Consider the following 57671-nt stretch of genomic DNA (forward strand, 5'->3'; position numbering starts at 1 on the left):
GTTCCGCATGGAAGGGCCATCGCTCAACGGATAAAAGCTACCCCGGGGATAACAGGCTTATCTCCCCCAAGAGTCCACATCGACGGGGAGGTTTGGCACCTCGATGTCGGCTCATCGCATCCTGGGGCTGTAGTCGGTCCCAAGGGTTGGGCTGTTCGCCCATTAAAGCGGTACGCGAGCTGGGTTCAGAACGTCGTGAGACAGTTCGGTCCCTATCCGTCGTGGGCGCAGGAAATTTGAGAGGAGCTGTCCTTAGTACGAGAGGACCGGGATGGACGCACCGCTGGTGTACCAGTTGTCTTGCCAAAGGCATCGCTGGGTAGCTATGTGCGGAAGGGATAAGTGCTGAAAGCATCTAAGCATGAAGCCCCCCTCAAGATGAGATTTCCCATCTACTAGTAGAGTAAGATCCCTGAAAGATGATCAGGTTGATAGGTTCGAGGTGGACGTGTGGTGACACATGGAGCTGACGAATACTAATCGATCGAGGACTTAACCACACACATGCGATTCTTGTCACCCTTCGTTATTTAGTTTTGAAAGAATGAATTTTCTTTTGAAAAAACGCTTGATATTATCTTGAAAATAAGTATAATATATTTTGTCCCTCTACAATGGGACAAGGGTTTTGAGAGGTAACCAGTTTGACGTCATTGACGAAAGAAGATGACAAAAAATGCGCCTATTCAAAAGAAACCTACATAAGAAATAAAAGGGTTTTGAGAAACAAGTAGTTTGAGGAATCAACTGAGGAAACCGAGGAGCGTACTCCGGTACGTGACGACGTTGACGAAAGAAGATGACAAAAAATGCGCCTATTCAAAAGAAACCTACATAAGAAATAAAAGGGTTTTGAGAAACAAGCAGTTTGAGGAATCAACTGAGGAAACCGAGGAGCGTACTCCGGTACGTGACGACGTTGGCGAAAGAAGATGACAAAAAAATGCGCCGTTTATCAAAAGCCGTATACTATATGTCTGGTGATGATGGCAAAGAGGCCACACCCGTTCCCATGCCGAACACGGAAGTTAAGCTCTTTAGCGCCAATGGTAGTTGGGGGTCTCCCCCTGTGAGAGTAGGACGTTGCCAGGCTGACAAAAAGGGATTAGTAACAATTAGGTTGCTAGTTCCTTTTTTTTGTTTGCATTAAATAAGTTTGTAAGTTTCCTCCTACTTTTTGAACACGCACTTTTACACTAATTACCTTAAGCACCTTCCATTCAAAATTCAAAGTATCGCTTAAAAAAACTCATTTTTCAGAATACTAAATTTTATCTTTTCACTATAGCTTTCCACAAGACATTATAGTAACATCAAATATAAAAATAAAAGGGGGAAGGACACATGATTCGTTATCCAATTTTATCAAATGACGCAACAGTTGGTGTAACTGCACCATCGTCAGGTGTCCCGGTAGAACTTCATCATTTGTTACATCAAGCAAGGGAGAAATTTCAAGAACAAAACGTTCAAGTCGTTTTTGGGGAGACGGTATGGACTCAAAAGAAAGCAAAATCTGCGGATGCAAAAACAAGAGCAAATGAATTTAATCAAATGATGCAAAACGATAATGTTGACGTAATCATTCCTCCTTGGGGTGGAGAACTTTTAATTGAAACTTTAGAGTACATAGATTTTGAGAACATTAAGGAAAAGTGGATAGTAGGTTATTCCGATACAAGTCTTCTCCTGCTAGCAATTACTTTAAAGACTGGAATAGCAACAGCCCATGGAACGAATTTTGTTGACTTAAGGGGCAAAGAAACTGATCCGACGACAGCGATGTGGAAAACCGTTTTATCCACGGAAGTTGGTTCTTCTGTCGTTCAGTATTCCTCTCCTTTCTATCAAAAAGAATGGAAGCATGGGAATCCAACACCTGTTGTTTTCAATTTAACAGAAAAGACGGAATGGAAAACGATCTCTTGTAAAGAACAGTCTTTAAAAGGAAGATTGTTAGGAGGGTGTATCGATGTTATTCGTCATTTAGCAGGAACACCTTTCGGAAATATTCAATCCTTTCAACAAAAATATATTCATGATGAACCAATTATATGGTTCTTTGAAAATTGTGAGTTGTCGACAACAGATTTGAGACGTTCTTTAGTACAAATGAAATTAGCTGGCTGGTTTGATCATTGCTCAGGTGTTTTATTTGGTAGGAGTGAAGCCAATCATTCTGTAGGTGACTATACCGTAGAGGATGTTTATTGGGATCTGTCAGAAGAATTAAATGTTCCGATCATTTATGATATTGATTGTGGTCACAAGCCGCCACAAGTTACTTTGATCAATGGTGCATTTGCGGAGGTAACAGTTGAAAATGGAAAAGGAAAGGTCACTCAATGTTTTCGCTCATAAGGAAAGCTTGTGGAGAGGTTGATTCGAATTGAACGCTCCTATCCCTATAGAAGAAAAGAAACTTCTTTATGATTATATTTACAACGACTATCTTTTGGAACAGTTAGATCAAGATCGAACATTTTTTGAAAAATCCAAGATGAGAATACCTGATGTATATGAAAACTTAATGGATGACATTGTTGATGTTATTGGCAAGGATTTAAGGAAGATACAGGTGCAGATGAGAGAGAAAGAATTGTCAGTTGAAGCTCCTGTACAGCTTGATGATTGGTTTATTGAATACGTTTATCATGCTCATGGTTATTATGGTACGTTTCGTTTTTGGAAGTCAGCATTGAATTTGGAGGCTAATAAGCGGTTGGAAGCCGTTCGTGAAAGGCTCTATAAATAACATGTGACGCAGGAAGTTCGTTTCTCAAATGGTGCATTTTGAAGTACAATGACTTTAGGAATACAATTGCAGATAAGATTGGAAAGGAAGAAAGAATATTTGACAAAAAAACGAACGAAGGAAAAGTTTTATGTCCAAGATAATGAAACGCTTTCAGATTGCTTAAAAAGAATGGAAGAACAAGGATATGTTCCTGTTCAAAGAATGGAAGAGCCGATCTTCAAAGAAGTAGATAAAAACGGTCATCCAGATATTCAACCGTGTGGAAGGAAAGTTGTATTTATAGGACAAAAGAAAACAAAAGACGAACATTAATTATTTTAATAAACTTTAATGTTCGATTTTTATTGACTGTTTACTTGTAGATTGTTAATATGAAGTTGAAAATGAATGGACCTCGTATAATGTTGGGGATATGGCCCAAAAGTTTCTACCCGATAACCGTAAATTATTGGACTATGAGGGAAAGTGAATAGTAGGATTTATCATTCAATCTGAATTTGGATGATCTAAGCCTTATTTTTATTTACTTTCTCTCTTAAACCATAGAGAGAGTCTGTAAATAAAGATGAGGCTTTTTGTGTCGCTCCTTTTATTTTATTAGAGGATGACTGACGGTAGATGATTGATTGCGCCCTATCACTTTTCGTACTACATAACATAAAAGGGGGATTACTAGTGAAACCATTAGTTGGCGTTATTATGGGGAGTACGTCAGATTGGGAAACCATGAAATATAGCTGTGAAGTGTTAGACGAACTCGATATTCCGTATGAGAAACGTGTTGTATCTGCGCACCGGACTCCTGATTTAATGTTTGCATATGCTGAGGAGGCAAAAGAAAGAGGGATAAACGTGATTATAGCAGGAGCAGGTGGAGCGGCTCATTTACCTGGAATGGTTGCTTCTAAAACGACCTTACCCGTTATTGGTGTACCTGTTCAATCACAGACGTTAAATGGTCTAGACTCCTTATTATCCATTGTACAAATGCCAGGGGGTGTACCTGTAGCAACAGTCGCTATTGGGAAAGCAGGATCCATGAATGCCGGTCTATTAGCAGCAGAAATTCTTTCGTTACAGTCGAAAAATATTCATAACAAGTTAGTAGAGAGAAAAGAGAATATTAAACAACGAGTATTAGAGAGTAGTGATCAGCTTGTTTAATCAAACGATTTCACCAGGGGCAACAATCGGCATTATCGGCGGTGGGCAACTCGGTCGGTATATGGCTATTGCAGCTAGACATTTAGGTTATAAAGTAGCGGTATTAGACCCAACGCCTGATTCCCCATGTGCTCAGGTGAGTGACTATGAAATTATTGCGCCTTTTGATGATCAAGAAGCGATTGAGCGCTTGGCATCCATGAGTGATGTGATAACTTATGAGTTTGAAAATATTGATGCGAAAAGATTGAATTGGCTAGAGGAGAATGTTTATCTTCCTCAAGGAAGCGACTTGTTGACAAAGACGCAGGATCGAGAACTTGAGAAAAAAGCAATTCAAGAGGCAGGTGTGTCTGTAGCACCATATGAAATCGTAAAGAAACCTGAAGATATAGAAGACATCTTAGAAAAGCTAGAATTTCCTGCTGTTATTAAAACATGTCTTGGAGGATATGATGGCAAGGGGCAAATCGTTATTCGATCAACAGAAGACGTTCCACATGCCAAAAAGCTTAGCAGTGATACTAGGTGTGTTGTTGAAAAATGGATTCCGTTTGAAAAAGAAATTTCCGTTATTGTTACAAGAAGTACGACAGGTGAGGTGACTACCTTCCCGATAGCAGAGAACATTCATCAAGAGAATATTTTACACCAATCGATTGTTCCAGCAAGAATAGCAAAGGATATTAAAGAGAAGGCAAAAGCAATGGCACTGAAACTAGCCGATCATTTTCAGCTAGTTGGGACGCTGGCTGTCGAGATGTTTGTGACAAAAGAGGGAGACGTATTTGTAAATGAGTTAGCTCCTCGTCCGCATAATTCTGGGCATTACACGTTAGATTTATGCAAAGTATCTCAGTTTGAACAACACATTCGTTCCATATGTGGACTTCCGTTAGGACAGACGGACCTTCTAAGCGAAGGGGTAATGGTTAACCTTATTGGAGATCAAATCCATTTGATTGAAAAAGACAGGGGTCTTTTAGTGGATGGGAAACTATATGATTATGGAAAAAAAGAAGTAAAACCGAAGAGAAAGATGGGACATGTAACGTTTTATTCACGAGAACATATGGAAAAAATAGAAAAACATCCGATTTGGAAGAAAGATGAGGCGTTGATATGATCGAACGTTATACAAGACCAGAAATGGGAGCAATATGGACAGAAGAAAATCGCTTTAAAGCATGGTTAGAGGTAGAGATCTTAGCTTGTGAAGCGTGGGCGGAACTTGGAGAAATTCCGAAAGAAGATGTAAAGATATTGAGAGAGAAAGCATCATTTGATATTGAGAGGATAAAAGAGATAGAAAATGAGACAAAGCATGATGTGGTGGCGTTTACTCGTGCTGTGTCAGAAACATTAGGAGAGGAAAAGAAATGGGTGCATTATGGATTAACATCGACGGACGTAGTAGACACGGCATTATCCTATGTGCTCAAACAGGCAAACGAAATCTTGTTAGCCGACTTAAATCGTTTTGTTGACGTATTGAAAGAGAAGGCAAGAGAGCAAAAATATACGGTCATGATGGGGAGAACACATGGCGTTCATGCGGAACCAACGACATTTGGCTTAAAGCTAGCCCTCTGGTATGAGGAAATGAAGAGAAATGTCGAGAGGTTTACGCAAGCAGCTGAAGGCATTCAATTTGGAAAGATATCGGGGGCAGTTGGAACCTATGCCAATATTGACCCGTTCGTTGAAGCGTATGTGTGTGAAAAGCTTGGCTTAAAAGCGGCACCTATCTCGACGCAAACGCTGCAAAGAGACCGACACGCTCATTATATGAGTACACTTGCACTCATCGCAGCTTCTATTGAAAAGTTTGCAGTAGAAATTAGAGGTTTACAAAAAAGTGAAACAAGAGAGGTTGAAGAATTTTTCTCGAAAGGACAAAAGGGATCTTCAGCGATGCCTCATAAACGAAATCCAATCGGATCAGAAAATATGACAGGGTTAGCAAGGACGATTCGTGGGTATATGGTAACTGCCTATGAAAATGTAGCGCTTTGGCATGAGCGAGATATCTCGCATTCTTCATCCGAGAGAATCATTCTCCCAGATGCAACGATCGCCTTAAACTATATGCTTAATCGTTTTAGTGGAATCATCGAAAACTTGACTGTTTTTCCTGAAAACATGAAACGTAATATGGATCGAACCTTCGGATTGATTTATTCTCAGCAAGTCATGCTTGCGTTAATTAACAAAGGGATGACAAGAGAGGAAGCGTACGATTTAGTTCAACCAATCGCCATGAAATCATGGGAAAAACAAGTTCCATTCCGTCACTTAGTAGAAACAGAAGAGCAAATCACATCACAATTATCAATGAAGGAAATAACGGCTTGCTTTGATTATCACTACCATATCAAGCATGTGGATATGATTTTCAAACGCGTCAATCTAGATTAAAGAGGTTGGTTAATTATTTTCAATACAATGATAAGCAACAAGAGGGGGTATAGACCATGGATTTTACAAAGGGATCTTTACTTTACGAAGGTAAAGCAAAAAAAATATATGAAACCAATCATGCCGATGTGGTTCTCGTTGAATATAAAGATTCAGCTACGGCTTTTAATGGAGAAAAAAAAGCAACTATTACTGGTAAAAGCAGACTAAATAACATGATCTCAAGTTTGTTATTTTCAGAGCTGAAACGAAGCAATATCTCTTCGCACTTTGTTGAACAAGTATCGGAAACAGAGCAACTTGTACAAAAAGTAGAGATTATTCCAATAGAGGTCGTTGTTCGAAATATTGTGGCTGGAAGTCTCTCGAAACGCCTCGGTATTGAAGAAGGAACCGCCTTAAAGAAACCAATTATCGAATTTTATTATAAAGATGATCAGTTAGGGGATCCATTTATTAATGAAGCGCATATTGAAGAATTAAGTCTTGCAACTGATGCCCAACTATTGTTTATCAAAAGAGAAGCGTTCAAAGTGAATGACGTATTGAAAAGATATTTTAAAGAAAAGGATATTGAGCTTGTAGACTTTAAACTTGAGTTCGGAACTAGCGATCAAGGGGAAGTGCTATTAGCAGATGAAATATCACCAGATACGTGCCGTTTATGGGATGTGACGACAGGGGAAAAGCTAGATAAAGATGTTTTTAGACGAGAGATTGGTAGTTTAACAGAAGCCTATCAAAAATTGTTAGATCGTATAAGGGGAGAGGTCAATCATGGTTAAGGTGAAAGTTCATGTTATGTTAAAGGAAAGTGTATTAGATCCGCAAGGGAGTGCGGTGCAAAAGGCGCTTCATTCGATGAATTATCAAGAAGTGAAAGATGTACGAATTGGAAAGTATATGGAGCTGCAAATGGAGCAAGGTGAGGGAGACTTAGACACTAGAATTAAAGAGATGTGTGAAAAGCTTCTTGCGAATCCTGTCATAGAGGATTACACGTATGAGGTGGAGGAGGTTGTCGCTCCGTGAAGTTTGCCGTTATTGTCTTTCCAGGATCCAATTGTGATATCGACATGTATCATGCAATAAAGGATGAATTAGGCGAGGACATGGACTATGTTCGCCATGATGCTACTGATTTATCTTCCTATGATGGAGTATTGCCGCCTGGCGGCTTTTCTTATGGAGATTACTTACGTTCAGGAGCGATTGCTCAGTTTTCAACTATCATGAAAGAAGTTGTCCGAGCAGCGAATGAAGGAAAACCTGTCTTAGGAGTATGTAACGGATTCCAAATCTTACTTGAAGTTGGGTTGTTACCTGGTGCAATGAAACGAAATCAACAGTTGAAATTTATTTGTAAGCCGGTTGAATTGGTCGTCGAAAATCACGAAACGATGTTTACAAGCGGATATCAACAAGGTCAAAAGATTACGATCCCAATTGCTCATGGAGAGGGCAACTATGAATGTGACGATGAAACGTTAAAGCAGTTAAAGAAAAATAACCAAATCGTTTTCACGTATGATCATAATCCAAATGGAAGTGTAAACAATATTGCTGGCATTGTCAATGAACAAGGTAACATATTAGGGATGATGCCTCATCCGGAGCGAGCGGTCGATAAGCTTCTAGGAAGTGATGATGGATTAACGTTATTTAAATCAATCGTAAAAAACTGGAGGGAAACTCATGTCGCAACCTATTGAGCCAACAGCAAAACAGATCAAAGATGAAAAACTATATCAACAAATGGGAGTTAGTGATGATGAGTTTCGATTAGTTGAATCGATTTTAGGACGTTTGCCTAATTATACTGAGATCGGAATTTTTTCAGTTATGTGGTCGGAGCACTGTAGTTATAAAAACTCAAAGCCTCTTTTAAAAAAGTTTCCAACCGATGGTGAACGAGTCCTCCAAGGTCCAGGAGAAGGGGCTGGAATTGTCGATATTGGGGACAATCAAGCCGTCGTCTTTAAAATTGAGAGCCATAATCATCCATCTGCCATCGAACCTTATCAAGGAGCTGCGACAGGGGTTGGAGGAATTATCCGTGATGTGTTTTCAATGGGAGCTAGACCGATTGCATTATTAAATTCGTTACGGTTTGGAGAATTAACGACACCTCGAGTAAAATACTTATTTGAAGAAGTCGTAGCCGGAATTGCAGGTTACGGTAATTGTATCGGAATTCCAACCGTTGGAGGAGAAGTTCAATTTGATCCATCATATGATGGAAACCCACTTGTGAATGCGATGTGTGTCGGTTTAATTGATCATCAAGATATTAAAAAAGGGCAAGCGAAAGGTGTCGGCAATACCGTCATGTATGTAGGTGCGAAAACAGGTCGTGATGGTATACATGGAGCTACCTTTGCATCAGAAGAGCTGACAGAATCATCGGAAGAAAAACGACCAGCCGTTCAAGTAGGGGACCCATTTATGGAGAAGCTGCTTCTTGAAGCTTGTTTAGAGGTCGTTCAATCAGATGCACTTGTAGGAATTCAAGATATGGGGGCCGCAGGACTCACAAGTTCATCTGCAGAGATGGCCAGTAAAGCTGGATCAGGAATTGAAATGAACTTAAATTTAGTTCCGCAAAGAGAAAAGGGTATGACGCCTTATGAAATGATGCTTTCAGAATCACAAGAAAGAATGCTGTTAGTAATTGAAAAAGGTCGTGAGCAAGAAATTGTTGATCTTTTTGAGAAATATGACTTAGATGCAGTAGCGATTGGTCGGGTGACAGATGATAAAATGCTTCGCCTCCTTCACAAAGGGGAAATCGTTTCTGAAATCCCTGTCGATGCTTTAGCGGAGGAAGCACCTGTTTACGAAAAACCATCCAGTGAACCAGAAATGTATAAACAAAATCAACAGCAACCTAATTATGTTCCTCATGTAGACAATTACGAGGAGATGCTGAAAACTCTATTAAAACAACCGACGATTGCCAGCAAGGAATGGGTATATGACCAATACGATTACATGGTGAGAACCAATACAGTGGTTACACCTGGATCGGATGCAGCTGTGTTAAGAATTAGAGATACAAACAAAGCGTTAGCCATGACAACAGACTGTAACTCAAGATATTTATATTTGGATCCACAAGAAGGTGGAAAGATCGCTGTGGCAGAAGCAGCAAGAAATATTGTTGCCTCTGGAGGAACTCCTTTAGCCGTGACGGATTGTTTGAATTTTGGGAGTCCAGAAAAACCGGAAATCTTTTGGCAAATGGAAAAGGCTGTGGATGGCATGAGTGAAGCATGCCGAACATTAAAAACACCTGTCATTGGCGGGAATGTTTCTTTATATAATGAAACAAACGGAACTGCTGTCTATCCAACACCGGTCGTTGGAATGGTGGGATTAATAGAACAGACCGAACATATTACGACCCAGCATTTTAAACAAGCCGATGATCTTATCTATTTATTAGGAGAAACAGAAGCAGAATTTGGCGGAAGTGAAATTCAAAAGGTTTTAGAAGGTAGAATCTTTGGCAAACCACCAAAGCTGGATCTTGATGAAGAGCAAAAACGAAGTCAGCAGTTACTAGACGCTATTCGTCAAGGACTTGTTCAGTCCGCTCACGATTTATCAGAGGGGGGTCTTGCTGTAGCTTTAGCGGAAAGCTTGTTTACTCATCAAGGCCTAGGAGCTGAAGTTACCATTGAAGACAATCCAGCTGTTTCCTTATTTAGTGAAAGTCAGTCAAGATTTCTTGTGACGGTGAAAAAAGAAAACCAAGAGCGGTTTGAAGAGCTTGTTGAAGCGAAGCAAATCGGCATTGTTACAAATGGAGGGAGACTTGAAATCCGTTCCTCTTCTGAACAGCCTATTGTTTCTACATCTTCTCTAGAATTAGAGAGAGAATGGAAAGGAGTATTCCATGCTTGCTGAACTAAAGGGGTTAAATGAAGAATGTGGTGTTTTCGGTGTGTGGGGGCATAAAGATGCAGCTGAACTTACTTATTACGGTTTGCATAGCCTTCAACACCGTGGTCAAGAAGGTGCGGGTATTGTCACAACCGATGGTGACTCTTTATATTGTGTAAAAGGTGTGGGTCTAGTAAACGACGTGTTTAGTCAAAGTCGTTTAAAGGAGCTCACAGGTCATTCTGCTATCGGGCATGTTCGTTATGCAACGGCTGGTGGTGGAGGATATGAAAATGTCCAGCCCCTCTTATTTCGCTCTCAAAATGGGTCACTTGCTCTTGCTCATAATGGTAACTTAGTGAATGCAAAAGCTTTGAAGCACCAATTAGAAGGGCAAGGAAGTATTTTTCAAACAACCTCGGACACGGAAGTGCTTGCTCATTTAATTAAACGATCGGGGTATTTATCCTTGAAAGAACGAGTGAAAAATGCCTTATCAATGTTAAAAGGGGCTTATGCGTTTGTTATGATGACCGAAACGGAGATGATGGTTGCGTTAGATCCGAATGGATTACGCCCGATTTCCCTCGGAATGTTAGGAGATTCCTACGTCGTTGCATCAGAAACATGTGCGTTTGATCTAATTGGAGCGGAATATTTAAGGGATGTCGAACCAGGTGAGTTGCTCGTTATTAGTGATAAAGGTCTTGAGGTCGAACGTTTTGCCAACTGTAATCGAGCACTTTGCAGTATGGAATATATTTATTTCTCGCGACCTGATAGTAACATTAATGGTATTAACGTTCATACGGCAAGGAAGAACTTAGGGAAAAAGCTAGCGCTTGAATCACCAATTGAAGCTGATGTTGTTACAGGAGTACCAGATTCGAGTATTTCAGCTGCCATTGGGTATGCCGAGGAATCGGGTATTCCTTATGAACTAGGACTAATCAAAAATCGCTATGTAGGTCGAACATTTATTCAACCTTCACAGTCTTTGCGAGAACAAGGGGTGAAAATGAAGCTTTCTCCAGTTCGAGGAGTGGTTGATGGGAAACGAGTCGTGATGGTGGATGATTCCATTGTTAGGGGAACGACAAGTAGAAGAATCGTGACAATGTTAAAAGAAGCAGGTGCAAAAGAAGTTCATGTTCGAATTAGCTCACCACCAATTGCACACCCTTGCTTTTACGGAATTGATACGTCTACTCATGCAGAGCTAATTGCAGCTAAACATAGTGTGGAAGAAATTAGACAAATCATTGGTGCAGATTCCTTAACCTTTTTAAGTCAACAAGGATTGATTGAAGGGCTTGGTCGTCCTTATGAAGGAGAGTTAAAAGGGCAATGTATGGCCTGTTTTTCTGGGAACTATCCGACAGAAATTTATGCTGATACCGTGCTACCTCATGAAAAAGTATAAGAAGAAATTACGGCAAAGCTTCTTAATAGGAAGAGGGGAAATGAAATGTCCAATATATATAAACAAGCAGGAGTCGATATAGAGGCTGGGTATGAAGCGGTTGATCGAATGAAAAAGCATGTTGGAAAAACCAATCGCCTAGGAGTAATGGGCGCTTTAGGTGGATTTGGAGGGATGTTTGATCTTTCACAATTAAATTATAAGGAGCCGGTTCTCGTATCGGGAACAGATGGTGTTGGGACGAAGCTCAAACTCGCTTATCAAGCCAATAAACACGATTCAATCGGTATTGATGCAGTAGCCATGTGCGTGAATGATATTTTACTCAAGGAGCGGAACCGTTGTTTTTTCTCGATTATTTAGCGCTAGGCAAGTCAGACCCTCAGAAAATTGAACAAATCGTCAAAGGGGTGGCAACAGGATGTGAAATCGCAGGTTGTGCTCTAATTGGCGGTGAGACGGCTGAAATGCCAGGGATCTATGATGAAGATGAATACGATATTGCTGGTTTTGCAGTCGGTGCTGCGGAGAAGTCGGAATTGGTGACGGGTGCTAAAATTGAAGAAGGTGACTTGGTGATTGGACTTCCATCCAGTGGTATTCATAGTAACGGCTTTTCACTTGTGAGAAAGATTGTGGAAGAGAGTTCATTGGACTTACAACATAATTATGTCGAGAATCGTCCTCTTATAGATGAACTGTTAACGCCAACAAGTATTTATGTCCCTTCAGTCTTACCTTTAGTAAAACGAGGATTAATAAGCGGAATGGCCCATATTACGGGAGGCGGATTTATTGAAAATATTCCGCGCATGTTGCCGGAAGGTTTAGCAGCAGAGATTGATTTCGGCTCTTGGCCCATTCCGAAAATCTTTGACTTCCTTATGGAGGAAGGGAAGATCACAAGACAAGCAATGTTTGAAGTATTTAACATGGGAATTGGGTTTGTTTGTGTGATTAAAGAAGAAGATCTGTCTATGGTGATTCAGTCACTTGAGGAAAAAGGACAACCCGCTTATTTAATCGGTAGAACCAAAAAAGGAGAAGGGTTGTCTTTTGGCGGGGGAGAGATATGAAAAAGATTGCTATTTTTGCCTCAGGAAGCGGAAGCAATTTTCAAGCAATTGTTGATTACTTTAAACAAGAAAATATAAATATAGACATTTGTTTGCTCGTTTGTGATCGCCCACATGCGAAAGTAATTGAGAGAGCGAAAAAAGAAGGAATAGCAAGTTTTGTCTTTTCTGCTCAAGATTATATAGACAAGCAGGCCTTCGAAAAAGAAATATTAAAGAATTTAACCCGTTTAAAAGTGGATCTAATTGTTTTAGCCGGTTATATGAGATTGATAGGAGAGACATTATTAGAAGCTTATCAAGACCAAATCATTAATCTACATCCGTCTTTATTGCCGTCTTTTCCTGGAAAGGACGCGATTAACCAAGCATTCGATGCCAATGTGAAAGTGACTGGTGTAACCATTCATTATGTTGATGAAGGAATGGATACAGGTCCAATTATTGCCCAAGAACCCGTTCGAATTGATAACGATGATACGACCGAAACGTTAACGGAACGGATTCATAAGGTGGAGCATCAATTATATCCTAAAGTTATTAAAGATCTATTAATAGAGGAGTGAACCGTATTGGCCATTAAACGAGCCCTAGTTAGTGTCTATCATAAAGAAGGAATTGTCGATTTTGTCAAAGAGTTAGTCTCGATGGGAGTAGAAGTCATATCAACAGGTGGAACGAAAAAGCTCCTCCAAGAAAACGGTATAGAGGTTATCTCGATTTCAGAAGTGACGAACTTTCCAGAAATCATGGACGGAAGAGTCAAGACCCTTCACCCGGCTATTCATAGTGGATTACTAGCTGTAAGAGATAATAAGGAGCATATGGAGACGTTAAGCGATTTAGGGATAACCCCAATTGATTTAGTCGTCGTAAATTTATATCCCTTTAAAGAAACGATCACCAAAAAGACGGTTACTTTTGAGGATGCGATTGAAAACATTGATATTGGCGGACCAACGATGTTGCGTTCAGCAGCAAAAAACCATCAAGATGTAACCGTAGTAGTAGACCCTAATGATTATCAAACGGTCGTGAATCAATTATCGAGTGACGGAGATGTCGATCATAAAACCCGCAAGCAATTAGCTGCAAAAGTCTTTCGTCATACAGCAGCTTATGATGCGTTAGTTTCTTCTTATTTGACGGAGCAAGCAGGTGAGACAGATCCAGAAAGTTTGACCTTTACATATGAAAAACAACAATCGCTTCGATATGGTGAAAATCCACATCAACAGGCGACTTTTTATAAACAGCCACTCGGTACGGAAGTGTCGATTGCAAGAGTAAAACAGCTTCATGGCAAGGAGCTTTCCTATAATAATATTAAAGATGCGGATGCCGCTGTGCATATCGTGCGTGAGTTTAATGAGCCATGCGCAGTCGCCGTTAAGCATATGAACCCTTGTGGAGTCGGAGTTGGAGATACAATCAATGAAGCATTCAAACGAGCGTATGAAGCCGATTCCACTTCCATATTTGGGGGGATTGTTGCCCTAAACAGAGAAGTAGATCGGGAGCTAGCGATACAATTAAACGAGATCTTTTTAGAAATTGTCATTGCTCCTCGTTTTACAGACGATGCGTTGGAAATATTAACGCAAAAGAAAAACATTAGACTTCTTACTTTAAATGTAAGAGCAGAAGCAAAGGCTGAAAAACAACTGACTTCCGTAAAAGGAGGACTTCTCATTCAGGACGAAGATACGGGTTCTCTTGATAAAGAACAAACAACCATCCCAACGAAGCGTGAGCCAACTGAAGAAGAGTGGAATGATTTACAACTAGCATGGAAGGTAGTTAAACATGTGAAATCCAATGCAATTGTATTGGCGAAAGACAATATGACCATCGGAATTGGAGCAGGACAAATGAATCGAGTAGGTGCTGCAAAAATCGCCTTGGAGCAAGCGGGAGAAGAAACACATGGAAGTGCATTGGCATCTGATGCTTTTTTCCCTATGGCTGATACAGTAGAAGTGGCTGCTAAGGCAGGCGTAACGACAATCATTCAACCGGGTGGATCTATTCGAGACGAAGAATCCATTCAAAAAGCAGATGAATATGGAATCGCTATGGTTTTTACTGGAATGCGTCATTTTAAGCATTAAGAAAGGAGGAACACCTCGTATGAATATTTTAATCATCGGTTCAGGTGGTCGTGAGCATGCACTTGCTTGGAAGGTTTCGCAAAGTCCACTTGTAGAGAAAGTATTTGTAGCACCAGGAAACGACGGCATGAACGATGTCGCAACCATGATTCCTATCCAAGAAAATAACCATGAAGAACTCGTTCATTTTGCCAAAGATAACGAGATCGGGTTAACGATTGTTGGACCGGAAGTACCGTTATTAAACGGAATTGTGGATCTCTTTCAGGAGGAAGGCTTACGAATTTTTGGACCAATGAAAGAAGCGGCTGAAATTGAAGGAAGTAAGTCGTTTGCCAAAAAAATAATGAAAGATTATCATATTGCAACAGCAGAATATGAGGTTTTTACCGACTATGAAAGAGCCGTTCATTATATTGAAGAAAAAGGCACTCCGATTGTCATTAAAGCAGATGGGTTAGCTGCTGGAAAAGGTGTCGTGATTGCAAAGACACAAAACGAAGCTGTCGACACATTGAGAGATTATTTACAGGACGGAAAATTTGGCAAGGCTAGCAAAAAAGTCGTCATTGAAGAATTTTTAGAAGGACAAGAATTTTCGTTAATGGCTTTTGTCCGTCACGAAAAAGTATATCCAATGGTCATCGCTCAAGATCATAAACCAGCATTTGATGGAGACCAAGGTCCGAATACAGGAGGTATGGGTGCCTATTCTCCTGTCCCACAAATTCCAAACCGAATGGTTGACGAGGCAATTGAATCCATTTTGAAGCCAACAGCTAAAGCTTTAGTAGAGAAAGAGACACCTTTTACTGGCATCTTATATGCAGGATTAATTGCCACTTCTGAGGGGCCAAAAGTGATTGAATTTAATGCCAGATTTGGTGATCCGGAAACTCAAGTCGTTTTACCACGATTACAATCAGATATCGTTGAAGTCATGCTTAACATTTTACATGACCAACCCGTTACTCTAAAGTGGTCTGAAGAGGCAGTTGTTGGCGTTGTTCTTGCTTCAAAAGGATACCCAAACAGCTATGAAAAAGGCGTTCAGATCGGGACATTAGCTTCTGAAGATCGTAATACGAAGGTTTTTCATGCGGGGACAACCTTTGATGGTACTCAATACCGAACAAATGGGGGAAGGGTGGCAGCAGTCGTCGGAATTGGCTCGGATTTATTAGAAGCTAAAACCCTCACCTATCATCAAGTGGATCAAGTAATGACAGATGGATTATTTGTCCGACGAGATATTGCACATAAAGCATTGCAAAACAAGTAACTCAAGAATTACTTTTGCGTTTTTTAATAAAAACAAACAAAAAGGCAATGATACTGCCAATTACACATGCAAGAACAAAAGTAACATCCGTTATATATTCTAAAAACATTGTTCATCATTCCAATCTAATGATAAAGATGACTCCACCAGAAATGGTGGAGTATTGCTTACTATTCAGGTTGTGGTTCGTAATGATGGGACGAGTCTGAGTGGCATTCTGTTTTCTTTGTCATAAGATTGTACATATGAACCATAGGACAATACCTTAATATACCTTCGCCAACTTTCATTGCTCCTAACATCATGATTAATAAATATGAATCCTTCCAAGGCATTTTTGTATATTTGGAAGAAGCCCATGATAACATAGATAATCCACAAGTAATTCTCATCAAAGCGTTCAGTATACTAATATTTGGTTTAACCATCTATATCAGTTCCTTTACTATTTTTTTGAAGACCCTTTTAATTGGAATCCTTTAAGAATTGAATCCATGATAAGCTTTTAAAGACTTTAAATAGCTCCATTTTTTCTCAAAAGGTTTTTAAATTGTCAAAAAATACTCAAATTATTTTCGTACGGTCTTTGGTCGGGTATGTTACCATTAAACTAATTTACAATATGGGAGAGGTTTAACAATGCCCAAACGATTCCATTGGAAAACAAAACAAATGAAAGAACAAATAGATATTTTATCAAATCCAGATCAGTTGACCATATGTTTGTTAAATGCAACCATTTTACAACCGTATTTAAACAGGTGGATCCAAGCAAATGTTTGGATTTACAAAGATCGTATTATATATATTGGAGATGAGCTTCCAAAGAACTATGATCACATCGAGGTAGTTGATTGCCAAGGAAAATATATAGTTCCAGGCTATATCGAACCACATGCTCATCCGTTTCAACTTTATAATCCCCATTCATTGGCGGAGTATGTATCAAAGACAGGAACCACTTTTTTCTTTTGTGATAACTTATTCTTCTTGTTACAATACGCAAAAAAGAAAGCGTTTTCAGTTGTCGATCAACTCAATAAGACACCTATAGGTTTTTATTGGTGGGCAAGATATGATTTACAAACAGAAGTGTTAAATGAGGAAAAGATTTTTACACCAGAAATCTTTAAGCAATGGCTTGAACATCCATACACCATACAAGGGGGAGAATTAACAGGTTGGCCTAAACTTCTTTCGGGTGATCAATTTATGCTTCATCAACTTCAAGAAACAAAAAATGTTCAAAGAAGAATTGAAGGGCATTTACCAGGAGCCTCCTTTAATACGTTAACGAAAATGAAATTAGCAGGTGTGGATAGTGATCATGAATCAATGACAGGAGAAGACGTTTATAAACGTCTTTTAGCTGGATATCACGTCTCTCTTCGTCATTCTTCCATCAGGCCGGACTTGCGAAACATACTAAAAGAAATGAGCGAGTATCAAATTGATTGTTACGATCATTTATTTTTGACTACTGATGGCTCTTCACCTAGCTTTTACGAACAAGGAATGATCAATCAGCTTATTAAAATATGTCTTGAGGAAGATGTTCCTGCTATTGAAGCTTATAAAATGAGTGCGTTTAATATTGCCAAATATCATGGCTTAGATCATCTGATGGGCGTAATTGGGCCAGGTCGATATGCTACGCTTAATGTGCTAGAAAGCATCGATAATCCAACGCCCGTTTCCGTTATGGCTAAAGGAAAATGGTTAGTGAAAGATGGTGTTGATCAAGGACCTCTTCCTAACTTTAATTGGAGTGAATCTGATGCACTTCCTCTTTCTTTAGACTGGGAATTAACAAAGGATGATTTGCAATTTTCAATGCCTATTGGTATGAATATGAAAAATTCTGTTATTATGGAACCATATTCGATTACTCGTGATCACTCTAATGAGCAGTTATCGACGGATCATGATGAAAGCTTTCTGTTATTGATTGATAAAAACGGAGAATGGAGAATAAATACGTTTTTAAAAGGGTTTGCTAGTCATATTCAAGGGTTTGCTAGTTCATATTCGACAACAGGTGATATAATCGTAATTGGAAAAAGTAAATCTGACATGATTCTTGCATTTAATCAGTTAAAGAGGATAGGTGGAGGGATCGTACTTGCTGAAAAAGGAGAAATTCTTCATGAAATTCCTCTGCACATAGAGGGAAGAGCTTCTTTGCATCCTTTTTCTATTGTAATGGAAGAAGAGAGAAAGCTCGTTCAGTTGATGCAAGAGAGGGGTTATCGTTTTCGAGATCCTATTTACACCCTGTTGTTTTTATCTTCTACGCATTTACCGTATATACGAGTTACTCAGCGCGGAATATACGATGTCATGAAAAAAACGGTACTCTTTCCGTCTATAATGCGTTAAAATATAGAAGTGAAAAGAGAAAGGTGTGTTTTTTTGAAAAGATTTATCATCATGGTGGTTACAATGGTACTTCTTGTAGTTGGTTGTTCAAATAAGGAAAATGTTGAAGTGGACCAGACAAAAGAACAAAAACCAGTTACAGAACAAAAAGTCGAAGAAAGAGAAGTCATCACTTATCCATTAACAGGTTTAGATGATGGTGAAGACATTAATCAACGCCCATTAGCTATAGTGATTAATAATCATCCAAAAGCACGGCCTCAATCTGGTTTAGAGCAGGCGGATATTGTATACGAAGTATTAGCAGAAGGAAATGTGACACGATTTTTAGCTGTTTTTCAAAGTGAAATGCCAACTGGTTTAATAGGGCCTGTTCGTAGTGCTCGAGATTATTTTATTGATTTAAGCAAAGGATATGACGCTATATTCGTATCACATGGCTGGAGTGGAAGTGCGAAGGAAAAGCTTCAAACATTAAAAGAGGCCGATTATATAAATGGACTTTTTTATGATGGCAGTTTATTTCAAAGGGTAGATTTTCGAAGTGCTCCCCATAACTCTTATATTTCATATGACAATTTAAAAAATGGGGCAGAACAATTAGGATACGAATTCGAGTCAGAGGTTGATCCAATGACATTTTACGAAGAGGATAACGAAATAGTAGGAGAAGATCAAGAGACTGTGACCATCGCCTATAGTAATTCAAATACGTGGAAGGTAACGTATCAATATAATTCATCTAATCAAAACTACGAACGTTATTCCAATGATGAACTAACGGTTGATTTGGAAACAGAAAACCCTATTCAACTAGATAATGTACTGGTTGTTGAAGCCAACCATCAAATTGTGGATGACTCGGGACATAAATCCATTGATTTATTATCTGGTGGAGAAGCTTATTTGTACCAAAAAGGAAAGAAAATAGACGTGCAATGGAAAAATGAGAACAATCGAATTCTTCCGTACAAAGAGGGAGAGCAAGTCCCATTTGTGCAAGGGAAGACGTGGATTAATATTGTCCCTTCATTAGATAAAGTAAAGGATATTGAGTAAGAAAAAGGAGACTAGGCAATGCAAATAGAAAAATTAAGAGGACCAGAACTGGACCAACTATTTAAATCGGTTTTAACATTAAAAGATCTTGAAGAGTGCTATAAATTTTTTGATGACTTATGTACCGTTAATGAAATTCAATCTTTAGCTCAGCGTTTAGAAGTTGCAAGGATGTTAAGAGAAGGTTTTACGTATCATAAAATTGAAGATGAAACAGGGGCTAGCACAGCCACCATTTCAAGAGTAAAGCGTTGTCTCAACTATGGAAACGATGCGTATGCACTTGCATTAGACCGAATTAAAGAGCAAGAGAAAGAGACAAGTGAATAATAGGCCTTGTTCTATAACCTAACCTTTAACAAGAGTTTGTTGAAGGTTAGGTTATTTTTTTGTTCAGATTCTCTATGTTGCCTGAATCAAGTAGACCTGTGCAAAGAACGATGAAAGGTTTGTTATTCCTCTGAACTTACCCCTATAACAAACGAGATTCTCTCATGGTTATCCCAAGTTGCTACAAACTTAACTAATTGACTTGGAATGTTATTAGGAAGTTCAATGGTTGAATCAACTATTTTCACTTTTTTCTTCTCATTGTTTTCATAATAATAAGCGTAAAACTCTGGTTGTCCGCTATTGTTGTCAAAGTTAAATGTAATTGAAGTTAGTGGATCAGTAAAATAGATATCATCCATTCCGTTTTTTGGATGAATTAAATAGGGATCAGTATCATATACTTCCCCTCCTCCATGTGATGACCAACTATAGCTGCTGTTAATTTTTATTTCTTCACCGTTTATTATTGCTGTGACAATGGGTCGCCCTTTTTTTTCAATTTGAGCTGAAGTTATGTTATTATCAAGAATTTGAACGAAAGAAGGGCCCGTAAAAGTTAGGTAAGTAAGGAGCGGTACGAAATAAAGCAATGTAGCACGCCGGGTTTTGAGGTTAATCTTATGATAGATGATTTCATCCACAACAAAAAAAATTGAAGCTGAAAAAACAGCCATTCCAATAAAAAGGAGAGATTCCTGCAAAGAAAACAAGAAAAGCAAAGGGCTAAAAAAAAGAAAAGCTGGGATCACATGAATCAATAAGTTAATGATATGAGTAAATTTGGTAATGGACTTCGTGATAGTACCTGCTAGAAAATTAACAGGAACTCCTATTGTTATCATGAAGATTGTCCCATATACAATATAAAAGAGTAAGGATTGAAAATAGGAATCCAATAATCCTTCTATTGAAAAATGAAAGGGCAAGTCAACCGGAAAAAATACAGGCAATAACAATAATGATAATAAAATTGAGATAAATGAGATTTTACATTTTTGTTTAAGCATAGTACCACCTTATCTTTTAATGTATAAATAATTATATCAGTGAACAAGGAAAAAAAGTTAAAATCTAGTCAATTTCATTTATAAATAGAGATCTATGATCAAAGCAGGATTCAAAAGGGTTAAAATTGAAGTTGTATGCTGGGAGGTTCGTACGTTCGATCAAACGTTTAGAAAGTTTCTTGATAATTTTATGAAAGGTTGGAAAAATTCTTCTATTTGGTGAAAAGGAAAAGTCGATTGATAATGACTATCGAGCAAAATTACTGGTGGAGAAGTAATCGATTTTGGCTAGGAGAACTAATAAATGCTTTGAAGGAGACGTGTCAAAATTGGAAAAATGAAATGTAAATAGACATAATTAAAACGTTAGTTCGTTGGAATTTGAGTAATCTCATAGGTGGACTATAGAATTAGTAGATCTTTCAAAACCAGAGTTTGATAACGTTCCATACAAAGGTTCATTCAAGATATTAATTAATATAAAAATGGAACAAAGATATAGGACGGATGTTGAAAAAACACTATAGGTAGGCTTAATAAGGGGAGTGAATCTAATCTATGAAAAAAATCCTTTTAACAGGTGCAGCCAGGAAAAATAGGAAAAGATGTGGTCAAAGCATTAAAGGATCAAAAATCAATGGAGTTAATTTTAACGGATATTAACATTTCAGAGTCGATTTTTGGGCAGCCAACTGTCTTTTTAGATGTATCAAACTTAGACCAATGTCAAGAAGCTCTTAAAGGGGTTGATATTGTCATACATTTAGCAGGAGATCCATCGCCAGATGCCGATTTTTATGGGTCTTTGTTAGAAGCAAATATTAAGGGAACTTATAATATTTTACGAGCAGCAAAAGATAATGAAGTTTCTAGGGTCATTATTGCTTCTAGTGCACAAACCGTGGAAGGTTATCCTTTAGATTATCAAGTGCACGAACACTTTCCAGTGCGACCGAAAAATGTTTATGGTGTGAGTAAAGTTTTTGGTGAAGCTTTAGCCTCGTATTTCGCTTATCAAGAAAATTTGCAAACCATTGCGATCCGAATAGGTGCTTACGATGAATTCAAAGATGGTGAGGCGATGTCTGCTAGAAATATGAGTGCATATTTAAATCCCAAGGACTTTATAAATTTACTGCTTAATTCAATTGAAGCTGATAATCTTCCTCCATTCACTATTCTTCATGGAATTTCGAATAATCGGTTTAAAAGACTTAGTCTGGATCAAACAAAAAAGTTAGTCGGATACGATCCGACATCAGATGCCTTTCAGTTAAACCGAATTAGTTTATTTGATGAGTGAATGTATGTGAAGAATTATTAATCGATGTATCGCAATAATGAAATAAGAACAAGGTTAGAAGGTGTAATGATGATGGTTATTCATGAAACTGACAGACTTAATTTTATTTTATTTGATGAATCACACTTAGAGGCTATGGTGACGTTTTGGGGAAATGAAGAAGTGATGAAATATAGTAATGGTCAAACAGATCAAGAAAAATTCCCTCAAATAATAAAGGCATATCAGAAATGTCACAAAGAACACGGTCTCTCTGTCTATGCTATTGAAGAAAAAGCTACCAAAAATATTATTGGTGCTGCTGGATTCAATATAGAAAAATCGCTAGAAACTATTGAACTAATCTATCACTTTGAACAACAGTCATGGGGGAAAGGATATGCAACAGAAGTTGCTAGAGCTTGTTTAAGTATGGCTGAAAATAATGGTCATGTTAAGGTAGTGACAGCATCTGCAGACCCACGAAATCAAGCATCCTTACAAGTTTTAAAGAAAATAGGGTTTCAATATAAAGGGATGAAGTGGTTTGAGGATACAGCCCAAGAAGAACCATATTTTGAGTATTATCTTTAGTAAATATCATAGATAATATAGAAACGACTAAAAAGCTAATTTATAGAAAATCCACAAGAAATATTACATAACGGCTAGGTTATGAATTTGAAGGGAATTCAAAAAAAACAACCATAATAGGTGCAATAGGAAGGAGAAGGGATTATGGATAAAACAAGAAAAATTATGGCTATTGGGACCTTCTTCTTTTTTATCATTGTGGGTGGTCATTCTTTATACAGGTGGATTAAATACGGGATTATAGAGGGTGGATCGCTTTTTATTAGTTTTGTTATCCTATCTTGGTTTTTTAATATCCTTACGTGGGGAGATCATAATGGTGGTAATGACAAAGATGAATTAGGAGAACATATTACAAAACAAAGCGCGAAGGTAAGTTACTTTGTTTTAATGATACTAGCAAGTCTTGTCTTGTTTATTTCGGAGGGAGAATCCAACTTAAATAACATTGAAAATATTCCTTTGTTAATTGTTGTATGTCTTACGTTTGTTACCCTTCCAATAACAGAATTTATCTATTCAAAGAAGTATAGATTATAGAGACTAAGACAGCTAGAAAAAAGAGAATCAAACCAACCAAATGAAATAGGAGGGGCCTATGTATTCATACGACTCATTTGAAACACTAGGATCGTTTACTTTATTGAGACCTATTTTTGTTTCGCTTATCTTTGCAGAAATAATGATGTTTTTCATTATTATCTTTCCTCATTTAAGAACTAAAATAGTTAATGGTTTATCTGTAATAGGACTATCAATAGTATCAATCGTTATATCATCTCAACTTCTTTTCTATGAAGGTATAATTGTTGATGAACTTGGTTTAGGCGGAGATGTAGTGACTTCATATATGTTTTTAATTATAGGTATTCTAGCAATAGTGAATCCAACTATTTATATAGTTAGTAGGAAAAAAACACAGTTAAAATAGACCTTTTTGCAATAAAAAAAGCTGCTCAATATTAGCAACTTTTTTTATTTTTGGTCCTATTGGCGAAGATCAATCCACCAGCGATCTTCTGCATTCAAGTCTTCAGTCTCACCATGTCCACTGTAGTTGAAAGCATCGAGGAAGATTGAATCTAGTTTATCCTCATCAACAAAATAACCTAAGTTTATCTTCATTATTTGTCCTGGTTGGATATTACCTAAATTGCACCAGCCTTTTCCCTGTCCGTGAGGCTCTAGGTAGTCTACTTCACCAGTCATAATTGTTTTTTGTGAAAACATACTTTCTTCATCATAGGTCCATCCATTATTTTCTGATTTAAGCACTTGAAGGCGTGGATGCATATAAATTTCATCTGTTGCCTGCTTTCCACTGTTTTTTACCGTTGTTGTTAGGTAGACAAATTTAGGACTCACTAACTGAGTTTCCTCTAATTCGTCAATTGAATCTTTGCCGTCTCCATAATTGTATACGTCACGCTTGTATGGTATTAATTTATTTATTTGATTTAAAGCATTTTTTTCCTTTAATACACTTATTCCGACATTATTAAAGTTTTCTCGTTTAAAATCATTAATTGAATCAAATACTTCTACTTTTTCAATAACAAATTCGAGTTTATCGTACTCAAATTCGTTGCTGGGGATAGTTACTGGAATCTTTTCGCCTACATTAAATAGTCGTTGACTATCTTTTTCCAAAGGAATAAGGGTTGGTGCTTCTACCGATTCCCTAGAATAAGATTCATCATAATCTACGACGGTTGACGTTTCTTCTGAAGTAGGTTCAAGTGCTAGATTCTCTAGGACATTGATCATTTCTTCTTCATTTACATCCGCTCCAACATAACTTTGTAACATAATTCCCTCTTCTTCAAAAAAGACAAAGACTTCTCGATCAAACGCAAAATTATCGTCGTTTCCGTTATCCTTTTTGACAATCACTGCTTTATTTCCATTGATCTCTTTCTCTTCGTAGTCTTTTGAGTATAGAGTTTGAAAATCTGAATCCGCTCCTATCCTCCAAGGAATAAATGAAAATCCATCTTGTGCATAATTGTCTTTATATGAATATTTATCAGACTTACCCATACGTTCCATACCTTCTGGTAAGTATCCAAGTTCTAGCTTATACCAACTTTCACTGTTTTTTTGAGTCTCATTTGGTACGGACACATTTACTTCATAATTTTGTTTTTCGACGATCATATCGTACACTTTTACTCCACCATAAGCGGTTGTGGGCATGACGATGAATAAGCAGGCGGCCGCAATGAATAGACGTTTTCTTTTACCCTTGGTTTGTTTTGATTTATTATTCATTTTAATTTCCTCCATAAACAATCTCTTTTTTTGCGTGTAGGTATCCGAAAAATTGTGCTGTTCATCTGAATGATCAAAGTCGTCTAAAGCAATTTCTTCAGCAACGTCATACAAAGTTTTGGAGTTCTTTAAATTCGTCATTTTGCATACCTCCTATAAGCTTATTTATTCTTTTTCGCGAACGTTCATATTGCTTGCGGACATTAACTTCAGTTAGCCCCATTAAATGTGATATTTCTTTAAACGTTAAGTTATAAAAAACTTTGTACTTAAATACTTGCCTGTTTGTCTCATTTAATGAGGATAGCAAAGTATCAATTTGAGCCTCTGACATTTCCCGTTGCTCCCAATCATTAATATTTTCATCTATGACTTCAGGAGACTCTTTTTGATATTCTTCTAGGAAACTTTCATTTCGCTTATTCCTTCGGTAACTATCAATTGCTTTGTTTTTTGCAATTCTCAAAATGTACCGTTTAAGTTCTTGAGTGCTTAAGTTTATGGATTCTTTCTAAATTTTGATAAAGGGTGATAAACGTCTCCTGAACAGCATCTTCCGCCTGTTGAATATTGTTTAATATTGAATAGGTTACATAATAAACTTTTTGCTCATACAACGCATATAGCTCTTCCATCTTCTCGTAATCTTTGTTTGTGTTTTTCATGTATTCCCTCCTCTCAATAAATATAACGAACGGTCAGATTAACTTTGTGACACTTTTTTATTTAAAAACTAGCAAACGATTAATAAACTTACATAAAACAGAAAAATGGTTCAGAAGCTGTTGAAGAGGTTGTTTAAAAAGTCCTAAAAAAAATGTCGGTTGAATAACTTTGTTGGTTTGCTTTTCCGCTCCTCATGTACCAAGAACGTACACTGTGAGTGCTTCGACGCCCAGGACGGGCTAGCGCAGGCGTTGCCACAGGACGTGGCTGTACTTAGCCTGTGTTCATTAAGCAGACCGCCTCGTTCTTCAGCGTCCTTTTTCCCTACTTTTTAAACACGCACTTGAAGGGATTTTCATGATGAAACACCGTATAACTTGCAGTATAAATCAACAAAGTGAGATTTCGATAAATTTATGTCGAAAAGGAACGTACGTTCTGTTATTCTTGTATTAAAGGTAGAAAAAGGGGATTGGGAGGACATACATATGAAAAGAGTGTTGGTTTTTATTACGGATGGATTTGCAGATTGGGAAGCAAGTTATGTGACCGCAGAGTTAAATAAACCAGGAACAGGGTTTCAAGTTCAGACAATTGCCATTGATAAGAATCCTAAAGTTTCAATGGGTGGATTGACTGTTACTCCAGATTATAGTTTACAAGAGTTTTCTTTCGAATTAAACGTTGAGATGTTAATTATTCCAGGTGGGACTGGATGGAGGGATGAAAAAAATCAACAGGTGAAGGAGCTTGTGTCTTTTTGTTTTAGAAAGGAAATTCCAGTTGCAGCAATTTGTGATGCAACGACCTTTTTAGGAATTCATGGATTCCTTGACCACCATAAACATACAGGAAATTCATTGCCTTATTTGAAGGAAGGGGCTCCTAATTACAAAGGTGAAGAAAAATATATAGTGGAACAGTCGGTTAGTGATGACTTTTTAATTACCGCTAATGGAAGTGGAGCAATAGAATTTTCGAGAGATATCTTAAGTAAACTGGGCGTTTTAGAAGGTGAAGAACTAGAAAAATGGTATGATATATTTAAAAATGGGTTTATTAGAAGTTAGTTTCTCTGGGGGTTCCATGCTTTTTCTTTCCCTTTAAATATGAAATTAAGAGTAATGATAAAAAAGGAAAGAGAGTCCTTTTTCTCCGTTTCCTTTTTTATTTAGAGAGTGGTAAATTTCGAATATAGATAAAAGACGCAAAAGAGTTGAAGCTAAATAGCAATGGTTGACTCTTCAATAGAGACATGATTAATTGAATGTGCATATTTTTTATAAAAGATCATGGACAAGCATAAATAATTCATAAACAGACTGATAAAAATCACCTGTAATTTAAAATCAAAAATAACAGATAAAAAAATCATTAATGTTAAAGTGACAAAGTTTATTTTCGCCGTCTCTTTTAATACGAAGTTGCTTTTTCCAATTGCTTGTAAGCAATATTTATACACTGAATGTAAAGGGTTAAATAGATTTAGAGCAATGACCATTAACAAAATGTTCATTGAGTACTCAATTAATTGAAGATCATCTGTTATCAAATGAACTAACTCTAATCTAAATATAAAAGAAATTGAGCTTAAAGATATAAAATAGATCATAACGATATAAAAGGAAATTTTAGGTAATGAATGTAGATCAGATTTTTCTTTTACACTGTATCTTTCACTTACTAACGTTAATAGTGATGTGCTATACATATACATGGGCATTAAGATAACACTGATAATCTGACCTACTAATAAATATGCAGATAGTTCTAGGGTACCAATCCTAGCTATAAGAGCATTCACAGCAATAATAAATACTCCGCCTTCTAATAATTCTTGACCAATTAGAGGAATGCTTTCCTTTAGGTTTTTCCTAGCACACTTTAAATATATTAAAATATTCTCAATTCGAACAAAGATGTAACGATAAGATAGAATGACAAAGAGAATAAGGTTGATCATCATAGCCATAATGGTGCCTAATGCAGCTCCTCTCACTCCTAGCTCTGGAAAACCTAATTTTCCGAAGATGAGTAAATAATTTAACCCTAAATTAATGAGCGCCGAACTAGAAGAGCCAATCAATATCCATTTTGTTTTTTTTATTGATTTTAAATAAGGTGGAAAAATTAAATAATAAGAGTTGAAGTAAAACATAGATACTCATGATACTAAGATAGTCTATAGAATGGTTCAAAACTTCACCGTTGAAATTGTAAATATATATAATTAAGGGATGCTTGAAGATTAAAATTATTAAAGCTACACCCACTCCGATTACAGAATTAAAAAGTAGAGAAGAAGTGAATTGAATTTTTAAACCTTTTTCATCACCTAATCCTTTTAGTTTAGATCCATTTATATTTAATGTTACTGTTGTTATGCCTATGATCCCAGCAATTGTATACAGCAAGGTAGAAATAACACCAACAGCTGCAAAAGCTTCTACTGAGACTCTGCCTAACATCATCTGGTCTGTTATTTTTATGATTAAACTAAAAATAGCATTAAGGACGAGTGGCATTGATAGAGCATTTATCTCTTTAATCCTATTTATTAACACAGTCTTTTCCATTTGAAATAATCTCCAATACTTCTTGTGTAGAATTTTCCACAGCAACAATGTGCGAAAATTACTGAAATTAAGTACTTTCCCCAACAACTATAGAACTCAGGAATTACTATGAAAGATAACTTGACACATTATTGTGAATTACTTCACAAATATTACGAAATTCTTCATGAAAAGTCAACACTCTACTAGATAAATATGTTATGGTTTAATATGTATTAAGAGGAATGTAACTGTAAAACGATCTTAACTAGGCAAATCTGTGAAAAGAGTCCTAGAGTAGATCATGAGGGAGAAAATCATGGATAAAGAAATAACGATTGAATCCTATAATTTAAACTGGATCAAGCAATTCGAAGAAGAAAAAGTTAAACTGAAAGGAATGTTAGGTGAAAAAATTCAGTCTATTGAACACATTGGAAGTACGTCTGTTCAGGGATTAGGATCTAAGCCCATTATAGATATTGCTATCGGAGTAGAGGATCTGGAAAACGTAACAGAATTCATAGAACCTTTAAAACAATTAGGATATGAATATGTTTTAAAAGAAGACTTTCCTGAAAGACGCTTCTTTAGAAAAGGTCAATGGAGAGCTGGAACTCATCATTTACACTTTTATAGGTTTGAAGGTGAGCACTGGAACAATCAGATTTTGTTTAGAGACTATTTAAGAGAAAACCCAGATGCTTCAAAAGAGTATTATCAATTAAAAGTTAATTTAGCAATGAAGTTTCGTTTTGATAGAGTCTCCTATACGCAAAATAAAGCTTCCTTTATTCAAAGTGTACTGCGAAAAGCGAAAAAAGAGGAGAAGAGTGTGAAAACGAAAGATAATGGGCTGAGATTTCTTGAATTTCTTAGTATATCAGAGGAAGATATATATACATATGACCCACTTGCTGGATCTTTTGCAGTAATAAAATGTCATGGGGATTACCTTATGTGCTACAACACATGGCGTAAACAATGGGAGTTACCTGCTGGCCGAAGAGAAGAGAACGAAACACCAAAAGAATGTGCAATTAGAGAATTGTATGAAGAAACCGGTCAGTACGTAACACATGTAGCATTCAAGGGGTTGATGAAATCAGTCAGAACCTTAAATGGTGAAATAAGATTGAATCCCATTTATTTTGCAGAGGTTTCAGAGCTTCAACCATTCATTGAAAATGATGAAACTTCTAAAATAAAACTGTGGAATCTAAAGGATGATATTGGAGTTGTAGATTCAGTGGATATTAAAATATTTGATTTTATTTAATTTGAAATAGAAGTAGCGCGTAATCCTTGATCACACCATGATGAAAAATGTTAGGTGATACTATCGTTTCTCGTTGAAAATAGAACTTGAAAGAATAAGGAGTATAGTTTATGACTATCGTGGTCAGTTAGTCTTTTAAGATGAAAAAACTAATGAGTACGGATTAATAACTTACGATGGTGGCACCTCTTATACAGGAATTGCTTATCGTCTTTAGTGTGGTTGTGATTTAGTACAAAGAATAAAAAGATCTTGGATTATTAAATGTAAAAAGTTGTATATTAGTGAAGGGCGCTTGGATATCTAAGCGCTTCCTCATTATTGTATATTGTTCATTTTTGTCTTATTTAAAAGTTGTTCTAAATCATTATCCTCATCTAATCGAAAGAGAAGAGCTAGGTTCAAATGGCTGGTTCTAACAGATTCATACAAGAAAATATTTCCCTATGTTTTCCTTCAAACGCTTTTCAATGTTCATCATCATAGATACTAGTATTGTTACTGAACAAATTAAGAATAAATATTATAGAAAGGATAAACAATAACCATCTCCATAATTATAAAGCCTAGTCCGGAGCTTGGTGTTTCACCCTCGTTCATTTCAGGCATTATAAAAGAAAAGAGATACACTAACAAAATGGTGTAGGAAGCCATAATAATATTGACCACTGTAACTCTTTTCCCTCATTCCAAAATTTATTAATGTATTGATATACGACGAAGGAAAAGGTGATAAGAGCAACTACTATTCCAATAAAAACTAAAACATATGTATTATTAATATCTAAGTTCGTCAGTCTGCTAATACGTAAAACATTGACTAATAGCTGAGTTTCAATTAAGAATAACAATCCATATATTGCACTTAATATATTCACTTGCAAAAACTTCAATGTTCTTCCCTCGCTCAATAGGTAATCTTATATTCACAAAATAATACTAGAAAAAAATCATATTTTTAAAAAAGATAAATTTTCACTATGCAACTTCCAACAATAGTTCAGCGTTGTCAAGTTCTCTTCTAATAGGGGATTTAATTAACATGACTGTTTTGTTAGAAATTGTTACTAATAGGAGTGAAAAAATGAAATAATGTCTATTTTGTCATCTTGACACAGTAGAACAAAAAGAAGTAATAGAAAATGATGAGCATTGTATGTTTTATACAAATTCCATAAGAAATTTTAGTAGTTTTAATTATCGTGAAACTGGATTTTACTTAACTGAAGAAGAATGGTATTCAACTTATCCATTACTTCAAGAAGTAACATCGTTTTGGATAAAAAATATCGTCCGATGGATATAACATTGGATGAAACTGCAACAGTGTTGGAGGTCAGCATATAATGCATTCACATCTTCATGCTTTTCTTCGATTTAATATTGAACCATAGGGATCAGACACTTGTTGAAAAACTTAGAAAACAAGCGGAATTCTGATTGTTATAAACAGAAGTAGATAGAGATTAATTTCTCTGAATTAGGGTAAAGAGGTGAAAATGTGAATTTTAACAAATTAATAAAAATGCCCGAAAATAAGAGCTACAATAGTATTAGAGAAAGGGAAGCAGTTAGAGCTATTATTTTCTCTCAGAAACATATTTTACTAGTCCATTCAAATAGAGGAGATTACAAATTTCCTGGTGGCGGAGTGGAAAATAAAGAGAGTCACTCTGAAGCCCTTATACGGGAAGTTAGGGAAGAAACGGGATATAAAAACTGTATTGTGAAAAACAAGGTAGGAACGGTAATTGAGCAAAATATGGACGAAAACGAGACGAGTAAACTATTCCAAATGAATTCACATTATTATTTGTGTGGGTTGAATGATAGAGAGTATACCTCTCAAAAACTAGAAACATATGAGTCTCTTTTAGGTTTAACACCCAAGTGGGTTTCTATAGAAGAAGCTATAAGACAAAACGAAATTCTATACGGTCAGTTTGAGAACAATAGTTGGTTGGAACGAGAAAACTACGTTTTAAATCTATTAAAGGGTTTAATATAACAAGATATCTTTTGTGGAATCCATTTTATTCTGCTTTTCAGTTTAGTGTGAAATAATGGAGGGAATATAGTTGGAGTATTATAAATATTTGAGACAGTTTGTAGGTCATAGAATCATTATTTTACCAGGATCGTTGTTATTATTTTAAATGAAAAAATGAAATGTTATTACAAAAAAGACATGATGGCTATTGGGGATTGCTTGGAGGTTTATGGATTTAGGAGAAAGTTTTGAAGAAGTAGCAAAAAGAGAAATCTTTGAAGAAACAGGGTTAGTAGTTGAGAACTTGACATTAATACACGTATTTTCTGGCTCAAAATATTACTTTTTGAACACCCACTTTAAAATTGCAAATGGAGATGAAATATATTCCGTAACCGCTGTTTTTTATACGACAGATGTAAATGGAAAGATAAAGGTCGATTATAAGGAGTCAGAGAAAGTGCAATATTTTGCTATGGATGATATGCCAAATGAATTAACTGATGAGTATAGATGTAGAATATTACATAAATCAGGGATATAGGGAAAGGGGAGCATACCTAATATATTATACTTTAAATGAGCAAATTCAGATCAAAAAAATTCCATTAAATTAAATAGAAAAAGACATGACCACTAACTTGGGTTAAAATTAAAGCTCCAACACCATAACCCTAACCAAGGAGTGTTCATGTCCAATGACTAGATTATCACATCAAGAAAAAATCCACAATATTTTAGAGGAATGGCGTTTACCACTTTATTTTTCCAAGCCGTCTATGAACCATCTTGTTTCTATGATTGATGGGATGCTGAGTTTCGGTTTCACAGGAAAGATATCGCAAATTCATGCGCTAAGCTTTTGTAAAAAACATCGTACAACATTAAGCTATTTTTTAAATAAAGGTGCTTGGGACGAAACCTATTTAAATCAAATTACAAAACAAAAAACCGCCCAAACCATTCACAAAAACGCAAGAAAACAAAAGGAACCTGTATTCCTTCTCTTTGATGACACCATCGGACAAAAGACCAAACCTTCGTCACAGGCTCAGTCTCCTATTGAATCTTGTCAGTACCATTTTTGTCACAAAGAAGGAAAACCTGTTTACGGACATCAAGTCGTTGGAATGATGATGCAAAGCGGGGATTTAGCGTATCCCTATGATTTCGCCCTATATAACCAATCGAAAGAAAAGAGTAAAATTCAAATGGCCGTTGATATGATTGACTCTTATGTAAAGCGAACTGTATCAACCTATATCCTTTGTGATAGTTGGTATACCTCTAAACGTATCATTGAAGCTGGACTAGGGAAAGGAATTCATACGATAGGAGCTCTTAGAAGCAATCGCATCTTTTTCCAAAAGGCGAGCGAAAACAAATCAAACAGTTTGTTCCCGATATTTCAATGGAAGAAACCGACCTTGTGACCGTTGGTGATGAAACCTATCGAGTCTATCGTTACGAAGGAAAACTGAATGATTTAGAGCTTGGTGTTGTATTGCTTTGCTTCAAAGAAGGCGAACCAATGGAGCCTAAAAACGTACGCAGCTTCCTATGTACAGATATACAGCTATCCACAAAGAAAATCTTAGACTACTACTCCAAACGATGGTCAATTGAAACGTATTTTAAACAAATAAAAGGATCGTTAGGTTTTGATGGATATCAGATTCGCAGTGAAAAAGCGATCTTGAGATATTGGACAATTTTAAACTTCACCTATATTTTCGCAAGCCTTTTAAAAGGCACAAAATTTTGCGAAGCTCTCCATGAAATCAGGAATCAAAAGTTTGGTAGCATCATTAGGTTTGTATATGATCAAGCAACTCAAGGAGAAGAACTTGAAAAGATTAAAAAAGAGCTTTTAGTTGCCTAGGGTACTTGTCATTTCATTTTTGTTGGTAATTTTTGTATTGATTTTTACTCAATTAGAGTATTATAGAAGAAAACGGTATGTTGTGAAGGGTGAGTTTGTGGAAATATTGAATAACCACTTTAACAACACGAATTTACCTAATCAATTAAAATACGGTTCTCGATTAGTTGGTCGCTGGATGAAAGCAAATAATGATGATACTGTGGAGATATTTGCTATATGGGAATACGATAGTTACGAAGATTATATGGAAATTGAAAAGAAAATTCAAAGTGACCAAGCTCATATAAAACGTATTCAATATTTCTATGAAGAACATGGTGGAAGAGAATTTGTGTATAAGGAATACATCATTGATGTGAAAAATGAAGCTTTAGAGTCTACAGTAAAACGTTAATCTAACTATGGGTTGTTTGATATTTGTTGCTTTAATACAGACAAGAGAATCTTATAGAAAACAACTTCCAATAAGAGGGGGAGTCTTAACGGTAAGTAACTATAGACTACAATTGGAGGAACTAGATTTTGAAATATTTAATATTAGGAGCAACTGGTTTTTTAGGGTCAACAATACATAGATTAGCTGAAAAATCAAATTATACGGTATTAGGTACTTCCAGATATGAGAATGAAAAAGAGAATATAATTAAATTAGATGTAATGGATACAAAGGCAGTAGAACAACTGATTCAAAAGTATATGCCTGATGCAGTTGTATGGTCCTTGTTAAGTATGGATAAAGAGGACGTGCTAATTAACGTTGGTCTAACAAACCTATTAACATCTATTAGTGAACAAACAAAGCTTATTTTTCTTTCTACGGATGGTGTATTTACAGATGGACAAGGAGGACATATAGAGTCTGATAAAACGAGTCCATTAGCTGAAGAAGCGCCTTTAGCGACTTATGTTAATTCAAAAATTACAGGTGAAAAATTGGTGCAAAGTGAGCATCGAAACCACATCATTATCCGAACAGGACCTCTTTATGGAAAGGGGAGTGATCAGAATATTGAACAGCGAACACAAAGGGTTATGAAAGAAGTAGAGGATAAGGATTTCTTTCATGCTGCAACTAATATTTATCGTACATTTGTCCATATTGATGACTTATCAAAAGTCATTTTAGAACTATCTTCTATAGACTTTAAAGGAAAGTTACATGTAGGCCCCTTGCAAAAAGAAAGTTATTATACGTTCTATAAAAAGCGTTTAAAATCTTTTGGTTATGATGAAAATGTTATAAAGCCTTCGATAGTTAATTCAAATCAAAATCCACATATATTAATGGATACGTCATTAAATACGCATAGAGTGAATAACCTTCCTGTTTTGAGATTTAGAACTATAGATTGACGCTGCTATCTATAGATTCATTCTTAATTATATCTCCACTTTTCCTCTTTTAAAAAGTAATGTGTAGAGGTTGCTCATATAAATAAGGTGTTTATGTGGTTGTCTAACTTCTTCCCTTTCACCAATGATTGAATATACGTTTATCTTCCCCCTCTTTTTTTTGATATAATGAAGGAATCGAAGTGCTTGAGGGAGGATTTTTGTGCATGTACGAAGTGAACAAATGGAAGCATGTTTTTAAATTGGATCCGAATAAGCCAATGAGTGATGAAGCATTAGAGGAAATTTGTCAGTCTGGTACGGATGCCATTATTGTCGGTGGGACTGATGATGTAACAGAAGATAATGTCCTTTTCTTACTATCCCGCATACGTCGTTTTCTTGTCCCTTGTGTGCTAGAAGTATCGAACTTAGATGCACTTGTTCCAGGTTTTGACCTTTACTTTATTCCAACCGTTTTAAATAGTCAAGTTACACAATGGGTAACTGGCCATCATCATCAAGCGGTGAAGGAATATGGTCAAATTATGAACTGGGATGAGATTGTTATGGAAGGATATTGTATTGCTAATCCTGATTGTAAAGCTGCAAACCTAACAAATGCAAAAGAAGATTTAACGATAGAAGATATTGAGGCATATGCAATAATGGCTGAAAAAATGTTTCGGTTACCGATCTTTTACTTAGAATATAGCGGTCGTTATGGAGATATTGAGGTTGTGAAACAAGTCAAACATTCTCTAGATCAAACAACGCTCTTTTATGGTGGAGGCATCAAAAATCTACAGCAAGCGGAGGAAATGGCCCAATTTGCAGATGTGATTGTTGTAGGCAATGCCCTATATGAAAACCTTGAAGAAGCACTTGAAACAGTTAAAATTTTGAAATGAGTTGACTGGAAGGGAAAGATTAGAGAAAATAAGAACAAAAGTTCTATTGGTGGTGAGGTCAAATGAGTATTCTTACAGAGAAATTATTGAATGGAATGAATGACCAGCAAAAAAAAGCGGTACAAAAAACAGATGGCCCTTTGTTAATATTGGCGGGAGCAGGGAGTGGAAAAACAAGAGTTTTGACGCATCGAATTGCCTATTTGATGGCAGAGAAACAGGTTGCTCCAAGGAATATTTTGGCGATTACCTTTACAAATAAGGCAGCGCGTGAAATGAGAGATCGGGTGACGAACTTGGTGATGGATCGTGGAGAAGATGTTTGGATTTCTACTTTCCACTCGATGTGTGTCAAAATTTTACGCAGAGATATTGATCGGATTGGCATTAATCGAAATTTTTCTATCTTAGATTCCAGTGATCAGCGCTCTGTCATCAAGCAAATTGTGAAGGATAAAAATTTAGACCCAAAGCAATTTGACCCGAAAGCGATTTTAGGTTCAATTAGCGGTGCAAAAAACGAGCTTATTACACCTGAGCCGTATGAAAAAACGGTCGCTAGCCCTTGGGAGCAAGTAGTTAGTGACGTGTATAAAGAATATCAAAAAAGGTTAGTGAAAAATCAATCGCTCGATTTCGATGATTTGATCATGACGACGATTCAACTGTTTCAACGTGTACCAGAGGTACTTGAATTTTATCAAAGAAAATTTCAATATATTCATGTTGATGAGTACCAAGATACGAATAAAGCGCAATATAGGCTAATAAAAATGTTAGCTAGTCGTTTTAAAAATATTTGTGTGGTCGGAGATTCAGATCAGTCCATTTATCGTTGGCGTGGAGCCGATATTACCAATATATTATCCTTCGAAAAAGATTATCAGCATGCCCAGTTAATTATGCTCGAACAAAACTATCGTTCAACGAAGCTGATTTTAGAAGCAGCAAATGGCGTGATTGAGAATAATGCAGGTCGGAAACCGAAAAAGCTGTGGACGGAAAACGATGAAGGGAAAAAAATCACTTATTATCAAGCAGAAAGAGAGACGGATGAAGCGCAATTTGTTGTTGGTCAAATCCAAGAATTATTAAAAGAACAAAGCTGTAAATTATCCGACATCGCGATTCTTTATCGAACGAATGCACAGTCTCGTGTGATGGAAGAAATGCTTCTTAAATCTAATATCAATTATACGATTGTCGGTGGAACCAAGTTCTACGACCGTAAAGAAATAAAAGACATGCTTGCTTACATGAGGTTAATTGCCAATCCAGATGATGATATTAGTTTTGAAAGAATTGTGAACGTTCCAAAAAGAGGGGTAGGGGCCACGTCCGTCGATAAAATTAGACAATACGCCGTGACGAATGGCTTATCCATGTTTCAATCGATAGGAGAAATTGAACAAATTCCGGTTTCATCAAGAGTGAAAAATACCTTGATCGATTTCAGGGCAATGGTCACTAACTTAGAGCAAATGCAGGAGTATATATCCGTGACGGAGCTGGCAGAGGAACTGTTAGATCGAACGGGGTATCGTGAAATGCTTATAAGCGAAAGAACCATTGAATCGCAAAGTCGTTTAGAAAACTTAGATGAGTTTTTATCGGTGACACAAAGCTTTGAAAAAGATAGTGAAGATAAAAGCTTAGTTGCCTTCTTAACAGACCTTGCCTTGGTCGCGGATGTTGACCAATTAGATGAAGAAGAACCTGAAATACCGGAAGAAAAAGCCGTGCTAATGACTCTCCATTCAGCAAAAGGTTTAGAGTTTCCCATTGTCTTTTTAATTGGGTTGGAAGAAGGCGTATTCCCTCATAGTCGATCATTGATGGAAGAATCAGAAATGGAAGAGGAACGCAGACTAGCTTATGTTGGGATCACTCGTGCAGAAAAACAACTGTATTTAACAAGTGCAAAGATGAGAACGTTATTTGGTCGTACAAATATGAACATTGAATCGAGATTTATTAAGGAGATTCCTGCTTCTTTAGTTGAAAACTTAAATGATAAATTAAACCCAAAACGCGCCGATTCACGATTTGCCAAAAGAAGTAACCGTCCTCCATTTAAGCAAACAGGTGGAGATCAAACGCTATGGGTTGTTGGTGATAAAGCCCAACATAAAACATGGGGCATTGGCACGATCGTTCGTGTAAAAGGAGAGGGATCTGATCAAGAAATAGATGTGGCTTTCCCAAATCCAGTAGGCATTAAACGACTACTCGCGAAGTTTGCCCCAATTGAAAAGTTGAAATAAAAAACGATGGACTGTAAGCATCGTAAGGGGCAGAAGATGGATTTTCAATGGGCTTCAGTTGAACACGCATCTAGAGTGCCTTTCCGTATCTATGCTATTTAAGCACAAAGGAGGACATGAACAGTTAAAGAAAGGATAAGCAAACATAGTCAAAGAGTAACAAAGGTGTAGGTTGTGAACGTTCCCAGACGTTGCGAAAGTGACGGTTGCATAGGGTAGAACCTTGAGGGTCGCCTACATTAGGCAAAAATGCGAAAACCAAGCGAAAAAATCTAACGAAAGGAGAGTCTACTTAGACGAATATACGGTTGTCACTTAACGATGACGTATATATGTAGGGTGGGCTACATCCGAATTTACGCCTGTGGAGTGCTATACTAACCGTAGTAGCGAGCATTTGGCAAAACGGAGCACAGAGAAGCAGGAAACCGTCTGGCATAAATAAATGGTGACATTTGTTTATGTTTTCAGTAGCAGTATGTTTATGGACGAAATGAAAAAACGGGTAGAAGAGTTACAAGAACGTTTAAACAAGTATAATTATCAATACCATGTTCTTGATCAGCCCTCTGTTTCAGATGCAGAATATGACCAATTAATGAAGGAGCTCATTCAGTTAGAAGAGCAATATCCCGAATATAAAGTAGTAGACTCTCCCCTCTTTAAGAGTGGGGGGAGCTCCTTTAGAGAGCTTTCAAAAAGTCGAACATAAAATTCCGATGCTGAGCTTAGGCAATGCCTTTTCCAATCAAGATTTGCTTGATTTTGATCAGCGCGTAAAAAACCAAGTAGGTGAAAATGTAGAGTATATGGTCGAGCTTAAGATTGACGGGCTGGCTGTATCTTTACGATATGAGGATGGAAAATTTGTTAGAGGAGCAACACGCGGAGATGGTCAAATTGGTGAAGATATTACCGAAAACTTAAAAACAATCCGTTCAATCCCTCTTCGTCTTAACCAAGATTTAAGTATCGAAGTTCGCGGTGAAGCTTTTATGCCGAAGCAGTCTTTTGAAAAGCTTAATGAAGAGAGACTAGCGAATGAAGAGGAGCCTTTTGCGAATCCGAGAAATGCCGCAGCCGGTTCATTGCGCCAATTAGATCCGAAAATAGCGGCAAAACGAAATCTCGATATTTTTGTTTATAGTATAGCTGATCTTGGTGATACAGGTGTTACTAAGCAAAACCAAGGATTAGATTTGCTAGACAAGCTTGGATTTAAAACGAACAATGAACGTAAATTATGCAAGGATATGGAGGAGGTCGTCGGTTTATTAGAAGAAATTTTAGACAAAAGACCGTCCCTTCCATATGAAATTGATGGAGTTGTGATAAAAGTAAACCTGCTAGAGCAACAACAGACGTTAGGGTATACAGTAAAAAGTCCACGGTGGGCAATTGCGTATAAATTCCCAGCTGAAGAAGTTGTCACACGGCTTAAGGATATTGAACTTAGTGTAGGAAGAACGGGAGTAGTTACTCCTACAGCCATACTTGACCCTGTTAAAGTTGCAGGAACGACCGTGCAGCGAGCTTCTTTACATAATGAAGATTTAATTCGTGAGAAGGATGTTCGTATTGGGGATCAAGTGGTGATAAAAAAAGCGGGAGACATTATTCCTAAAGTAGTTAATGTCTTGCAAGAGAAACGAACAGGGGGAAGAAAAACCTTTTTCCATGCCGACCAACTGTCCAGAATGTGATAGTGAGCTCGTCCGAATAGAAGAGGAAGTCGCTCTTCGTTGTATCAATCCAAAGTGCCCTGCCCAAGTTCGTGAAGGGTTAATTCATTTTGTATCGCGAAATGCGATGAACATTGATGGATTGGGAGAACGAGTGATTACACAGCTGTTTAAAGAAAATCTTGTACGTGATGTAGCAGATATTTATCAGTTAGAACGAGAGCAGCTTCTCGAGTTAGAGAGAATGGGTGAAAAATCCACAGATAATTTGCTGAAGGCCATTGAACATTCCAAACAAAACTCTTTAGAGAAATTACTTTTTGGATTAGGGATCCGTCATGTAGGAGCAAAGGCAGCAAAAATTTTAGCGGAACAGTTTGAGACGATTGAAGCTATTCGAGACGCTCAGTTTGAAGAACTAACGGCTATTCATGAAGTCGGAGAAAAAATGGCGGATTCAGTCGTCACTTATTTCACTAAACCAGAAGTACAAGAATTGATAGCTGTGCTTCAAACGTTAGGTGTAAACACTAAATATAAAGGATTAAAGAAAGAGCAGGTTCAAGAGTCCTATTTCACGGGGAAAACCGTTGTGTTAACTGGAAAGCTAGAACAATTAACTAGGAATGAAGCGAAAGCACAAATAGAAGCTTTTGGAGGGTCTGTCACCGGAAGCGTCAGTAAAAATACAGATTTATTAATTGCAGGGGAAGCGGCAGGAAGTAAGCTGAAAAAAGCTCAAGAGTTAGATGTAGAGATCTGGAATGAAGAGCAAATGATAAATGAATTCAACAAATAAGAGGTGTGGACCCTTGAGGAAGATTATTGCATTATTGGGGATTGTAAGTATTTTACTCGCTGGCTGTCTCCCGTTTGGTGGCGACGACACAGAAGAGATTGTTCAAGAGAATGAAGAAGGGACGGAAGCGGAAAAAGCCGTCATTCCTAAACACAATATTTCCGATGAATACTACCGTATGGTTTTGGGAGAAGATGGCTTTAACCCGAGTAAAGCAAGAGGGGGTAGTTGCAGGTGACTTAAACACGCGTCTTGACATTGAAGAGTTTGAAACAGGATTAATGCGAGCTGCACAAGAGTCTTTTCCAACGGATGATTATGTCTTTCAAGAAGGACAATATATAGATGCAAGCTTAATTCGGTCCTGGTTAGCTCGAGAAAAAACGGGGGATGACCTGAAAGAGGCACAAGAAAAAGATGCTAATTTCGTAAATGGACTTAACCCAACCAAAAATTCAAAAGAAGAATATACACCTGAATATTTAGCTTCGGTCTTGGAACATAATTTTTTGAGTAAAACGGATAATGGCGAGCTGAAATTGGCCGGGATTTCCATAGGACTTGCGATGAACTCTACTTACTACTATCAAAAAGTACAGTATGGTGCTGAATATGAGGCAGATTTAAAAGAAGCGGATATTCAAGAACAAGCAAAGCAAATAGCTCAAAAGATTTTAAGCCAAGTTCGTCAGTTGGAAGGTCTAGAGCAAGTGCCGATTACCATCGCTGTTTTTCAGCAAGAGGAAAAGTCTTCAATTGTACCAGGGTCGTTTATTTTAAAAACAGATGTGAAGAAAGGTTCCGGTACCATTGATAAATGGGAGGAGATAGACGAAACTTATTATTTCTTTAAATCTGATAAAGCGGACAAAGAAAAAGTGGAAGATGCCGAGACGTTTGATAAGTTTAAAGGAGATGTAGAGGATTTCTTCCCAAATTATTCAGGTGTTGTAGGAACGGCTTTTTATCAAGATAAAGAGTTAACGAAGCTCAAAATCGATGTCACCATGCAATTTAATGGAGAAACAGAGGTCATTGCCTTCTCGCAATTTTTAACAGGTAAAGTGGAAAGTTACTACGGTAAACGAAATTTAAATGTTGAAGTTGTCATCAAGTCTTCTCAAGGGCAGGAAGCGCTCATTTTAATGAAACCAGGTGACGATGAGCCCACCGTTTTCATTGGTCAATAACAAGCTTATTGGCCTTTTTTTGTCATATATTAAAATTAATAATTTCGACTATTAACAAACATTTGATATGTGGGGCTATATTTTTGTAGAATGGTAGGTGAGTACATTTTTATAGGTTGTTCAAAAAGTTTTAAAAAAATGTCGGATGAATAACATTGTTGGTTTGCTTTTCCGCTCCTCAAGTACTAAGTACGTACATTGCGAGTGCTCAAAGCTACACCGCCTCGTTCTTCATCGCCCTTTTTTCCCTACTTTTTGAACTCAGAACTTATAGGTTGTTCAAAAAGTTTTACTATGAATTCGTACATAGACTTACACATTGATCATTGATACTTTTTGAACACGAACTTATATTTTATTAGGAGGCTGATTTTCGTGGTAGTACCTTATAAACATGAACCGTTTACTAATTTTTCAGTCCCAGAGAACAAAAAAGCTTTTGAAGAAGGCTTAAAGCTTGTGGAGTCCTATTTAGGTAAGGATTATCCATTGGTCATTGGTGGCGAGAGAGTAACAACTGAAGATAAAATTGTTTCTATAAATCCAGCGAATAAAGAGGAAGTCATTGGTCGCGTCTCTAAGGCGAATCAAGAGCTTGCTGAAAAAGCTATGCAAGAAGCAACTGAAGCGTTTAAAACGTGGAGAAAAGTCAAACCAGAAGTAAGAGCTGATGTGTTATTCAGAGCGAGCGCAATTGTACGTCGTCGTAAGCATGAATTTTCTGCTATTCTTGTTAAAGAAGCAGGGGAAGCCTTGGAATGAAGCAGATGCTGATACTGCTGAAGCAATCGACTTCATGGAATATTACGCACGTCAAATGCTAAGGCTTAAAGATGGAATGCCAGTTGAAAGTCGTCCAGGCGAATTCAACCGTTATGATTACATTCCTTTAGGTGTAGGGATTGTTATTTCTCCTTGGAACTTTGCTTTTGCTATTATGGCGGGTACAGCTGTTGCAGCGATAGTTTCGGGTAACCCAATTATTCTTAAACCTGCTTCCACAACCCCAGTTGTAGCGGCAAAGTTTGTTGAAGTATTAGAGGAAGCAGGCTTACCAAAAGGTGTTATTAACTATTTACCAGGTAGTGGAGCAGAGGTTGGCGATTACTTAGTTGATCATCCAAAAACTCGTTTCATTTCCTTTACTGGTTCACGTGACGTTGGAACACGTATTTATGAAAGAGCGGCAAAAGTAAACCCAGGACAAATTTGGCTTAAACGTGTCATTGCTGAAATGGGAGGAAAAGATACGATGGTTGTTGATAGCGAGGCTGATCTTGAATTAGCAGCTCAATCGATCGTCAAATCAGCATTTGGCTTTTCTGGTCAAAAATGCTCTGCTTGTTCCCGTGCCATTGTATTAGAAGATGTATATGATCAAGTGTTAAATCGAGTAGTGGAGCTGACAAAAGAATTAACGGTTGGGAATACAACAGACCTATCTAAATTTATGGGACCTGTTATCGATCAAGCAGCATTTGATAAAATTACAAGCTACATTGAAATTGGTAAAGAAGAAGGTCGTCTAGTAGCTGGTGGCGAAGGAGATAGCTCAACTGGATATTTCATTCAACCAACGGTATTTGCTGATGTAGCCTCTGACGCTCGCATCATGCAAGAAGAAATCTTCGGACCAGTTGTGGCATTTACGAAAGCAAAATCGTTTGATGAAGCAATCGAAATTGCAAACAACACAGAGTATGGGTTAACGGGTGCAGTTATTACTAACAACCGTGCTCACCAAGAGCAAGCACGTGAAGATTTCCACGTTGGAAACCTATACTTTAACCGCGGTTGTACAGGTGCCATTGTTGGTTACCAACCATTTGGTGGCTTTAACATGTCTGGAACAGACTCAAAAGCAGGCGGCCCTGACTACTTATTGCTTCATATGCAAGCAAAAACAACGTCAGAAATGTATTAAAACAATTCCCCCCCTTTGAAAGACGTTTTGTCTTCTTTAGGGGGTCTTAATCTGTAGGAAACATGCTCTTTTTTTAGTGGTTTCTGTACCACTTTATTCTTTTGGGGCTATATCATTATAATTTCTTTCATGATCTATAAGCCATTTCTTTCTTTCAACCCCTCCACCGTAGCCTCCTAATGTCCCATCTGTTTGTATTACCCTATGACATGGGACTATAATGGATAACTGATTTGCCCCGTTTGCATTGCCTATAGCTCTTATAGAGGTTGGTTTATTTATTAATTTGGCTAAATCTTTATAAGTACTCACTTTACCTATCTCTATTTTTAATAATTCATGCCAGACGGCTTTTTGAAAATTAGTACCATAAAATTTAATAGGAGTTTCAAACTTCTCAAGCTTTTTCTCAAAGTATTTTTTTAATTCATTATCAATTTTCATGGAAATCCTTGTATTTCCCGGAATAACAGCTGCGTTTAATCTTTTCCTCATGCGTTCAATTTCTTTTTCTAATCCTCTACGATCAACAAATTCAAGTAAAAATAAGAATTCATCATCCGCAATACTTACCATTGGTCCTAATTTTGTGTCCAACCAGTTCGCGTATAATATTTTTACGTTATCCGATTTAGTTGGTGGATTCCCCATTATTTTTGAAAAGGAATCAATAAACCCACTAGAAGAATCATATCCTGCATCTAGTTGAGCATTGATGATTTTTTCACCTGTTCTAATGGACTTCAGAGCCATTCCCATTCTTCTCGCTCTAGCATATTGAACAAATGTCATTCCGTAGATTTTTTTGAATTGTCTTCTCGCTGTAACTGCATGAATTCCCAGTTTTGAAAAATCAGCATCTTTCCATCTTTTTTCTGGATTTTCTTCAACAAGCTCAATCATTTCATGAACTAATGTTGGGATCTCTTTAGGATAGGACATAGGGTTACATCTTTTGCACGGTCGAAAACCAGCCAACAGTGCTTCCTCCGCAGTCTCATAAAAATGACAATTTTCATATTTGGGTTTTCTTGCTGGACAAGTCGCATGACAAAATACCCCCGTTGTCTTTATTCCAGCAAAGAAAATCCCATCATATTTTGAATCTCTTTCTAACAACGCCTGGTAATATAGTTTTTTTATTGTTTCATCATTAAACATTACAAGTTCTCCTTTTTATTTGAACATTAGAAGTTCTATTTGATTGTTCCTTTGATAACTAGTTAGACTGTTTAAGACATTTTCGTAAAAATGGTTCATATCCTTATTACCCTTGTTATTGTATGAAAAATAAAGAGATGGTCCAAAGCTAATTCTACCTATACCTAAATTTAGATAATCTATTATGTTATCTCTGTTTATATCCAACATTACATTAATAGGCACATTAACACTATTAGCTAGCTTAAAAATGTGTTTTTTATTATTTAGTCCAGGGATAAAAATGCAATCAGCCCCAGCTTCTTCATAAGCCATTATTCTTATCAAGGTTTGTTTAAGACATTCTTCACTTAGATTGTTTTTTGAACTATCTCCCATAAAATACTTGTCTGTTCTTAAATTAATGAAAATATCACTATTCAGCTTTTTACACACTTCACGGATATGAGCGATCTTTTCACATTGATCTTGGACATTATATAAAGTAGATTCCCCGCTGACTTTATCCTCAATATTTAATCCTACAACACCAATTTCAATTAATTTTACTATGTTCTTTTCCAACTCATATAAGTTAGAAGCATAGCCAGACTCTATGTCCACTGTAATAAAGTTTTCATTTGGTTGCATTTGATTTATATAAGTGATGATCTCTTCAAAAGGCATATTTTCTCCATCTTCGTAGCCATAATGAACAGCCATCGCATAACTTCCCGTGGCAACTAGTTTGATAGTGTGACTAGTTAAAGCCTTTGCACTTTCCACACTCCAAATATTTAATAGTACAAGGGGTCTACTTTTATTATGCAGTTCCCTAAAAACCTTTACTTTTTGAGAAGTATCCATTTTCCTCTTCCTTTCAGTGCATTTAGTGAGATTATAAAAGACTGATTGAAAAAGAGCATACGAAAAATGAACATGTATTTTTTAAAGAGATTTTTAAAAATATTAGAATCTAAGCTAAAAAAAGCGCTGACCTGAATACAAATTAGCGCTCTTCCCATCTATTTGTTTCATATTCCATCTTAAAAAATTACTGTAGACCAGAATAATTTGCTTTGTAGTTTAGGTATTTTATCAATTTAATTCTTCCCACTTACTTAAATACATCCGTTCTGTATGTTGTTTAGGGTTATCTATTTTACAGATGAACTCTAAACTATTACCGTCAGGGTCATTAAAATGAAATTTTATTGTTCGTATACTTTTATGAATACCGAGCCATGTAGCTGATCATCAACATAAGCATCTAATTTCCACATGCCTTTTTTAGGAAGAGACATCATTGAAGGGATATGGGCATCAGCACCGTTATTAGGTCCTCCTATTGGCAAATTTTCGATAACTGTCATCTCTTCTTTAGAGTCATTATGAGTAGCAATAACCTTCAAATTTCCTTTTAATTTCTCTGAATCTCCCCAGAAGTGCCACATATACTTGTTTGCTTCGCCAGAATAGAATCGTGTAGCCTTAGAATCATCATAAATAAAACCTAATTTGTCTTCGACTCCAATCATGCGATAGTTTTCTGATTCAAAGATACTACTTTCCTCCCATTCCTCATTGGAACAACCAACAAGATAAACAAAAGTAATAAACAAAAGGAAAAAACGAACAGAAATTTTAATCATCCATATCCCCCCTTGGAATCTAATTATGATTTAAAATTTAGACGAAGATGAATCAATTAAGTTACTAATCTTTTCGTTAATCTGTATTTCACGATTGATAAATCAACGAAGAATTATAAATCTATACCCCTCTTTATATAGAGCCACTTTTCAAAGCTTTGAATACAATCTATATGATCGTTTAGGACAGCATCATAAATATCTACACTAAAAAAGACTTTTCGATACTTAGGGTGATCATGTAAAAGATTCTTTAACTCTAATATAGTGTTTCTATTAGTATCATGAAGTTGTATTTTTATTTCTTCCGTTACATATTGTTTTTCATTAAATTCTTTTGCATCAATTGACCAAATATCAATTTTCCATTGCTGTTCAAATAGGCTTGTATGTACACCCCAATATAATCCTTTTGGCAAATGAGGTGTTTTCCCTATCATTTCATTTCTGAAGCTCATTTTAGATGGCTCTAACATATGAGAAATTTCTTTACCTAATTCAAAAAAGTTATCGTTGTTAATTGTATCTGACACGAGATAAATATCTAAATCTCTCCAGGTCATTATTTTTAAATGATAGCTTCCGCTGACATGCGGATTACTGAACTTTTTTAATAGGTCATGCAGTCCTAATGTGTAGAGAATTTCATTTGCTTCTCGGATTATTTTTTTGTTGTTTTCTTCTAAAATGATACTCATTTTGACACCTCCACAGAGCATCTTTAAATTAAGGACATCTTAATAGTTATCAAAATGAAAAATAGTTATTGTGAATAACCATTAAAGTGCATATGGTGATAAACCATTTTATTAAACGACTAAAAAGAAATGTCCACATTCATACTCATTCAAAGACAAGATATTTCCGTACTTTTTTTCCCAACTTCCATTTTCTAAATCAATGTTCAATTTATTGAGGCAATCCTGAACAACCTCTTTTTTACCTTTCGCAAGTGGAGAGGTTCCTTTTTGAAAATTTGTATCCAAGTAGATCTTTGGGTTTCTCCATCCTGCAAAGAAAAATTGATCTACTAAATCATGAGGCAAAGGAAATGCTTTGATTTTTACTGGACGCATAACCTGTTGCTCGATCAAAGTTGCTAAATCTTTTACTGGTGGATGAAATATATAGGCATTCTCTAATATAGGTGCAAAGTATTCAAACAACCAACAATCTTCATCGCATAATCTTGGATCTAAAGTGAAAATAACTATTTTTCCGTTTTCTTTTAAGACTCTTTTCATTTCTCTAAAACATAATGGTAAGTCTTGAAAGTGGTGAGATGCTAGTGTGCAAATGATTCCATCTACTGAATGATCTTCTAATGGAATCTTCTCAGCAACTCCTTCTTTCCACGTAATATTTCTATGTTGCTTTCCTTGTCTCCTCATGATTTCAGAAGGTTCCATAGCAATCACTTGATAGCCCACTTTCGCTAATTCGTAACTATAGTTTCCTGTTCCTGAACCAATATCTAATATGGTTGCTGAAGGATGGATATTAAGTTCTTGAATTATTGCTTCTGTAATGCGAGAATCTGCTTTTCTAGTAGTGTTATAGCTTTTTCCAATTTGATTATAAATCGTCATGGACTTTCCTCCTTGTATAATATTTCCTAACTGTTTTCTACTTGATCAGAAATGAGTAGAAATGGTAATTAAACTAGAATAATTCAGGTTGAAAATTTGATGAATGATAAATACAATTAGTCTATCATGGTATAATTAGAAAGTATATACATAATTGGGCTGTTGCGCGAGGGAGGGATGACAAATGACTCCTTTACTAGAAAATATTCAACAACTATCTATACTTGTTTTAGTGGTATGCTCCTTTCTTTTTTATTACTATTTGCGATCCTTAAAAAGGGAAAGAAGATTATCTGTTTTTGAACGGACCATTTATATTGTTATTCAACTAGCAGTGTTTGTTCTAGGAGGCAACTTTCTTCTGCTAGTTTTATCTTAAGCAAAGAATTAGGAAACTAACTTTGATGAAAAAGATTCTATTATTTTTAGAATAGGGAGGATGACTTGTGTATATACCTAAACACTTTCAATTAAATGATCAAGAACTGATTGATGACATGATTAAAGAATACAGCTTTGCCACGTTGATTTCTCAGCATGATGGTGCTCCTTTTGCTACTCACTTGCCCCTACTATTCAATAAAGACGACCAATGTTTATATGGGCATTTTGCTCGTGCTAATAAGCAGTGGCAAGATATAACGAATCAACAAGTACTTGTTATCTTTCAAGGTCCTCATTCTTATATCTCTCCTTCTTGGCAATCCGAAACGAATGATGTACCCACATGGAATTATATATCGATTCATATATATGGGACCGTCGATTTGATAAAGGATGAAGAAACAGTCAAAGATATCCTAACTTCTTCTGTAACGAAATATGAAAATCCTAATAGCGGCTATCATTTAAGAAATCTAGACCCAAATTATTTGAGAGGGATGCAAAAAGGTATCGTCACGATTAAAATAAACATTACTAAAATGGAAGCTAAGGCAAAATTAGGCCAAAATGATACGATCGAGCAGCAAAAACAAATCATCAATGGACTAGAAAATACACTGGAGGAAAACAACCAAAAGGTGGCGGAACTTATGAAAAGAGTTTTAGGGTTTTCTTAAGTTTTGAAGTTAGGAGATTTAAAAATGACGAAAAATAAAATCAGAACCGAAAAGTATATAAAGATTAATGAAGATAAGTTTTATACAGTTAGCATTGGCGAAGGAGAACCGATCGTCTTTCTACATGGTGGTCCTGGTAGTGAACATCGCTTCTTCTTACCTCATGTTCTGCCACTTGCCAATGAATTTAAATTGGTTTTTTATGATCAAAGAGGGTGCGGGAAGTCGCACTCTTTTAGTGATAATTATTCTATGGAAGATGAAGTGAACATGTTGGAGTCTATTCATAAAAGATTAGGTTATGAGAAAATCAGTTTATTCGGTGAATCCTGGGGCTCCATGCTGGCATTATTGTATGCGACAACCTATCCAAATAGAGTAAATAGAATCTTACTAACAGCTGCAATAGGTGTGACAAAGGAAGGCTTTGAAACATTTGGGGTAGAACTAGAAAAAAAGCTGTCGCTAGACGATAAAAGGAAGTTATTAGAATTTGAAGAAAAACTGAAAGTGAATGAAGCATCTTTGGATGATATTTTTACTATTTTAGATCCCTATTATGTTTTTTCATCTGAAACGTTGAGTAGAAAAGATAAGACGACTTTTAACCAGCAGTCCAATGAAATAATTGGGAAAGATATTACAAACAACTATGATTTAACCAAAAAAGTTGATAGACTATCACAAATACCCATTCAAGTTGCACAAGGAAGTCATGATATGATCACTCCTGCATTAGTTAAAGAGTTGTTAATAAAAAAGATCCCTCATGCGAGATTAGTAGAGATTGATCAATGTGGTCATTGGACCGTTGTCGAGTGTCCAGAGAAAATGAATGAGATTGCTTATAATTTCTTTATGGGGTAATTTCTTTTTAAATAGATTTTTGTCGAAGGAGAAATGAAATTGGAACAATTTTTATTATATAATCTAGTTTTTATTGTATTCATACTACCATTTATTACATTTGTACATGAGTTGGTCATGCTCTTGCATGTATTTTTATTTTAGGTTCTCCCTCTGAAATTAGGTTAGGTAGTAAATTTAAAGGTTCAGGTATAAAGATTGGAAAATTAACAATAAAAATACAGCCTATTAGTGGTTGGGTTGGTTTTGCTACATGTAATGTAGTAGAGAAAGAAAACAGGTTTAAATTAATTTTATTTTATTTTGGCGGTCCCTTGTTCTCTCTTCTTTTATTCGCCTTCTCAGCATTTCTAATCAGTAGTTATAAATCACCAGAAATAGCTTATCATCTATTGAATATGGTTAAAAATGGTTCTCTTGTTCAATTTTTTATGACGATTATACCTATGAAATATCCGAGGTTATTGGGGGAATCTTATGCAGGTACAAAAAGCGATGGTTTGAATATTTTACATGAAATTAGAGGTAGGAAGGTAGCGTAATTTATTCTAACATACTTGTAATTGAAGTAAGATTCGATAAAACAGGAGAATCTAATATGTCTCACCTTTTTGATCGTATTACGGAGTTTATTTTTGTTGAAACGACTGTTCTACCGGCCGATGTTATTTTAATTCCTGGTTCAAATCACCCACCTTTAATGGAGAAGGCAGCTTCCTTATATAATCAAGGTTTAGCGCCATATATACTTCCATCAGGTGGATATAAAGATCATGTTGGAATGAAAGAATATGAATATTTACGCAGACTTGGTCTTGAAAATGGTGTCCCTCAAGAAGCGATTTTGAAGGAAAATCAACCACAACATACTTTAGAAAATGCAACGTTATCTTTAAGAGTATTGAATAAAGAGAATATAAATTCGAAGAAAGTAATCATTGTATGTAAAGCCGCCCACTCTTGCCGAGCCTTATTGTCCTATCAATCTGTGTTTCCAAAAGAAGCTAAATTCTTCGTGTCACCAGTAGTAGATAGGTATGGAATAACAAAGGAAAATTGGGCTCAATCCGAAAGAGGAATCAAACGTATTATGACTGAAGTTAAGAAAGTTGAAACATATTTTGGTCAACAGGTTCCTAATTTGATAAATATTTATGAGGAGAAAAACAATGAACATACGAAATTCAGCTAAAGCCATTATTATCGATTGGGAAAAGAAAGAGGTTTTACTAGCGAAAAATCAAGATATATCGAAATAAAGAAGACAGGAGAGAAGGATGAACGCGTGTTGTAATAGTGTCATGAAGCAGATCTACTTTGTTATTCAAACCATAATAGAAATGATCGATCAAATAGAAGAGGTAGACTTAGAAAAGAGACCTTCTGTAAACAAACATTCTATTGGAGAATTATTAAGTCATATGGCTACGATTTGTGAAGCGGATTTGCTTATTTCAGATCAGAAATCTTCTGAAGAAATGGAACGATATTACTCTGGAAAACGACTAGAAAATAAGAATCAAATTAAAAATGAATTATTGGCAAATGTTCATCAATTACAAGCAAGATATTCTAGCTTGAGTGAATGCGAATTATTTGAAAAGACGACCTCCTATTGGGGTGTCACCTATACCCGTTTTGAATGGTTAGTAGAAATATTATCTCATTTATATCACCATAGAGGACAATTACATGCAATTCTCGTTCACTACTATAAAAAAGAGCTAACAGTCTCGCTATTTGAATAACAACATTAAAAGGGGTAATGAAAATGAAAACAACGAACTACACAGCAATCGCAGAAAAATACGATAAAAATCAATATAGAGTAGGGGAAGTAAAGGTGGATCAAGATTTACAAGCCTATATTGAAAAAAATAAAGATCAAACTGAAATTCATGTTTTAGATTTGTCTTGTGGCACAGGATTGTATCTTGAAAAACAAACAACTTTTTTTAAGGAAAATAAAATGAAGTGGTATGGTCTTGACCTATCAGAAGCGATGTTAAAAAAAGCGAAAGAAAAGGTAGATCATGTGGAATACACACATGGAGACGCTGAAAATATGCCCTTTTCGTCCGGAAAATTTGATTTTATTTCAAATAATTACGCTTTTCATCATTATAAAAACAAAGAGAAAGCCTTAAATGAAATGGATCGTGTTTTGAAAAAAGGCGGGATCTATAAAATGCACAATATAGCGATCCATGACATGACAAAACTATGGATGTATCACTATTTTCCATCAACTTATCATGAAGATTTAAAAAGGTTTTGGCAAAAAGACGTTATCTTTAATGAACTAACTCAACGAGGTTTTCAAGTCGAAATAAATATAGACTATAAAATGGAGCAAATACATGTGAAAGATATATTGAACTTTGCTGAAAATAGAGATATATCTGCTTTAACATTAATTAGGGACGAAGAATATCAAGAAGGCGTAGAAAAAATGAGATTCGATTTAAAGAACGACCCGAATAAAACGATCGTCAATGACTTCGCGGATATGTTTTGCTTGGCCAGAAAGGTCTAGGTAATGAAAGTAACGATAAGAACGGCTGAGAAAAAAGAGTGTGAAGATGTCCTAGAAGTGTTAAATAAAGCAACGCTCGATTTGTTAAAAAAGGGAATAAACCAATGGTCGTATCCTTGGGATCAAGAATCAATAAAACAACAATTGGATGATGCATTTGTCATGATACTAGGCAATACGATCGTTGGAACGTTTTTTATTAGTCTTAGGAACACAATCAGTGATTTAGAGTTGGAAAAGGGAAGCTACTATTTACATAAAATTGCGGTACATCCATTTCATCAAGGAAAAGATCTTGGTTCGGAAATCCTACGATTTGTTTACGCTTACGTTAAAAAGCAACAGAAATCGGTCTATTTAGCCTGTTGGGCGGGTAATGAAAAATTGAAACAATTTTATCTAAACAATGGACTCATGTATGTAGGTGACTTTCCAGAAGAGGATTATTTCATTAGTGTTTTTAAGTTTGTTTAGAGTATTGGTATAGGGAGATAATTGTAGGTTGATAATAAGGTCGCGAAGCCTTACCCTTTGGATGGTGTTTTGTCCAAAGGGTTTTTTATCGAAAACAGTATTCCACAAATAGGACGAATTGTTGAAAAATAGAAGGAGATTTATTGGAAATGTAGAAATTAATGTTTATGTAATTTACTGTATGTATTTGGAGCGTATTGATTGAAATGTTGGACAGGTGTATTTCGCAATTAAAAATTGAGCCACTTCGCAAAAAAAATTTGAGCTACTTTAGTGATCCTATTTCACAAACTTTAGAGAGAAATATTTCGCTCCATTTTTAGGCTTGACATGGAGCCTCTACGGGCATGAATTCCTGCGACTACGTGCGAGTAGGAAGGGATTCGCACCCTAACAAAGGTATCATGCCCGCCTCTCCAAATAAAGCCGCCCTTTGTATCTTCATACAAAGAATTCACAAACTTTGAGTGGCTTATTTTTTTGTTGTCATGTGGTTCACTTTTCGTGTGCTATTAACAGACAGGTATAGGACGATAATATTCATTTACTTTTTGAGGAGTAAGGTGATATAAATGAAAACAACCCAGTCAAAAGACGGTACAACTTTGGCGTACGATGTCTACGGTGATGGTCCAGCGCTCATTTACATAACGGGAGCAATCTGCCATCGCTCATTTAAGCCCATCGTACGAGATGCCAAAATATTTGCCACTGAATTCACTGTTTACAATTACGATCGCCGTGGACGCGGGGATAGTGGTAACACACTTCCTTATACTATAGAACGTGAAATTGAAGATATCGAGGCCATAATTGATGCGGCAGGAGGCAAGGCGTATTTGTATGGCCATTCTTCCGGTGCTGTGATCGCACTTGAGTCAGCACTTCGACTTGGCAACAAAGTGCAAAAAGTAATTATGTATGATGCGCCATATGTTCGTGATGACAAAGAAAAAGCCGAATACAAACAATTAAGCCAAAAAATACACGACCTTCTTGGTAGCAAGAAAAATGCAGAAACAATTCTTACATTTTTAAAGGGGATTGGGATGCCCAAAGTATTTGTTTTATTGTTACCGTTATTACCTGGCTGGAGAAATATAAAAGCTCTAGCACCAACCCTTGCTTATGATATTACTCTAACTCAGGATATGCCACCCATTGAACGGGCTACTCGTATTTCAATACCAATCCAAATAATCGTTGGTGAAAAAAGTCCGATCTCTATATATCATGTTGGTCGCCAACTAACAGAGGCAATTCCAAACGCAAGGTTTGTACAACTTGCAAAGCAAGACCACATGGTTAATGGGAAAACACTACTGCCATTACTTTCTAATTTTCTCAAGTAAAAATGTCCTAACAACCACATTATAAAAGATTAATGAAAATTGTGGTTGGACTTGTGTGGTCTAGATTATAGGAATCGTTATAGTCTCAAACAAAATTTCAGCTGAATTTAATGAGAAGTCATTTTTTTATTAAGGTTTTGAAAACATTTAATGGATTGAATTTTATAGTAAGCTGTAGAAAGCTATGAACATTAGTATAAGTTCTGTTCCAAGGGATCTCGAAAAAAGTCTTCTTGATAGGGGGCGAATATTCAAAAGAGTCTTAGCCCTTTATTTCCTATACATAAGGAATATAAGTGCATTAGGCTATTTAACTAATAAACCCTGTTACTTTAAGATGGTGCGGTATATTTAAACTCCTGTCACTAAACACCAAATTGTTTTAAATGGTGGTCGAGATGCTTATAGATTCCTTTTCCCCATTGTTCGGGAGTGAGTTTTCCGAAAAATGGATGTGGATGACGAGTACAAGCCTCTGGTCCATTCTTTTGAAATATGATTATTTTTTGTTTCAGTTTTTCTCTTTCTATTTCAAAATCTCTTCTACATGTTATTAAAATGGTTGGAATAGTCGGCATATTGTGGTCTAAAGGTTTGTCATTATAAAAGATGGGTTTTGCAAATCTCCCTACTAATAAGCCTAACCATCCTCTTTTGGGGAAAGAATCTCCCATTGCGATGTCTTGGAAAGATGAGCAATGAGCTAACATTTGGGAGGTATCCATTTTTCCCCACTTTGGTTGGGTTTTTACATTTAAGTTTTCGATACGATTTATTATTTCATCTGTATACGTGATCTCAAAAATATTATTCATTAGAATACTCCTTTAGTTTTTATTTTAACCAATAAATTCACTTGATTATTTAGATAAATAATTCAACGTCAAGGTTATTAAATCCTTTTAACAACAACCCCAATTCTGTACCGAGAAATGCTGCCTTTTTACTTTAGAGGATTACCTAAATTGTTACATCTTTTGATAATTGGTATAAATCAAAAAGTGATGTTTTTCCATAGGAGTGTGAATTTTAAATATTGAAATTAGGGGGAGAGAAATGAAAGGAATAGTTGGTGCTAATGTACCATTAGATTCTTGGACGAAAGTAAGTTCGCCAGGAAAACTTCTAATTCGGATCACGGAACATGTGGAGTAGAATGAAAAATTGAAACAGTTTTATATAAACAATGGACTCATGTATGTAGGTGACTTTCCAGAAGAGGATTATTTCATTAGTGTTTTTAAGTTTGTTTAGGGTGTATAGGGAGTTTTTCTACAGCTTTAAAGGATAATGTATGATCTAGGAGAATATTTTATGATTATCATGATTAATGGAGCATTTGGAGTGGGGAAAACCACTGTTTCACATTTACTCAAAGAAAAGATTGAAAACAGCATGATATTTGATCCAGAGGAAGTTGGCTTTTTGCTTAGAGACACTGTGCCCCATGAAGTAAGATACGAAGAAGAAAATACAGACGACTTTCAAGATTTCGTATTATGGAAAGTAGTGACTGTTCAACTGGCAGAGCATTTGATTAGTCATTATAAAGTAAACTTAATTGTTCCAATGACAATATACCAGAAGGACAACTTTCATTACATTTTCAATGGTTTTAAAAACATCGATGAAAATACGTATCATTTTTGCTTAAAAGCAAGTAAAGACACCATTTATGAAAGGCTACTTAAGCGAGGAGAAAAAGAAGGGAACTGGTGCTTTCAACAAACGGAGAAATGCTTGCAGGCCTTTGAAAATGGAAGTTTTAGAGAATATATTAATACAGAAAATATAAATGAAAATGAAGTTGTGAGTAAAATAATGGAATGTATAAACGACTCAACTAAACGGCTATGTATTTCAGAATAGGCCCGGGCGAACAGGCCTATTCCATTATGAAAGAAGAGTGAGAAAAGAAAATGTAGCATCAACCAAATAATCGTTTCATAGGAAGTTATTAATTAGTTGTAGCTTACAATACTTATATATGTATCACTTGCTTAGGTTGTATAGACGAATGTACAGGGTCATGAAAAAATGGTCATGAGTCTAGGTCGCCTTTAATGAACAAGATTTTTTCAAAGCGCCTAGTCGAAATGGTGGGTCCATTCATATGTTAATAATGAAAGGTATTATAACAAAGAGGAGTGAGACCATTGGAAAATGAACGATCAAGATCTTCTTCTGGGGGTCCTATGGGAATGATTAATGACTTTTTTCGTCAACCACCGAAGGGCTCTTTGCTAAGTCAGCTTGACAACTATTTTATGCAGTCAACGCCAATGAGAGGGTTTCCAGTTGATAAAAGTGAAACAGACCGTTACTTTATTGTCAGTGCAATGTTACCAGGGGTAAACAAAGAAAAAATTGATATCAAGGTAATTGGTGATGACCTTGTCATAAATGTTAAAGAGACAAAAACGGAAGGTACACAAAAGCTCCCTTCTGGGAAAAGAACGGTATATCTTCCTACCCATGTGGCAAAGAAAAATATGAAAGCAACATATAAAGACGGCATATTAAAGATAAAGTTCCCAAAGAAAAGCGGCATGGAAATCAAGATAGATGAAGCTGAATAAAATGACCTTAGTCTTTTAGGCTGAGGTTTTTCTTTTTCGGATGAAAAGTAAGGGGTTTCATCAGATCAGTGGAATAATATTACATGATTTTTGAGGATAATCAATTCTGGAGAATAAGACAGTCATTGGATTTCTGATTCCTGCTCTTATTGTTGTCATTTCTTATGTTGTTTCATTGGCGAAAATCAAAAGCAACGTTTTGGACAATCTAAATTGGTTTATGAGGGTAATACTATTGATTATCTTTTTTGTATGGATGTTTTTAGGGTACTTGCACGCTTGGACAACAAGTACGCATCCGTAAGATAAGGATTGTTAATATGAGAAAGAATCTACATGAGGGGATTTGCTTAATAAGAGTATGTAAGAATTGAGAATAATGACTCAATTTAAATGAGGACCTTTTTAAGAAAAATGTAAGCATCGATAGTAAGCGGGCAAATCCTGATTATTAATCCTTCTGATTGAAGAAAAGTAGCTGATAACAAAAATTCAATTTTTGACTTGATTTTTTATTGAAAAAGACAATTTTGTTAAATAACCTTCTGAAAGGACATGCTATAATATTTAAAGAAATGGAGGTGGAAACCATGGAGGAAATGTTAAAAGAGATACTTGGAGAAATTAAAAATGTCAATGGAAGAATAGACTTACTCGAGAAAAGACAAGACGAGAGAATGAATGTATTTGAAAAGAGACAGAACGAACGTTTTGAACAGATAGACAAGCGATTCGAAGAAGTGGACCGCCGCTTTGAACAGATAGATAAACATTTAAAAAAAGTAGACGGGCGACTTGACGGGATAGACAAGCGATTTGAAGGAGTAGATCGTCGTTTTGAACAGATGGAAAAACATTTAAGGCAAGTAGATCATCGCCTTGACGGGATAGACAAGCGATTT

54 protein-coding genes, 2 rRNA genes, 6 pseudogenes and 1 riboswitch (2 of these 63 running past the window's edge) are annotated in these 57671 nt (G+C 36.3%); of the genes and pseudogenes, 48 read left to right on the forward strand and 14 right to left on the reverse strand.

Translation table 11 applies throughout. The annotated features are described in order from the left end of the window. The 17 genes and pseudogenes from LC087_RS16095 to purD all read left to right on the forward strand — a co-directional run. Positions 1–500 (forward strand): 23S ribosomal RNA (locus LC087_RS16095) (it extends 2431 nt beyond the left edge of the window). Positions 501–976: 476 nt separating this feature from the next. Then, a 5S ribosomal RNA gene (gene rrf / locus LC087_RS16100) occupies positions 977–1092 on the forward strand. Positions 1093–1344: 252 nt separating this feature from the next. Continuing rightward, positions 1345–2361 (forward strand): S66 family peptidase, encoded by a 1017-nt coding sequence (locus LC087_RS16105; protein ID WP_226542848.1) that lies wholly within the window; start codon positions 1345–1347, stop codon positions 2359–2361. Between the two features lie 28 nt (positions 2362–2389). Further along, positions 2390–2755 carry a YhjD family protein gene (locus tag LC087_RS16110; protein WP_226542846.1) on the forward strand — a complete coding sequence of 122 codons (366 nt, stop codon included), beginning with the start codon at positions 2390–2392 and terminating at the stop codon, positions 2753–2755. 99 nt (positions 2756–2854) lie between these two features. Continuing rightward, positions 2855–3070, forward strand: coding sequence for an NETI motif-containing protein (locus LC087_RS16115; RefSeq protein WP_226542844.1), 216 nt, complete (start codon positions 2855–2857; stop codon positions 3068–3070). 62 nt (positions 3071–3132) lie between these two features. Beyond that, positions 3133–3234: riboswitch (purine riboswitch) on the forward strand. Between the two features lie 199 nt (positions 3235–3433). Beyond that, positions 3434–3922, forward strand: coding sequence for a 5-(carboxyamino)imidazole ribonucleotide mutase (gene purE, locus LC087_RS16120; protein WP_226542842.1), 489 nt, complete (start codon positions 3434–3436; stop codon positions 3920–3922). Then, complete coding sequence (purK, locus tag LC087_RS16125) at positions 3906–5048, forward strand: 5-(carboxyamino)imidazole ribonucleotide synthase (RefSeq protein WP_226542840.1); 1143 nt, start codon at positions 3906–3908, stop codon at positions 5046–5048. Before purE ends, purK begins: the two co-directional genes overlap by 17 nt. Beyond that, positions 5045–6340, forward strand: coding sequence for an adenylosuccinate lyase (purB, locus tag LC087_RS16130; protein ID WP_226542838.1), 1296 nt, complete (start codon positions 5045–5047; stop codon positions 6338–6340). Before purK ends, purB begins: the two co-directional genes overlap by 4 nt. Before the next feature lie 56 nt (positions 6341–6396). After that, entirely contained in the window at positions 6397–7125 is a 729-nt protein-coding gene (purC, locus tag LC087_RS16135) for a phosphoribosylaminoimidazolesuccinocarboxamide synthase (protein ID WP_226542836.1), read from the forward strand. Next, complete coding sequence (gene purS, locus LC087_RS16140; RefSeq protein ID WP_226542834.1) at positions 7118–7372, forward strand: phosphoribosylformylglycinamidine synthase subunit PurS; 255 nt, start codon at positions 7118–7120, stop codon at positions 7370–7372. The genes purC and purS overlap by 8 nt, the downstream gene beginning before the upstream one ends. Next, complete coding sequence (gene purQ / locus LC087_RS16145) at positions 7369–8052, forward strand: phosphoribosylformylglycinamidine synthase subunit PurQ (RefSeq protein ID WP_306019700.1); 684 nt, start codon at positions 7369–7371, stop codon at positions 8050–8052. The genes purS and purQ overlap by 4 nt, the downstream gene beginning before the upstream one ends. Next, positions 8036–10254, forward strand: a pseudogene (gene purL / locus LC087_RS16150) (phosphoribosylformylglycinamidine synthase subunit PurL). Before purQ ends, purL begins: the two are co-directional and overlap by 17 nt. Then, the gene (gene purF / locus LC087_RS16155) at positions 10239–11648 is read left to right on the forward strand and encodes an amidophosphoribosyltransferase (RefSeq protein WP_226542828.1); all 1410 of its coding nucleotides are present in this window, start codon (positions 10239–10241) and stop codon (positions 11646–11648) included. Before purL ends, purF begins: the two are co-directional and overlap by 16 nt. Before the next feature lie 45 nt (positions 11649–11693). Beyond that, a pseudogene (gene purM, locus LC087_RS16160) lies at positions 11694–12724 on the forward strand (phosphoribosylformylglycinamidine cyclo-ligase). Beyond that, positions 12721–13290, forward strand: a complete 570-nt coding sequence (gene purN / locus LC087_RS16165; RefSeq protein ID WP_226542824.1) for a phosphoribosylglycinamide formyltransferase — start codon at positions 12721–12723, stop codon at positions 13288–13290. The pseudogene purM and the gene purN overlap by 4 nt, the downstream one beginning before the upstream one ends. 6 nt (positions 13291–13296) lie before the next feature. After that, on the forward strand, positions 13297–14835 hold the full coding sequence (purH, locus tag LC087_RS16170; protein WP_226542822.1) for a bifunctional phosphoribosylaminoimidazolecarboxamide formyltransferase/IMP cyclohydrolase: 1539 nt from the start codon (positions 13297–13299) through the stop codon (positions 14833–14835). Between the two features lie 19 nt (positions 14836–14854). Next, positions 14855–16117, forward strand: a complete 1263-nt coding sequence (gene purD / locus LC087_RS16175; RefSeq protein ID WP_226542820.1) for a phosphoribosylamine--glycine ligase — start codon at positions 14855–14857, stop codon at positions 16115–16117. Position 16118: 1 nt separating this feature from the next. On the opposite strand, the gene LC087_RS19785 is transcribed toward purD, so the two are convergent. Both LC087_RS19785 and LC087_RS16180 read right to left on the reverse strand, forming a co-directional pair. After that, complete coding sequence (locus LC087_RS19785; RefSeq protein ID WP_371932614.1) at positions 16119–16226, reverse strand: EYxxD motif small membrane protein; 108 nt, start codon at positions 16224–16226, stop codon at positions 16119–16121. A 61-nt stretch (positions 16227–16287) separates the two neighbouring features. After that, positions 16288–16545 carry a YgaP family membrane protein gene (locus LC087_RS16180; protein ID WP_226542818.1) on the reverse strand — a complete coding sequence of 86 codons (258 nt, stop codon included), beginning with the start codon at positions 16543–16545 and terminating at the stop codon, positions 16288–16290. 211 nt (positions 16546–16756) lie between these two features. Here LC087_RS16180 and LC087_RS16185 point away from each other — a divergent pair, with 211 nt between their 5' ends. Genes LC087_RS16185 through LC087_RS16195 form a run of 3 tightly spaced genes read left to right on the forward strand, consistent with a single transcriptional unit; the run spans position 16757 to position 19885 of the window. Further along, positions 16757–18496 carry an adenine deaminase C-terminal domain-containing protein gene (locus LC087_RS16185; RefSeq protein ID WP_306019701.1) on the forward strand — a complete coding sequence of 580 codons (1740 nt, stop codon included), beginning with the start codon at positions 16757–16759 and terminating at the stop codon, positions 18494–18496. A gap of 33 nt (positions 18497–18529) precedes the next feature. Continuing rightward, on the forward strand, positions 18530–19555 hold the full coding sequence (locus LC087_RS16190) for a DUF3048 domain-containing protein (protein WP_226542814.1): 1026 nt from the start codon (positions 18530–18532) through the stop codon (positions 19553–19555). 18 nt (positions 19556–19573) lie between these two features. Further along, positions 19574–19885, forward strand: a complete 312-nt coding sequence (locus tag LC087_RS16195) for a YerC/YecD family TrpR-related protein (protein WP_226542812.1) — start codon at positions 19574–19576, stop codon at positions 19883–19885. A 122-nt stretch (positions 19886–20007) separates the two neighbouring features. Here LC087_RS16195 and LC087_RS16200 read toward each other — a convergent pair whose 3' ends face one another. Then, positions 20008–20895 carry a hypothetical protein gene (locus LC087_RS16200; RefSeq protein ID WP_226542810.1) on the reverse strand — a complete coding sequence of 296 codons (888 nt, stop codon included), beginning with the start codon at positions 20893–20895 and terminating at the stop codon, positions 20008–20010. Positions 20896–21502: 607 nt separating this feature from the next. Between LC087_RS16200 and LC087_RS16205 the strand changes: the two genes are divergently transcribed. The 4 genes from LC087_RS16205 to LC087_RS16220 all read left to right on the forward strand — a co-directional run bounded on the left by LC087_RS16205 (position 21503) and on the right by LC087_RS16220 (position 23702). Continuing rightward, the gene (locus LC087_RS16205; RefSeq protein ID WP_306019702.1) at positions 21503–22198 is read left to right on the forward strand and encodes an NAD-dependent epimerase/dehydratase family protein; all 696 of its coding nucleotides are present in this window, start codon (positions 21503–21505) and stop codon (positions 22196–22198) included. Positions 22199–22222: 24 nt separating this feature from the next. After that, a complete protein-coding gene (locus LC087_RS16210; protein ID WP_306019703.1) occupies positions 22223–22771 on the forward strand; it encodes a GNAT family N-acetyltransferase in 549 nt (182 codons plus the stop codon). A gap of 144 nt (positions 22772–22915) precedes the next feature. Beyond that, positions 22916–23311, forward strand: a complete 396-nt coding sequence (locus LC087_RS16215) for a DUF2178 domain-containing protein (protein WP_226542804.1) — start codon at positions 22916–22918, stop codon at positions 23309–23311. Positions 23312–23369: 58 nt separating this feature from the next. Continuing rightward, on the forward strand, positions 23370–23702 hold the full coding sequence (locus tag LC087_RS16220) for a hypothetical protein (RefSeq protein ID WP_226542802.1): 333 nt from the start codon (positions 23370–23372) through the stop codon (positions 23700–23702). Between the two features lie 56 nt (positions 23703–23758). Here the strand turns inward: LC087_RS16220 and LC087_RS16225 are convergent, their stop codons facing one another. Then, positions 23759–25183 (reverse strand): DUF4367 domain-containing protein, encoded by a 1425-nt coding sequence (locus tag LC087_RS16225; RefSeq protein WP_226542800.1) that lies wholly within the window; start codon positions 25181–25183, stop codon positions 23759–23761. Further along, a pseudogene (locus LC087_RS16230) lies at positions 25149–25707 on the reverse strand (RNA polymerase sigma factor). Before LC087_RS16230 ends, LC087_RS16225 begins: the two are co-directional and overlap by 35 nt. A gap of 489 nt (positions 25708–26196) precedes the next feature. Here LC087_RS16230 and LC087_RS16235 point away from each other — a divergent pair. Then, on the forward strand, positions 26197–26778 hold the full coding sequence (locus LC087_RS16235; RefSeq protein WP_226542796.1) for a type 1 glutamine amidotransferase family protein: 582 nt from the start codon (positions 26197–26199) through the stop codon (positions 26776–26778). 152 nt (positions 26779–26930) lie between these two features. Here the strand turns inward: LC087_RS16235 and LC087_RS16240 are convergent, their stop codons facing one another. Further along, a complete protein-coding gene (locus LC087_RS16240) occupies positions 26931–27707 on the reverse strand; it encodes an MATE family efflux transporter (protein ID WP_443111811.1) in 777 nt (258 codons plus the stop codon). 70 nt (positions 27708–27777) lie between these two features. Next, positions 27778–28284, reverse strand: coding sequence for an MATE family efflux transporter (locus LC087_RS16245; protein WP_306019705.1), 507 nt, complete (start codon positions 28282–28284; stop codon positions 27778–27780). A gap of 298 nt (positions 28285–28582) precedes the next feature. Between LC087_RS16245 and LC087_RS19790 the strand changes: the two genes are divergently transcribed. Beyond that, complete coding sequence (locus LC087_RS19790) at positions 28583–29542, forward strand: GrpB family protein (protein WP_371932615.1); 960 nt, start codon at positions 28583–28585, stop codon at positions 29540–29542. A 629-nt stretch (positions 29543–30171) separates the two neighbouring features. Here LC087_RS19790 and LC087_RS16260 read toward each other — a convergent pair. Next, the gene (locus LC087_RS16260) at positions 30172–30435 is read right to left on the reverse strand and encodes a hypothetical protein (protein ID WP_226542792.1); all 264 of its coding nucleotides are present in this window, start codon (positions 30433–30435) and stop codon (positions 30172–30174) included. 608 nt (positions 30436–31043) lie between these two features. Here LC087_RS16260 and LC087_RS16265 point away from each other — a divergent pair. From LC087_RS16265 to pruA, 11 genes and pseudogenes are all read left to right on the forward strand, one after another. Further along, positions 31044–31550, forward strand: coding sequence for an NUDIX hydrolase (locus LC087_RS16265; protein WP_226542790.1), 507 nt, complete (start codon positions 31044–31046; stop codon positions 31548–31550). Between the two features lie 211 nt (positions 31551–31761). After that, on the forward strand, positions 31762–32076 hold the full coding sequence (locus LC087_RS16270) for an NUDIX domain-containing protein (RefSeq protein WP_306019706.1): 315 nt from the start codon (positions 31762–31764) through the stop codon (positions 32074–32076). 154 nt (positions 32077–32230) lie between these two features. Further along, on the forward strand, positions 32231–32965 hold the full coding sequence (locus LC087_RS16275; RefSeq protein ID WP_306019707.1) for a transposase: 735 nt from the start codon (positions 32231–32233) through the stop codon (positions 32963–32965). Further along, a complete protein-coding gene (locus LC087_RS16280; protein ID WP_306019708.1) occupies positions 32962–33414 on the forward strand; it encodes a transposase in 453 nt (150 codons plus the stop codon). Before LC087_RS16275 ends, LC087_RS16280 begins: the two co-directional genes overlap by 4 nt. 40 nt (positions 33415–33454) lie before the next feature. Further along, positions 33455–33811, forward strand: a complete 357-nt coding sequence (locus LC087_RS16285) for an NIPSNAP family protein (RefSeq protein WP_226542671.1) — start codon at positions 33455–33457, stop codon at positions 33809–33811. 128 nt (positions 33812–33939) lie between these two features. Then, positions 33940–34770, forward strand: coding sequence for an NAD-dependent epimerase/dehydratase family protein (locus LC087_RS16290; protein ID WP_226542612.1), 831 nt, complete (start codon positions 33940–33942; stop codon positions 34768–34770). A 206-nt stretch (positions 34771–34976) separates the two neighbouring features. Beyond that, positions 34977–35660, forward strand: a complete 684-nt coding sequence (locus tag LC087_RS16295) for a heptaprenylglyceryl phosphate synthase (protein WP_226542613.1) — start codon at positions 34977–34979, stop codon at positions 35658–35660. A gap of 95 nt (positions 35661–35755) precedes the next feature. Further along, positions 35756–37924 carry a DNA helicase PcrA gene (gene pcrA, locus LC087_RS16300; RefSeq protein ID WP_371932708.1) on the forward strand — a complete coding sequence of 723 codons (2169 nt, stop codon included), beginning with the start codon at positions 35756–35758 and terminating at the stop codon, positions 37922–37924. Between the two features lie 478 nt (positions 37925–38402). Further along, positions 38403–40405, forward strand: a pseudogene (ligA, locus tag LC087_RS16305) (NAD-dependent DNA ligase LigA). 13 nt (positions 40406–40418) lie between these two features. Continuing rightward, positions 40419–41595: pseudogene (locus tag LC087_RS16310) on the forward strand (CamS family sex pheromone protein). Positions 41596–41970: 375 nt separating this feature from the next. Beyond that, positions 41971–43519, forward strand: a pseudogene (gene pruA, locus LC087_RS16315) (L-glutamate gamma-semialdehyde dehydrogenase). 93 nt (positions 43520–43612) lie between these two features. Here pruA and LC087_RS16320 read toward each other — a convergent pair. From LC087_RS16320 to LC087_RS16340, 5 genes are all read right to left on the reverse strand, one after another. Beyond that, complete coding sequence (locus LC087_RS16320) at positions 43613–44680, reverse strand: bifunctional transcriptional activator/DNA repair enzyme AdaA (RefSeq protein WP_226542617.1); 1068 nt, start codon at positions 44678–44680, stop codon at positions 43613–43615. A 15-nt stretch (positions 44681–44695) separates the two neighbouring features. Further along, positions 44696–45526 (reverse strand): isocitrate lyase/PEP mutase family protein, encoded by an 831-nt coding sequence (locus LC087_RS16325; protein ID WP_226542618.1) that lies wholly within the window; start codon positions 45524–45526, stop codon positions 44696–44698. 344 nt (positions 45527–45870) lie between these two features. Beyond that, positions 45871–46311, reverse strand: a complete 441-nt coding sequence (locus LC087_RS16330) for a DUF4871 domain-containing protein (protein ID WP_226542619.1) — start codon at positions 46309–46311, stop codon at positions 45871–45873. Positions 46312–46424: 113 nt separating this feature from the next. Then, on the reverse strand, positions 46425–47009 hold the full coding sequence (locus tag LC087_RS16335; RefSeq protein ID WP_226542621.1) for a hypothetical protein: 585 nt from the start codon (positions 47007–47009) through the stop codon (positions 46425–46427). A gap of 111 nt (positions 47010–47120) precedes the next feature. After that, positions 47121–47900, reverse strand: coding sequence for a class I SAM-dependent methyltransferase (locus tag LC087_RS16340; RefSeq protein ID WP_226542623.1), 780 nt, complete (start codon positions 47898–47900; stop codon positions 47121–47123). Between the two features lie 184 nt (positions 47901–48084). Between LC087_RS16340 and LC087_RS16345 the strand changes: the two genes are divergently transcribed. The 8 genes from LC087_RS16345 (at position 48085) to LC087_RS16380 (ending at position 54190) form a co-directional block, all read left to right on the forward strand. Further along, complete coding sequence (locus LC087_RS16345) at positions 48085–48279, forward strand: hypothetical protein (RefSeq protein WP_306019709.1); 195 nt, start codon at positions 48085–48087, stop codon at positions 48277–48279. Between the two features lie 67 nt (positions 48280–48346). Continuing rightward, a complete protein-coding gene (locus tag LC087_RS16350; RefSeq protein WP_226542627.1) occupies positions 48347–48961 on the forward strand; it encodes an FMN-binding negative transcriptional regulator in 615 nt (204 codons plus the stop codon). Between the two features lie 24 nt (positions 48962–48985). Beyond that, positions 48986–49828 carry an alpha/beta fold hydrolase gene (locus LC087_RS16355; RefSeq protein ID WP_226542629.1) on the forward strand — a complete coding sequence of 281 codons (843 nt, stop codon included), beginning with the start codon at positions 48986–48988 and terminating at the stop codon, positions 49826–49828. A 598-nt stretch (positions 49829–50426) separates the two neighbouring features. Beyond that, positions 50427–51020 (forward strand): YdcF family protein, encoded by a 594-nt coding sequence (locus tag LC087_RS16360; RefSeq protein WP_226542633.1) that lies wholly within the window; start codon positions 50427–50429, stop codon positions 51018–51020. A gap of 85 nt (positions 51021–51105) precedes the next feature. Then, the gene (locus LC087_RS16365; RefSeq protein WP_226542635.1) at positions 51106–51576 is read left to right on the forward strand and encodes a DinB family protein; all 471 of its coding nucleotides are present in this window, start codon (positions 51106–51108) and stop codon (positions 51574–51576) included. Between the two features lie 23 nt (positions 51577–51599). Continuing rightward, positions 51600–52364: a class I SAM-dependent methyltransferase gene (locus LC087_RS16370; RefSeq protein WP_226542637.1), complete on the forward strand. Its 765-nt coding sequence runs from the start codon at positions 51600–51602 to the stop codon at positions 52362–52364. Positions 52365–52367: 3 nt separating this feature from the next. Next, a complete protein-coding gene (locus tag LC087_RS16375; protein ID WP_226542639.1) occupies positions 52368–52838 on the forward strand; it encodes a GNAT family N-acetyltransferase in 471 nt (156 codons plus the stop codon). 572 nt (positions 52839–53410) lie between these two features. Continuing rightward, entirely contained in the window at positions 53411–54190 is a 780-nt protein-coding gene (locus tag LC087_RS16380) for an alpha/beta fold hydrolase (protein WP_226542641.1), read from the forward strand. A gap of 365 nt (positions 54191–54555) precedes the next feature. On the opposite strand, the gene LC087_RS16385 is transcribed toward LC087_RS16380, so the two are convergent. Beyond that, positions 54556–55005 (reverse strand): DUF1569 domain-containing protein, encoded by a 450-nt coding sequence (locus LC087_RS16385; protein ID WP_226542643.1) that lies wholly within the window; start codon positions 55003–55005, stop codon positions 54556–54558. Between the two features lie 499 nt (positions 55006–55504). On the opposite strand from LC087_RS16385, the gene LC087_RS16390 reads away from it, so the two are divergent. From LC087_RS16390 to LC087_RS16400, 3 genes are all read left to right on the forward strand, one after another. Then, positions 55505–56059 (forward strand): AAA family ATPase, encoded by a 555-nt coding sequence (locus tag LC087_RS16390; RefSeq protein ID WP_226542645.1) that lies wholly within the window; start codon positions 55505–55507, stop codon positions 56057–56059. A 287-nt stretch (positions 56060–56346) separates the two neighbouring features. Continuing rightward, positions 56347–56769 carry an Hsp20/alpha crystallin family protein gene (locus tag LC087_RS16395; protein WP_226542647.1) on the forward strand — a complete coding sequence of 141 codons (423 nt, stop codon included), beginning with the start codon at positions 56347–56349 and terminating at the stop codon, positions 56767–56769. Between the two features lie 590 nt (positions 56770–57359). Continuing rightward, a protein-coding gene (locus tag LC087_RS16400; protein ID WP_226542649.1) for a hypothetical protein crosses the window boundary here: on the forward strand, positions 57360–57671 show its 5' end (the start). The gene runs 312 nt beyond the window's last position; the window shows 312 of its 624 coding nt (coding positions 1–312); the start codon lies at positions 57360–57362; its stop codon lies beyond the right edge, outside the window.

Origin of the sequence: Bacillus carboniphilus, from assembly GCF_020524035.2 — a bacterium.
GTDB lineage: Bacteria > Bacillota > Bacilli > Bacillales > JAIVKR01 > Bacillus_CC.

What these genes read in the sequence shown, in the direction of transcription:
- LC087_RS16385 (WP_226542643.1), bottom strand. Translation starts at nt 55,005, where the DNA reads ATGAATAATATTTTTGAGATCACGTATACAGATGAAATAATAAATCGT.
- LC087_RS16215 (WP_226542804.1), top strand. Translation starts at nt 22,916, where the DNA reads ATGGATAAAACAAGAAAAATTATGGCTATTGGGACCTTCTTCTTTTTT.
- LC087_RS16365 (WP_226542635.1), top strand. Translation starts at nt 51,106, where the DNA reads ATGAACGCGTGTTGTAATAGTGTCATGAAGCAGATCTACTTTGTTATT.
- purC (WP_226542836.1), top strand. Translation starts at nt 6,397, where the DNA reads ATGGATTTTACAAAGGGATCTTTACTTTACGAAGGTAAAGCAAAAAAA.
- LC087_RS16200 (WP_226542810.1), bottom strand. Translation starts at nt 20,895, where the DNA reads ATGCTTAAACAAAAATGTAAAATCTCATTTATCTCAATTTTATTATCA.
- LC087_RS16235 (WP_226542796.1), top strand. Translation starts at nt 26,197, where the DNA reads ATGAAAAGAGTGTTGGTTTTTATTACGGATGGATTTGCAGATTGGGAA.
- LC087_RS16380 (WP_226542641.1), top strand. Translation starts at nt 53,411, where the DNA reads ATGAAAACAACCCAGTCAAAAGACGGTACAACTTTGGCGTACGATGTC.
- LC087_RS16340 (WP_226542623.1), bottom strand. Translation starts at nt 47,900, where the DNA reads ATGACGATTTATAATCAAATTGGAAAAAGCTATAACACTACTAGAAAA.
- LC087_RS16375 (WP_226542639.1), top strand. Translation starts at nt 52,368, where the DNA reads ATGAAAGTAACGATAAGAACGGCTGAGAAAAAAGAGTGTGAAGATGTC.
- purF (WP_226542828.1), top strand. Translation starts at nt 10,239, where the DNA reads ATGCTTGCTGAACTAAAGGGGTTAAATGAAGAATGTGGTGTTTTCGGT.
- LC087_RS16275 (WP_306019707.1), top strand. Translation starts at nt 32,231, where the DNA reads ATGACTAGATTATCACATCAAGAAAAAATCCACAATATTTTAGAGGAA.
- LC087_RS16370 (WP_226542637.1), top strand. Translation starts at nt 51,600, where the DNA reads ATGAAAACAACGAACTACACAGCAATCGCAGAAAAATACGATAAAAAT.
- LC087_RS16105 (WP_226542848.1), top strand. Translation starts at nt 1,345, where the DNA reads ATGATTCGTTATCCAATTTTATCAAATGACGCAACAGTTGGTGTAACT.
- LC087_RS19785 (WP_371932614.1), bottom strand. Translation starts at nt 16,226, where the DNA reads ATGTTTTTAGAATATATAACGGATGTTACTTTTGTTCTTGCATGTGTA.
- LC087_RS19790 (WP_371932615.1), top strand. Translation starts at nt 28,583, where the DNA reads ATGGATAAAGAAATAACGATTGAATCCTATAATTTAAACTGGATCAAG.
- purS (WP_226542834.1), top strand. Translation starts at nt 7,118, where the DNA reads ATGGTTAAGGTGAAAGTTCATGTTATGTTAAAGGAAAGTGTATTAGAT.
- LC087_RS16330 (WP_226542619.1), bottom strand. Translation starts at nt 46,311, where the DNA reads ATGATTAAAATTTCTGTTCGTTTTTTCCTTTTGTTTATTACTTTTGTT.
- LC087_RS16355 (WP_226542629.1), top strand. Translation starts at nt 48,986, where the DNA reads ATGACGAAAAATAAAATCAGAACCGAAAAGTATATAAAGATTAATGAA.
- LC087_RS16195 (WP_226542812.1), top strand. Translation starts at nt 19,574, where the DNA reads ATGCAAATAGAAAAATTAAGAGGACCAGAACTGGACCAACTATTTAAA.
- LC087_RS16225 (WP_226542800.1), bottom strand. Translation starts at nt 25,183, where the DNA reads ATGACGAATTTAAAGAACTCCAAAACTTTGTATGACGTTGCTGAAGAA.
- LC087_RS16185 (WP_306019701.1), top strand. Translation starts at nt 16,757, where the DNA reads ATGCCCAAACGATTCCATTGGAAAACAAAACAAATGAAAGAACAAATA.
- LC087_RS16360 (WP_226542633.1), top strand. Translation starts at nt 50,427, where the DNA reads ATGTCTCACCTTTTTGATCGTATTACGGAGTTTATTTTTGTTGAAACG.
- purD (WP_226542820.1), top strand. Translation starts at nt 14,855, where the DNA reads ATGAATATTTTAATCATCGGTTCAGGTGGTCGTGAGCATGCACTTGCT.
- LC087_RS16325 (WP_226542618.1), bottom strand. Translation starts at nt 45,526, where the DNA reads ATGGATACTTCTCAAAAAGTAAAGGTTTTTAGGGAACTGCATAATAAA.
- LC087_RS16210 (WP_306019703.1), top strand. Translation starts at nt 22,223, where the DNA reads ATGTATCGCAATAATGAAATAAGAACAAGGTTAGAAGGTGTAATGATG.
- LC087_RS16180 (WP_226542818.1), bottom strand. Translation starts at nt 16,545, where the DNA reads ATGGTTAAACCAAATATTAGTATACTGAACGCTTTGATGAGAATTACT.
- pcrA (WP_371932708.1), top strand. Translation starts at nt 35,756, where the DNA reads ATGAATGACCAGCAAAAAAAAGCGGTACAAAAAACAGATGGCCCTTTG.
- LC087_RS16390 (WP_226542645.1), top strand. Translation starts at nt 55,505, where the DNA reads ATGATTATCATGATTAATGGAGCATTTGGAGTGGGGAAAACCACTGTT.
- purB (WP_226542838.1), top strand. Translation starts at nt 5,045, where the DNA reads ATGATCGAACGTTATACAAGACCAGAAATGGGAGCAATATGGACAGAA.
- LC087_RS16335 (WP_226542621.1), bottom strand. Translation starts at nt 47,009, where the DNA reads ATGAGTATCATTTTAGAAGAAAACAACAAAAAAATAATCCGAGAAGCA.
- LC087_RS16220 (WP_226542802.1), top strand. Translation starts at nt 23,370, where the DNA reads ATGTATTCATACGACTCATTTGAAACACTAGGATCGTTTACTTTATTG.
- purN (WP_226542824.1), top strand. Translation starts at nt 12,721, where the DNA reads ATGAAAAAGATTGCTATTTTTGCCTCAGGAAGCGGAAGCAATTTTCAA.
- LC087_RS16320 (WP_226542617.1), bottom strand. Translation starts at nt 44,680, where the DNA reads ATGTTTAATGATGAAACAATAAAAAAACTATATTACCAGGCGTTGTTA.
- LC087_RS16245 (WP_306019705.1), bottom strand. Translation starts at nt 28,284, where the DNA reads ATGGAAAAGACTGTGTTAATAAATAGGATTAAAGAGATAAATGCTCTA.
- LC087_RS16345 (WP_306019709.1), top strand. Translation starts at nt 48,085, where the DNA reads ATGACTCCTTTACTAGAAAATATTCAACAACTATCTATACTTGTTTTA.
- LC087_RS16295 (WP_226542613.1), top strand. Translation starts at nt 34,977, where the DNA reads ATGTACGAAGTGAACAAATGGAAGCATGTTTTTAAATTGGATCCGAAT.
- LC087_RS16270 (WP_306019706.1), top strand. Translation starts at nt 31,762, where the DNA reads ATGGATTTAGGAGAAAGTTTTGAAGAAGTAGCAAAAAGAGAAATCTTT.